35 protein-coding genes (1 of these 35 only partly in view) are annotated in these 57,671 nt (G+C 71.4%); 11 read left to right on the forward strand and 24 right to left on the reverse strand.

Annotated elements, in window-relative coordinates:
* Window positions 1-153: 153 nt before the first annotated feature.
* From ACFV9T_RS15070 to ACFV9T_RS15080, 3 genes are all read right to left on the reverse strand, one after another.
* On the reverse strand, window positions 154-1,488 hold the full coding sequence (locus ACFV9T_RS15070) for a sensor histidine kinase (protein ID WP_385440130.1): 1,335 nt from the start codon (window positions 1,486-1,488) through the stop codon (window positions 154-156).
* Complete coding sequence (locus tag ACFV9T_RS15075) at window positions 1,485-2,162, reverse strand: response regulator transcription factor (RefSeq protein ID WP_385440132.1); 678 nt, start codon at window positions 2,160-2,162, stop codon at window positions 1,485-1,487. The genes ACFV9T_RS15070 and ACFV9T_RS15075 overlap by 4 nt, the downstream gene beginning before the upstream one ends.
* 118 nt (window positions 2,163-2,280) lie before the next feature.
* Window positions 2,281-3,045 (reverse strand): thioesterase II family protein, encoded by a 765-nt coding sequence (locus tag ACFV9T_RS15080; RefSeq protein WP_385440134.1) that lies wholly within the window; start codon window positions 3,043-3,045, stop codon window positions 2,281-2,283.
* A 278-nt stretch (window positions 3,046-3,323) separates the two neighbouring features.
* Here ACFV9T_RS15080 and fabD point away from each other — a divergent pair, with 278 nt between their 5' ends.
* The 6 genes from fabD to ACFV9T_RS15110 are packed head-to-tail and all read left to right on the forward strand — an operon-like array spanning window position 3,324 to window position 27,712.
* Complete coding sequence (gene fabD, locus ACFV9T_RS15085) at window positions 3,324-4,211, forward strand: ACP S-malonyltransferase (RefSeq protein WP_385440136.1); 888 nt, start codon at window positions 3,324-3,326, stop codon at window positions 4,209-4,211.
* Between the two features lie 16 nt (window positions 4,212-4,227).
* Window positions 4,228-4,485, forward strand: a complete 258-nt coding sequence (locus ACFV9T_RS15090; RefSeq protein WP_385440138.1) for an acyl carrier protein — start codon at window positions 4,228-4,230, stop codon at window positions 4,483-4,485.
* A gap of 34 nt (window positions 4,486-4,519) precedes the next feature.
* Window positions 4,520-6,517 (forward strand): asparagine synthase (glutamine-hydrolyzing), encoded by a 1,998-nt coding sequence (gene asnB / locus ACFV9T_RS15095; protein ID WP_385440140.1) that lies wholly within the window; start codon window positions 4,520-4,522, stop codon window positions 6,515-6,517.
* Window positions 6,518-6,528: 11 nt separating this feature from the next.
* Window positions 6,529-25,590, forward strand: a complete 19,062-nt coding sequence (locus tag ACFV9T_RS15100) for an SDR family NAD(P)-dependent oxidoreductase (RefSeq protein WP_385440142.1) — start codon at window positions 6,529-6,531, stop codon at window positions 25,588-25,590.
* Window positions 25,590-26,234 (forward strand): non-oxidative hydroxyarylic acid decarboxylases subunit B, encoded by a 645-nt coding sequence (locus ACFV9T_RS15105; RefSeq protein WP_385440144.1) that lies wholly within the window; start codon window positions 25,590-25,592, stop codon window positions 26,232-26,234. Before ACFV9T_RS15100 ends, ACFV9T_RS15105 begins: the two co-directional genes overlap by 1 nt.
* Window positions 26,231-27,712, forward strand: a complete 1,482-nt coding sequence (locus ACFV9T_RS15110; protein WP_385440145.1) for a UbiD family decarboxylase — start codon at window positions 26,231-26,233, stop codon at window positions 27,710-27,712. Before ACFV9T_RS15105 ends, ACFV9T_RS15110 begins: the two co-directional genes overlap by 4 nt.
* A gap of 43 nt (window positions 27,713-27,755) precedes the next feature.
* Here the strand turns inward: ACFV9T_RS15110 and ACFV9T_RS15115 are convergent, their stop codons facing one another.
* The 8 genes from ACFV9T_RS15115 to ACFV9T_RS15150 all read right to left on the reverse strand — a co-directional run bounded on the left by ACFV9T_RS15115 (window position 27,756) and on the right by ACFV9T_RS15150 (window position 36,066).
* Window positions 27,756-28,469 carry a hypothetical protein gene (locus tag ACFV9T_RS15115; protein WP_385440147.1) on the reverse strand — a complete coding sequence of 238 codons (714 nt, stop codon included), beginning with the start codon at window positions 28,467-28,469 and terminating at the stop codon, window positions 27,756-27,758.
* A 58-nt stretch (window positions 28,470-28,527) separates the two neighbouring features.
* A complete protein-coding gene (locus ACFV9T_RS15120) occupies window positions 28,528-29,688 on the reverse strand; it encodes an LLM class flavin-dependent oxidoreductase (RefSeq protein ID WP_385440150.1) in 1,161 nt (386 codons plus the stop codon).
* Between the two features lie 37 nt (window positions 29,689-29,725).
* A complete protein-coding gene (locus ACFV9T_RS15125; RefSeq protein ID WP_385440152.1) occupies window positions 29,726-30,925 on the reverse strand; it encodes an SfnB family sulfur acquisition oxidoreductase in 1,200 nt (399 codons plus the stop codon).
* An 8-nt stretch (window positions 30,926-30,933) separates the two neighbouring features.
* Window positions 30,934-31,488, reverse strand: coding sequence for an NADPH-dependent FMN reductase (gene ssuE / locus ACFV9T_RS15130; protein ID WP_385440154.1), 555 nt, complete (start codon window positions 31,486-31,488; stop codon window positions 30,934-30,936).
* An 84-nt stretch (window positions 31,489-31,572) separates the two neighbouring features.
* Window positions 31,573-32,790 (reverse strand): acyl-CoA dehydrogenase family protein, encoded by a 1,218-nt coding sequence (locus tag ACFV9T_RS15135; protein ID WP_385440156.1) that lies wholly within the window; start codon window positions 32,788-32,790, stop codon window positions 31,573-31,575.
* A 31-nt stretch (window positions 32,791-32,821) separates the two neighbouring features.
* Complete coding sequence (gene sfnG / locus ACFV9T_RS15140) at window positions 32,822-33,961, reverse strand: dimethylsulfone monooxygenase SfnG (RefSeq protein WP_385440158.1); 1,140 nt, start codon at window positions 33,959-33,961, stop codon at window positions 32,822-32,824.
* A 414-nt stretch (window positions 33,962-34,375) separates the two neighbouring features.
* The gene (locus ACFV9T_RS15145) at window positions 34,376-35,338 is read right to left on the reverse strand and encodes an LLM class F420-dependent oxidoreductase (protein WP_385440159.1); all 963 of its coding nucleotides are present in this window, start codon (window positions 35,336-35,338) and stop codon (window positions 34,376-34,378) included.
* A 74-nt stretch (window positions 35,339-35,412) separates the two neighbouring features.
* Window positions 35,413-36,066 (reverse strand): polysaccharide lyase family 7 protein, encoded by a 654-nt coding sequence (locus ACFV9T_RS15150; protein WP_385440161.1) that lies wholly within the window; start codon window positions 36,064-36,066, stop codon window positions 35,413-35,415.
* 129 nt (window positions 36,067-36,195) lie between these two features.
* Here ACFV9T_RS15150 and ACFV9T_RS15155 point away from each other — a divergent pair, with 129 nt between their 5' ends.
* Window positions 36,196-36,741 carry a DinB family protein gene (locus ACFV9T_RS15155; RefSeq protein ID WP_385440163.1) on the forward strand — a complete coding sequence of 182 codons (546 nt, stop codon included), beginning with the start codon at window positions 36,196-36,198 and terminating at the stop codon, window positions 36,739-36,741.
* 20 nt (window positions 36,742-36,761) lie between these two features.
* Here ACFV9T_RS15155 and ACFV9T_RS15160 read toward each other — a convergent pair whose 3' ends face one another.
* Both ACFV9T_RS15160 and ACFV9T_RS15165 read right to left on the reverse strand, forming a co-directional pair.
* Window positions 36,762-36,962, reverse strand: coding sequence for a hypothetical protein (locus tag ACFV9T_RS15160; protein WP_385440165.1), 201 nt, complete (start codon window positions 36,960-36,962; stop codon window positions 36,762-36,764).
* A 115-nt stretch (window positions 36,963-37,077) separates the two neighbouring features.
* A complete protein-coding gene (locus ACFV9T_RS15165; protein WP_385440166.1) occupies window positions 37,078-38,544 on the reverse strand; it encodes an MFS transporter in 1,467 nt (488 codons plus the stop codon).
* Window positions 38,545-38,648: 104 nt separating this feature from the next.
* On the opposite strand from ACFV9T_RS15165, the gene ACFV9T_RS15170 reads away from it, so the two are divergent.
* Both ACFV9T_RS15170 and ACFV9T_RS15175 read left to right on the forward strand, forming a co-directional pair.
* Complete coding sequence (locus ACFV9T_RS15170) at window positions 38,649-39,491, forward strand: helix-turn-helix transcriptional regulator (protein ID WP_385440167.1); 843 nt, start codon at window positions 38,649-38,651, stop codon at window positions 39,489-39,491.
* A gap of 40 nt (window positions 39,492-39,531) precedes the next feature.
* Window positions 39,532-40,308, forward strand: coding sequence for an alpha/beta fold hydrolase (locus ACFV9T_RS15175; protein WP_385440169.1), 777 nt, complete (start codon window positions 39,532-39,534; stop codon window positions 40,306-40,308).
* A 6-nt stretch (window positions 40,309-40,314) separates the two neighbouring features.
* On the opposite strand, the gene ACFV9T_RS15180 is transcribed toward ACFV9T_RS15175, so the two are convergent.
* The 3 genes from ACFV9T_RS15180 to ACFV9T_RS15190 all read right to left on the reverse strand — a co-directional run bounded on the left by ACFV9T_RS15180 (window position 40,315) and on the right by ACFV9T_RS15190 (window position 42,485).
* Window positions 40,315-40,848, reverse strand: a complete 534-nt coding sequence (locus ACFV9T_RS15180; RefSeq protein WP_385440170.1) for an NUDIX domain-containing protein — start codon at window positions 40,846-40,848, stop codon at window positions 40,315-40,317.
* A gap of 680 nt (window positions 40,849-41,528) precedes the next feature.
* Complete coding sequence (locus ACFV9T_RS15185) at window positions 41,529-41,855, reverse strand: hypothetical protein (RefSeq protein WP_385440172.1); 327 nt, start codon at window positions 41,853-41,855, stop codon at window positions 41,529-41,531.
* Between the two features lie 195 nt (window positions 41,856-42,050).
* A complete protein-coding gene (locus tag ACFV9T_RS15190; RefSeq protein WP_385440174.1) occupies window positions 42,051-42,485 on the reverse strand; it encodes a VOC family protein in 435 nt (144 codons plus the stop codon).
* 20 nt (window positions 42,486-42,505) lie between these two features.
* On the opposite strand from ACFV9T_RS15190, the gene ACFV9T_RS15195 reads away from it, so the two are divergent.
* Window positions 42,506-42,895 (forward strand): hypothetical protein, encoded by a 390-nt coding sequence (locus tag ACFV9T_RS15195; RefSeq protein WP_385440176.1) that lies wholly within the window; start codon window positions 42,506-42,508, stop codon window positions 42,893-42,895.
* A 77-nt stretch (window positions 42,896-42,972) separates the two neighbouring features.
* Here the strand turns inward: ACFV9T_RS15195 and ACFV9T_RS15200 are convergent, their stop codons facing one another.
* The 3 genes from ACFV9T_RS15200 to ACFV9T_RS15210 all read right to left on the reverse strand — a co-directional run bounded on the left by ACFV9T_RS15200 (window position 42,973) and on the right by ACFV9T_RS15210 (window position 47,372).
* The gene (locus ACFV9T_RS15200; protein ID WP_385440177.1) at window positions 42,973-44,901 is read right to left on the reverse strand and encodes a GDSL-type esterase/lipase family protein; all 1,929 of its coding nucleotides are present in this window, start codon (window positions 44,899-44,901) and stop codon (window positions 42,973-42,975) included.
* Window positions 44,902-45,105: 204 nt separating this feature from the next.
* Complete coding sequence (locus ACFV9T_RS15205; protein ID WP_385440179.1) at window positions 45,106-46,425, reverse strand: glucarate dehydratase family protein; 1,320 nt, start codon at window positions 46,423-46,425, stop codon at window positions 45,106-45,108.
* Window positions 46,422-47,372, reverse strand: coding sequence for a 5-dehydro-4-deoxyglucarate dehydratase (locus ACFV9T_RS15210; protein WP_385440181.1), 951 nt, complete (start codon window positions 47,370-47,372; stop codon window positions 46,422-46,424). Before ACFV9T_RS15210 ends, ACFV9T_RS15205 begins: the two co-directional genes overlap by 4 nt.
* Window positions 47,373-47,491: 119 nt before the next feature.
* On the opposite strand from ACFV9T_RS15210, the gene ACFV9T_RS15215 reads away from it, so the two are divergent.
* Window positions 47,492-48,286: an IclR family transcriptional regulator gene (locus ACFV9T_RS15215; protein WP_385440183.1), complete on the forward strand. Its 795-nt coding sequence runs from the start codon at window positions 47,492-47,494 to the stop codon at window positions 48,284-48,286.
* Between the two features lie 709 nt (window positions 48,287-48,995).
* Here the strand turns inward: ACFV9T_RS15215 and ACFV9T_RS15220 are convergent.
* From ACFV9T_RS15220 to ACFV9T_RS15240, 5 genes are all read right to left on the reverse strand, one after another.
* Window positions 48,996-49,991, reverse strand: a complete 996-nt coding sequence (locus ACFV9T_RS15220; protein WP_385440185.1) for a helix-turn-helix transcriptional regulator — start codon at window positions 49,989-49,991, stop codon at window positions 48,996-48,998.
* A gap of 107 nt (window positions 49,992-50,098) precedes the next feature.
* The gene (locus tag ACFV9T_RS15225; RefSeq protein ID WP_385440186.1) at window positions 50,099-53,785 is read right to left on the reverse strand and encodes a S8 family serine peptidase; all 3,687 of its coding nucleotides are present in this window, start codon (window positions 53,783-53,785) and stop codon (window positions 50,099-50,101) included.
* 143 nt (window positions 53,786-53,928) lie between these two features.
* Window positions 53,929-55,479 (reverse strand): GMC family oxidoreductase, encoded by a 1,551-nt coding sequence (locus tag ACFV9T_RS15230; protein ID WP_385440188.1) that lies wholly within the window; start codon window positions 55,477-55,479, stop codon window positions 53,929-53,931.
* Window positions 55,480-55,490: 11 nt separating this feature from the next.
* Entirely contained in the window at window positions 55,491-57,047 is a 1,557-nt protein-coding gene (locus ACFV9T_RS15235) for an APC family permease (RefSeq protein ID WP_385440191.1), read from the reverse strand.
* Window positions 57,044-57,671, reverse strand: partial view of an aldehyde dehydrogenase family protein gene (locus ACFV9T_RS15240; RefSeq protein WP_385440192.1) — the 3' end only. The gene runs 842 nt beyond the window's last position; 628 of the gene's 1,470 nt are visible here — the last part of the coding sequence; the start codon falls outside the window, past its right edge — the gene reads right to left on this strand; its stop codon occupies window positions 57,044-57,046. The genes ACFV9T_RS15235 and ACFV9T_RS15240 overlap by 4 nt, the downstream gene beginning before the upstream one ends.

Genomic DNA, 57,671 nt, shown 5'->3' on the forward strand with positions numbered 1-57,671 from the left:
GGGTTGCGGGTCCGGTGGTGGCGCGCTCGCGCTGGGCTCGTGTGCGGCGTGCCGTGTGTAGCTCCGTACCGTGCCGGTGCGCCCAGCCGTGAGCTGGGCCAGGTGTTCGGCGGCGCGCCGGGGTGCGGGCGTGGCGGCCCGCTCGGTCGTGGGTCAGCGGCCTGGGCCGTTCGGCTGGCGCACTGCTACGGACAGGCGTGACGCGAGCGATCGCTGTCGCGGGATCGCCTCGCCCGCCTCGGCCGCCGGTCGTGCCGCTGGGAGTTCGACGGTGAACAGCGCGCCGTGGCCCGGGCGTCCCCCGGCGGTGATCCGGCCCCGGTGGCTTTCGACCACCTCCCGGGCCAGCGCCAGGCCGAGCCCGAAGCGCCTGCCCCGCCCGGACGTCCCCCGGGCGAACCGTTCGAAGAGGCGGTCGGCTTCCTCGGGCGCGAACCCCGCCCCCGTGTCGCGTACGGACAGCGACACCACCCCCGTACGCGGGGCGTCCACGGACACCACGACCTCGCCGCCCGCCGGGGTGTGCCCCATCGCGTTGTCTACCAGCGCGGCGATCACCCGGCGCAGCGCCGGGGCGGTGCCCATGACCACGTGCCGCCCCGGTCCGTGCCGCAGCCGTACGTCCAGACCCAGCGACTGGGCGCGGGCGTCCTCGGCGGCCACCGCCTCCTCGGCGAGCGCGGCGACGTCGACCGGATCGCAGGAACCCGGCGACTGGGACAGCCGCGCGGACAGCAGCAGGTCGTCGATGATGTCGCCGAGCTGCCGGGTGCCGGTCACCAGGCGCTGGAGGTCGGCGGTCAGCTGCTGCGGGTGTTCCGTGCCGGAGCGCCGGGCCAGCAGCTGGGCGCGGGTGTGCAACTGGGTGAGCGGGGTGCGCAGTTCGTGGCTGGCGTCCGCGACGAACCGCCGCTGCCGGTCCAGCGCCTCGGACAGCGGCGTCATCGCCCGCCGCGCGAGCATGCCGCTCGCGGCGGCGACGAGCAGCAGCCCGATCGACTCGGCCGTCGCGAAGGCGAGCAGCAGATGCTGGCGGTCGACGCGCTGGAAGCGTTCGCCGTACGCGGCCTGGACGACCTCGTCGCCGCGCCGCCCGGTGCGTACCGTGAACTGCTCGCCGCCGCGCTCCACCCGTTCCAGCACCGGGGGCCCGCCCGCGCGGACCGCCGCCAGGGTGGACTTCACGGGCAGGCCGTCCGGGATGCCGCGGGTGCTGCGGAGCACTCCGTCCCGCTCCACGGTGATCCACATGCAGACCGGCGGGCTGTCGACGGTGTTGTGCTGGACGCCCCACCGCGTCTCGCGCTCCGCGTCGGCGCGCTGGGCGAACAGCACGACGGAGTAGACGATGGCCACGACCAGCAGCATGATCACCGACATCACGAGCGAGATGCGCAGCGTGATGGACCACTGGGCGGCGGCGAGCCGCCGCCGCTCGGGGCTGCGGGCCGTACGGCGGGTCGGAAAGCGGAGCGGAAGGGAGATCACAGCGTGCCCAACTGATAGCCGCGCCCCCGCACGGTACGGACGACTTCGCGGCCCAGCTTCCGCCGCAGGTAGTAGACGTACGTGTCGACGATGGACTCCGCCGAGGTGTCGGGGAACACGCGCTCGCGCAGGAGCGAGCGGTCGTGCACCCACTTGGGGTCGTCCGCGAGCGCGTGCAGCAGGCCGAACTCGCGCAGGGACAGCTCGACCCGGCTGCCGTCGGCGAGTTGGACCTCGTGGCGCCGCAGGTCCAGCTGCCCGCCGTCCCCGTCGCCGAGCGGCAGGACTTCGGCGTCCGCGCGGTCGCGCCGGTGCAGCGCCCGCACCCGGGCCAGCAGTTCGTCCACTTCGAAGGGCTTGACGAGGTAGTCGTCGGCGCCGGAGTCGAGGCCGGTGACCCGATCGCCCAGTTCGCCCAGCGCGGTCAGCACCAGGACCCGGGTGGTGACACCGACCCGCCGTAATCGTTTCACCAGGTCCAGGCCGTCGATGCCGGGCAGCATGCGATCGATGACCATCACCTGATGACGTCGGCCGAGACCGAGATGGAGCCCCCGGTGGCCGTCGAATGCCACATCGACGGCATAGCCCTCTGAGACGAATAAATCGGCCAGCATGTCTGCGGTCTCCCGGTCGTCCTCGACCAGTAACAGCCGTGTCTGATCCGCAGTCAACCGTTGTGTATCGGCTGGGTAGATCATTCGCTCATCTTGGCAGCCCGGCTCCGGGGGCGGTGCGTACTATCTCGGCCGTCGGCGGGCGGGTTGGTAGGCCCGTCCGGCAGGCCCCCGGCTACAGGGCGCGGCGGATGGCCTCGGCCACCGTTTCGACGTGTGCGGAGAGCGCGAAGTGGCCGCCGGTGAGGCGGACATGGTCGCGGACGTCCACGACATCGCGCCAGGCCGCGACCTCGGCGGGGGAGAAGACCTGGTCGTCGTCGGCGGAGATGAGGAGGACCGGGGACTTGGTCCAGGCGCGGTCGGTCATGGCGGCGAGGCCGTCGCCCAGGAGGAGGTCGGCCCGCAGGGGCGGGAGGAGATATTCGGCCACGAGGGCGTCGTCCAGATCGGCCATCCCCGGGGTGTCCAGGGAGCGCAGGAAGGCGAAGAGATCGTCGGTGTCGAGTTCGGCGGTCGGCTTGCCGAGGGGGTGCCGCACGAACTGGCCGGGAACCGGCCACGCGGAGAGGACGACGAGATCCGGGGTGGTGGGGGCGCGGGTGGCCAGGAGGTGGGCCATGGCCGCGCCCATGCTGTGGCCCATGACGATGAGGCGGCCGTCGGTGGGCGGGAGCGTGTCGAGCGCGGCGAGGACGCTGTCCACGGCCTCCGCCGGGTCGGTGACGGCCGGGGTGCGGCGGCGGTTGGCCCGGCCCGGCGGCTGGACGGCCCAGACATCGGCCTCCGGGAGTGAGGCGGCGAACGGGTGGAAGAAGGTGGCGGAGCCGCCCGCGGGCGGCCAGCACACCACCCGGTCCCGGTGGACCGGAGCCGCCGCGGCGGGCTGATCGGCGAGCCGCAGCGGCTGCAGCCAGGGGTCGGTGATCGGGGCGCTCATGAGTGACCTTCCGGGAAACGGTGTCTCGGGGCGGGAAATTCAGTAATCCCGGGGTTTGTTGATGCTGTCAAGCACGCGAATAAGTCAGGGCAGTCTGATTTCTGGCCTCTCCAGCAAGCACTAGGGACATCACTAGTTTGGCAGAATGCGACAATGTAACCTTCGCCACATGAGTGCCCCTTGCACGTGTCGGCGCGCTTCCGTGATGCTGAATTAGGGCCGAGCGCGTTAACCGGCTCTTCTTCGGCTCTTCTTCTGGTGTCCACCTGAAAGGCGCCATGGTTTTCGCAATTCTTTTTCCCGGGCAAGGTTCCCAATTCCGGGGAATGGGCAAGGATGCCTTCCAGAGCTACCCCGGGCTCACGCAATTCGCCTGTGACCTGCTGGGTTACGACCTCGTCGCCCTGTGCCGCGACAACCCTGACGACATGCTGGCCCGCACGGAATACACCCAGCCCGCCCTCTACACCGTCAACGCGTTACAGATGTTCGAGCGCGTACGGCGCGAGTACCGGCCCGCCGACTGCTATCTCGGGCACAGTCTCGGCGAATACAACGCCCTGCTGGCCGCCGGGGTGTTCGACTTCGAGACCGGCCTCCGGCTCGTCAAGAAGCGCGGCGAGCTGATGGCGGCGGCGTCCGGCGGCGGAATGACGGCCGTGATGAACACCCCGGCGTCGCGACTCTTCGACATCCTCGGGCAGGACGGCATCGAAGGCCTGGACGTCGCGGGCTTCAACACCGACACCCAGCTCGTCATCGCCGGTCCCGTCGATGCGCTGCGTGCCGCCCACGCCGCATTGAAGGAGCGCGGCATCCGGTTCGCGCCGCTGCGCGTCAGCGCGCCGTTCCACTCCCGGTACATGGAACCGGCCCGCGCGGAGTTCGAGCGGTACCTGAAGGAATTCACCTTCGCCGAGCCCGCCGCCGACGTGGTCGCCAACGTCACCGGACGCCCCTACGAAGCGGGCGCGATGGTATCGACGCTGAGCCAGCAGCTCGTGGAACCGGTGCGCTGGACGGACAGCGTCCGTCATCTGCTGGCCCGCGACCCCCAGTTCGCCTGCGAAGAGGTGGGCGGAAAGTCGCTCCTGCGCATGGTCGAAAAGATCCGCACGTCAGAAGTCCCCGTGCCCGTTCCCGTGCCCGTTCCCGTCTCCGGCTGAGAAGTTAGGGTCTGAAATGAGCAGGACAGAGAAGATCCAGCAGTTCATAGAGGAGCGCTTTCTGGTCGAGTTCGGCGGCGACATCACCGCCGACACCGACCTCTTCAAGGAAGGGGTCATTGACTCCTTCGGCTATATCCAGATGATGAACTTCCTCGAGGACGAGTTCGCGTTCCACATGGACGAGGCCGACATTCTCACCGATGTCTTCGTCTCCCTCTCCTCCATCGACGACTTCGTGTCCCGCAAGCTCGCCGAGCCCAACCGCCGGTAACAGGCCGGGCCCGACACCCAGTAAGAGGACTTTCATGTGCGGACTTGCCGGTTTCCTTTCCCCTGATCTCCAGGGTGATGCCGCCCCCCAGGTCATCACCTCGATGCTGTCACTGATTCACCACCGCGGTCCGGACGAGGCGGGCTACTACCTCGACGACGGCATCGCGATGGGGGCCGTCCGCCTGTCGATCATCGACATCGCCGCGGGCTCACAGCCCATGTCGGACCCCTCGGGGCGCTACTGGATCTGCTTCAACGGCGAGCTGTACAACCACATCGAGCTGCGCGACGAATTACGCGGGCTCGGCCGGACGTTCCGTACCCAGTCGGACACCGAGGTCGTGCTGCAGGCGTGGGTCCAGTGGGGGCCGTCCTGCCTCACCCGCTTCAACGGCGCCTTCGGCCTGGCGATCCGCGACGCGGCGACGGGCGAACTCTTCCTCGCCCGCGACCGGTACGGCAAGCGCCCGCTCTTCTACTCCGACCGCCCCGGCGCGTTCCTCTTCGCCTCCGAGATGAAGGCCTTCCGCGCGTTTCCCGGATTCCGCTTCGAGCTGGACCCCCGGGAGCTGGCGTCGATCTTCGCCGTATGGACGCCGCTGCCCGACCGCACCCCGTTCCAGGGCGTCCGCCAGATCCCGGTGGGCGGCCTCCTCGCCATTCGCGGGGAGCGGCGCACCCTGCGCACATACGAAGAGCTTCGCGTCGACGCGCCGCCGTTCACCGGGAGCGAGGAGGACGCGGCTGCGTTCGTCCGCGAGGAGCTGCGCAAGAGCGTCGAGGTACGGCTGCGCAGCGATGTCGAAGTCGGCGTCTACTTGAGCGGCGGGCTCGACTCGTCCATCGTCACCAAGCTGGCCACCGACCTCTCCCGGAACCAGGTGCGCACGTTCTCGGTGGAGTTCGAGGACGAGACCTTCGACGAGTCGAGCAGTCAGCGCGCCGTCGCCGAACACCTCGGCACGGTCCACTCGTCGCTCGCCATTTCGAGCGCCGATATCGCGGAGAACTTCCCCTCGGCGGTCTATCACGCCGAAGTCCCGGCGTTCCGTACGGCGTTCGTTCCGATGTTTCTGCTGTCACGCCATGTCCGGGATGCCGGAATCAAGGTGATCCTGAGCGGTGAGGGGGCCGACGAGGCGTTCCTCGGCTATTCGCTGTTCCGGGAGACCCTGCTGCGTACGTCGTGGAACGAGCTGACGGACGAGGAGAAGGCGGCCAAGCTCGGCAGCCTCTACCCCGAACTCGGCCATTTCGGACCCGGTCACCGGAAGCATCTGACCGGGCTCTTCAGCCAGTTCTCCACCGAGCGGCTGCCGGGGCTCTTCTCGCATGAACTCCGCTACCAGAACGGCCGGTTCGCGGCGCGGCTGCTCAAGGAGCGCGACGAGCCGTTCGGGGATCTCCTCGACCTTGTCGGAACCGCGCCCGATTACGCCGCGCTGTCGCCGACCCAGAAGGCGCAGTGGCTCGAATACAAGACGCTCCTCGCGGGCTATCTGCTGTCCACCCAGGGCGAGCGGATGAGCCTCGCGCACAGTGTCGAGAACCGCTGCCCGTTCCTCGATCCGGCCGTGGTGCGGGCGGCCGCGTCGGTGAACCTCAAGTACGACGATGGATTCCAGGAGAAGGCCATCCTCAAGAAGGCGTTCCACGGCGAACTGCCCCAATCCAGCCTTACCCGGCCCAAACAGCCGTATCGCGCCCCGGGCGCCGCCGCGTTCAAGGAGCAGCGCCCCGATTACATGGAACTGCTGCTCTCCGACGCCGAACTCGCGCATCTCGACTGCGTCGACCCGGTCTTCGCGCGGAAGCTCGTCAACAAGATCATGTCGACGCCCGATCCCGAGATCAGCACCAAAGAGGACCAGGCGTTCGTCTATCTGCTCTCCACCGCCGTCCTCAATCACCAGTACGTGACGAACCGGGAGGACCGCGTGGGCGCGGATCCGGAGCCCGGGGCGCGCATGGAGATACGGACCGCTGTCGACCACCGTCTGTCCCGGCTGTCCGTCGGAGGAACGCGATGAATCCCGCCGCCATGCCGTCTCCGTCTGCCGCGCCGTCCACTGCTGAAGATATCGCCGTGATCGGCCTCGCGCTGCGGCTCCCCGGTGCCGAGACCCTCGACGAGCTGTTCGGGCATCTGAGCGCGGGCCGCTCGCTCATTTCCGAAGTTCCGCCGGAACGCTGGTCCAAGGAGCGCTACTTCGGCGACCCGAGGCGCGGCGCCGAAAAGACCAGCAGCGTCTGGGGCGGCTTCATCGACCACGCCGACCGCTTCGACGCCGCGTTCTTCCGCATCTCCCCGCGCGAGGCCGAGAGCATGGACCCGCAGCAGCGATTCGCGCTCGAACTCGCCTGGAAGGCCATCGAGGACGCCGGATACCGGGCGAGCGACATCGCCGGGACCCCGACCGGCGTCTTCATGGGCGTGTGCCACGCGGACTACGCGGAGCTGATGGAACGCGACCGCGCGAAAACCGACGCCTATTTCCCCACCGGCACCGCCTATTCCATCATCGCCAACCGGGTCTCCTACCACTTCGACTTCCAGGGCCCCAGCATCACCAACGACACTGCCTGCTCCAGCTCGCTGGTGTCGGTGTACGAGGCCGTGTCCGCCCTCCAGCGCGGCGAATGCGGGCTCGCGCTGGCCGGGGGCGTCAACCTGTGCTGGTCGCCCAAGCACTTCATCGCCTTCAGCCAGGCCGGGATGCTCTCGCGCACCGGCCGCAGCCGCGCCTTCGACCAGAACGCCGACGGCTATGTGCGCGGCGAGGGCGGCGCCGTCCTGCTGCTGAAGCCGCTCGCCCGGGCCGTCGAGGACGGCGACCCCGTGCACGCCGTCATCAAGGGCATCGGCACCAACCACGGCGGCCGGACCAACTCGCTGACGGTCACCAACCCGGCCGCCCAGTCGCAGCTCATCGAGGGGCTGTACACCCGCGCCGGAATCCGCCCGGAGACCATCAGCTACATCGAGGCGCACGGGCCGGGCACCCCGGTCGGCGACCCGATCGAGATCATCGCGCTCAAGCGGGCGTTCCAGAACCTGCACGCGGCGCAGGGCACCGAGGCGCGCCCGGCGACCTGCGGGGTCGGCTCGGTCAAGACCAACATCGGCCACCTGGAAGGCGCGGCGGGCGTGGCCGGAATGGCCAAGGTGATCGCCTCCCTCGCGGGCCGGACGCTGCCCGCGACCGTGGGTTTCGAGGCCCAGAACAAGCTCATCAAGCTGGACGGCAGCCCCTTCTTCATCGTGCGCGACACTCAGCCGTGGGACGCCCCGGACGGGCAGGACGGGCCGCTTCGGGCGGGCGTCAGCTCGTTCGGCTTCGGCGGTACGAACGCCCACGTGGTCCTGGAGGAGTACGTACGCGTACGGGACGACGACGGGCACGCCGATGACGAGGTGGGGCCGGAACTCGTACCACTCTCCGCCCGGACATCCGAGCAGCTGCGCGAGGTCGCCCGGGAGCTGCTCGACCATCTGCGTACCCCGCACTCCGGTGACGGCGCGGCGCGGCGGCTCGCCGACATCGCGTACACGCTCCAGATCGGCCGCGAGCCGATGGCCGCGCGTGTCGCGTTCGTCGCCGCGAGCCTGCCCGAACTCGGCGCTTCGCTCGCCTCGTTCGTGGACGGCACGCTCGCCGAGGCGACGGTGCATGGGGACGCGTACGACACGCCCGGGCTGCTGCGCGAGGCGACCCGCTGGGTCGAGGGCGAGACCGACACGGTCGACGTGGCCGCGCTCCACGGGGGCGGCTACGGGGAACGGCGGCGGGTACGGCTTCCCACCTACCCGTTCGCGCCGGAGCGCCACTGGTTCCGGATTCCCGAGGCCCCGGTGGAGGGCGGTGCCACTTCGTTCGTCCAGCGGAACACCTCCGACGCGGGCGAGCAGCGCTACAGCGCGACACTCACCGGGGACGAGCCCTTCCTCGCCGCCCACCAGGTGCGGGGCGCCCGGGTGCTGCCCGCCGCCGCCCACCTGGAGATGGCCCGAGCGGCGGCCCACGAGGCGGCGGGCCCCGGGGCGTCGACCGGCCTGCGGCTGCGCGATGTCACGTTCCTGCGCCCCGTGGTGGCCGACGAAGCGTCGCTCGACGTGCACGTGAGCCTCGCCCCTGGGGAGGGGCGTGCTTTCGCGTACCAGCTCTCCACGGGCGGCGCGTCGGCCCACGACCCGTCGTGCGTGATCCACAGCCGTGGCACCGCCGAGGTCGGCGGGCTCGACACGCCGGAGCGGGTCGACCTGACGGCGCGGCGCGCCGCGTGCCCCACGCGGCGCACCCCCGGGGACGTGTACGCCGCGTTCCATGACCAGGGTCTGGAATACGGCGCCGCGATGCGCGGCCTGGCCGAGATCTACGTCGGCACGGACGAACTCGTCGCCCGGATCGCCCGCCCCGGCCCGGGTATGAGCCCCGTCCTGCCGCCGAGCGTCTTGGACGCGGCGCTGCAGGGCTCGGTGCTGCTGCTGAACGAGGCGGGCGGCGCGTCGCCCCAGGGCCCGGCGCTGCCGTTCGCCCTGGACGCCCTGGAGGTCCACGGCCCCTGCCCGGACGACACCTGGGCCTGGGTCCGCCGCCGGGCAGGTGGCGGCTCGCTGGACACGTTCGACATCGACCTGTGCGACGCGCGAGGCGCCGTGGCGGTACGCCTGCGCGGCCTGGTCCAGCGCCGCGCACCGGCAGACGCGGCGCAGCGCGCCGATACGTCCGGCGGTGGTGTGGGCCGTGTCGTCACCGCCACCTGCCAGTGGGTGGACGCACCGCTCGGGTCGGCGTCGGGGCCGAGTGAAGGCGCCCCCGCCGCGCACGCCCCGGCCGTGCAGGGTCCGACCGCACAGGGTCCGACCGCACAGGGTCCGACCGCGGTGGGGCTGGTCGCGCAGAGCCCGACTGCGCATGCCCCGAGCGCGCAGGGGCCGACTGCCCATGCTCCGGCCGCGCATGGGCCGACCGCTCATGGCCCAACCGTGCACGGTTTCATCGCCGGGGACGGCTTGGCGGGCGGCTCGCTTACGCGGCTGCCCGACATCAGCCGCGACCGCCTCGCCGACGGCGTCGACGCCGCGCTCGGCGTCGTCTTCACCCGCGTTCAGGAGCTGATGCGGTCGCGGCCGCAGGACGCGCAGCGTGTGCTCGTCCTCGTCGACGACCGCGTGCCGCGCCACTTCCACGCCCCGCTCGCCGCTCTCCTCCAGACCGCCGCCACCGAGAACCCCCTCGTCTCCGGGGGTGTCGTCCGTATCGCCGGGCTCGACACCGCCGCACCCGAGCGGGTCGCCGCCGTCCTGGCCGCCGAGGCGGCCGCCCCCGCCGGGCCCGGCGAGGTCCGGTACGGCCACGACGGCACCCGCCAGGAGTGGCGGCCCGTGGACGTCGGCCTGGGCGCGGGGCCGCCGGTCCCGCCGCTGAAGGACGGCGGGGTCTACTGGCTGACGGGCGGACTCGGCGGCCTCGGGCGGCACTTCGCGCGGTACTTCGCGCGCTCCGGCCGGGTCACCGTCGTCCTCAGTGGCCGTTCGGCGCCCGGGGCCGAGAGCGACGCGGCCCTGCGCGAGCTGCGGGCAGCGGGCGTGGACGCGCACTACCGGGCCGTCGACGTCGGCCGCAGGGAGGACGTGGAGCAGGCCGTCCGCGCCATCACCCGCGAACACGGCTCGCTCGACGGGATCGTGCACGCGGCGGGCGTGTTGCGCGACGGCTACCTCCTCACCAAGGACGCGGCCGAACTGCCCGCCGTGCTGGAGCCGAAGGTGCGCGGCACGCTCCACCTCGACGCCGCCACGCGCGACCTCGGGCTCGACTTCTTCGCCGTCTTCTCGTCCGTCGCCGGGGTGTACGGCAACTCCGGACAGGCCGACTACGCGGCGGCGAACGCCTTCCTGGACGCCTTCGCCCACCACCGGCAGGCGCTGGTGGACATCGGGGAGCGGACCGGGCGGACCGTCGCCGTCAGCTGGCCGCTGTGGGCGGACGGCGGGATGACGGTCGACGCCGTCACCCGCGAGTCGATGCGCAAACAGCGCGGCTGGGAACCCCTGCCGACGGAGGACGGACTGCGCGTGTTCGGCCGCGCGCTGGGCGACGCGCCCGGGCACGTCGTCGTGGCGTACGGCGCGGACCCCACGCTGTCGCTGGCGCGCCGCGATGAACAGCGGCCCGCCACACCCACCACGACTGTCGCACCGGCAGCCGGTGATCTGACAAAGCCGACCGAGGAGTTGCTGAAGCGGATCCTCGGTGAGGTGCTGCACCACGAGCCCGACGCGATCGACACCACGGTCAACCTGGTCGAGTACGGCATCGACTCGCTCGCCATCCTGGAGACCACCGCGCGCCTCGAAGAACACTTCGGCCCGCTGCCGAAGACGGTGTTCTTCGAGTACGTCACCATCGAGGACGTCGCGGGCTACTTCCTCGCCTCGCACCGCGCGACGCTGGAGACGATCCTCGGCGGCGAGGCCCCGGCAGCAGCCGAACCAGCAGCCGAACCCAAAGCCGTACCTGCAGCCGAACCGCAAGCCGAAATCGCGGCAGCCGCGCCCCTCACCGTCACCGAACGCCCCACCGCGCCCTCGCGCGACGACTACCACGACATCGCCGTCATCGGCATCTCCGGCACCTACCCCGGCGCGGACACGATGGACGAGCTGTGGTCGCTGCTCGAAGAGGGCCGCCACACCTTCGAAGAGGTCCCGCGCGACCGCTGGGACCACGACGTGATCTACAGCCGCGACCGCGCCGTCCTCGGCAAGAGTTCCATCCGCACGGGCACCTTCCTGCGCGGCATCGACGCCTTCGACCCCCGCTACTTCCGCGTCTCCAAGCGCGACGCCGAGCAGATGTCGCCGGAGGTCCGGCTGTTCCTGCAGACCGGTGTCGAGGCGCTGGAGGACGCCGGGTACTCACGCGAGACCATCCAGCGGCAGTACGGCGGCGACGTCGGCGTGCTCGTCGGGGCGATGAGCAACCACTACGGCCTCTACGGCTTCCAGAACAGCCTGACCCGGGGCTCGGCGGCGAGCGGCAGCTACACCGGCACGCTGCCCAACATGCTCTCGTACTTCTACGGGCTCACCGGGCCGTCGATCTTCCTGGACACCATGTGCTCCGGCTCTTCGGCCTGCGTCCACCAGGCCGTGCAGATGCTGCGCGCCCGCGAGTGCAAGATGGTCGTGGCCGGGGGAGTGAACCTCCTCCTCCACCCGTACAACCTCATCTCCTCCTCGCAGGAGCACTTCACCACCGCCACCTCCGATGTGATCCGCAGCTTCGGGCTCGGCGCGGACGGGACGATCCTGGGCGAGGGCGCGGGCGCCGTCGTCCTCAAGCCGCTCGTCGAGGCCGAGCGCGACGGCGACCATGTGTACGCGGTCATCAAGGGCACCGCGCTCACGAACGCGGGCGTACGCAACGGTTTCACCGTGCCCAGCCCCCGCGCTCAGGCGCGGGCGGTCGAGAAGGCGATCGATGACGCGGGCGTGGACCCACGCACCATCAGCTACGTCGAGGGGCACGGCTCGGGTACGTCGCTCGGCGACCCGATCGAGGTCAAGGCGCTCACCGACGCGTTCCGCAAACACACCGGGGACACCCAGTTCTGCGCCCTCGGCTCGGTCAAGTCGAACCTGGGGCACCTGCTGCACGCGGCCGGAATGATCGGCTTCGCGAAGGTGATCCTGCAGATGGAAAAGGGCACGCTGGCGCCCTCGCTGCACAGCGACGAACTCAACCCGGACATCGACTTCAGCGGGACGCCTTTCCGCGTGCAGCGCGCCCTCGCCCCCTGGGAGCCGGTGACGATCAAGGGGGCCGACGGGCGTGTCGTCACCCATCCCCGGCGCGCCGGGATCACCTCGATCGGCGCGGGCGGGATGAACTCGCACATCATCCTGGAGGAATACCCGGGCGCCCCCGGGCCTCACGATGTCCGCGACGGCCGCGACGAGTTGTTCGTCTTCTCGGCGATGACCGATGCCGCGCTGGACACCTCCCTCGCCCGTTTCCGCGCGTATCTGACCGGGGCGGACGAGTCCGAGCTGCCGTCGATCGCGTTCACGCTGCGCGTGGGCAAGAACGAACTCCCCAGGCGGTGGGCCTTCTTCGCGTCCGACACGCGCGGCGCCGTCGCGGCCATCGACCGCTATCTGGCGGGCGACCGCGACCTCACCGCCGCGCTGCACAGCGCCGACCCGCGCGCGGCGGCCGCGCGCGACCTCGGTACGACGTGGGCGGGCGGCAAGAGCGTCGACTGGGCAGCGCGGCTCGGCGACCCGCGCCGACTGCGGCGTGTCCCGCTCCCCGCCTACCCCTTCGACCGCGTGTCGTGCTGGGTGACGCCGGAGCCCGGCGCGCCGAGTGTGCTCGCGCCGCTCGCCCTCCGCGACAAGCTCCACCCGTTCCTGGGCCGCAACGAATCCGATGTCCACGGCCTGCGCTACACCCTCGACGTCCGTCTCGACGACCTGCTCGACTACGGATATCAGCGGGGCCGGGAACGGGACATCGTCCCGGCGTTCGCCCTGGACGTGGCGCTCTCCGTCGCCCGGCTCTCCGGCCTCGCCGCCGATCCGGCAGCGGGGGTGCGGGTACGTGACCTCCGTGTCCTCGGCCCCATCGAGTGGACCGCCACCGAGCGTCTGACCATCACGCTGGACACGACGCGCCCCGAGGCAGCCCAGGGTGTGGTGTTCGCCGAGGACGCGTCGGGTGCGCGTACGCGTGTCGTGGAGTTCGACCTCGTACCGGACGGCCCGCCCGGTACGCCCGGCCCGGCGCGACCCCGGGAATCCGTCCGCTTCGACGCCGTACGCACCCTCGACCAGCCGCAGCTCCTGGCCGAACTCGCCGAGGGCGGGCTCGACTACGAGCCCATGCTGTGCGGGATCGACAGGGCGTCCTGGCTGCGGGACGGACGGCTGGTGCTCACGGTCGGCGCCCCCGAACTCCAGCGGGACCACACCAAGCCGGGTGTCATCCTTGCCCCGCATGTCCTCGCGGCCCTCGACCAGGGCGCGCACCTCGTGGCGAAGAGCGCGGGCCTGCCGCACTGGGAGCGGCAGACCTGGCGGCACACCGCCGACGTCCGCCTCCACACCGGCGCCCCGGACGTGGCGTACGCCGTGCTCGACCTGGCCGCCCAAGCCGAATCCGGAGCCCCGGCCGGGAGCGTCACGCTGCTGGGGCCCGGCGGCGAGGTCGCGGTGGAACTGACGGGCGTGCGCTACGGGGACCACGACACGCCCGGGAGGGCCACGCCCCGGAGCGAGGCAACACCCCGGCACGACACACCGCGTGACGTACCGCGCGACGGCGGCATCGTCTCCTTCGTCGTGGACGAACTGCGCGGCATGGCCTCCGACATCCTCAAGTTCGACGCGGACGAGCTGGACGTCCACACGGGCTTCGACTCCTTCGGCTTCGACTCGATCTCGCTGGTCACCTTCTCGAAGCGCATCCACAAGCGGTTCGGCATCGACGTGTCCCCGGCGGTCTTCTTCGACGTCCGCACTTTCGACGCGCTGGGCCGCCACCTCGCCACGGAGTACGAGGAGCCGGTCCGGGCGGCGCACGAAGCGCAAGCACCATCCCCGGCCCAAGCACCGGTCCGCGAGGTGGCACGGCCCGCCGCCGCGCCCGAGGTGCGTACCGCCCCGGATCACGAAAACAGCCAAGCCGACACGCCCATGCCCATCGCCGTCATCGGCGCGGCGGGACGCTTCCCCGGCGCGCCCGACCTCGACACGTACTGGGCGAATCTCATCCAGGGCAAGGACTCGGTCACGGAGTTCCCGCGCCACCGCTACGACGCCGCCTACCAACGCGTCGTGGACGAGGCCGACTTCCCGCGCCACGCGGGTGTCCTCGACGATGCCGACGCGTTCGACGCGGGCTTCTTCCGGATCTATCCGCGCGAGGCCGAGCTGATGGACCCGCAGCACCGGCTGGCCCTCGAAACGGTGTGGGGCGCGCTGGAGGACAGCGCGTACACCCGCGCGGACCTGCCCCGGAACACCGGGCTCTTCCTGGGCGTGTCGGGCACGGACTACGCCACGCTGCTCACCACGTACGGCGTGGAGCCGGACGCGTTCACCTCCACCGGCAACGCGCACTCGATGCTCGTCAACCGCGTGTCGTACGTGCTCGACATCCGTGGTCCGAGCCAGCCCGTCGACACCGCCTGCTCCAGTTCGCTCATCGCCGTCCACCGCGCCCTCGACGCCGTGCGCTCCGGCGCGTGTGAGGTGGCGGTCGCGGGCGGGGTGAACCTGCTGCTCAGCGTCGACACGTTCGTGAGCGCGCAGCGCGCGGGCATGCTCAGCCCGGACGGCCGGTGCAAGACGTTCGCCCGGGACGCGGACGGCTACGTACGCGGCGAGGGCGTCGGCGCCGTCGTCCTCAAGCCCCTGGCGGCCGCCGAACGGGACGGTGACGCCATTCTCGCGGTGCTGCGCGGCAGCGCCGAGAACCACGGCGGCCGGGCCAACTCGCTCACCGCGCCCAACGCCGACGCCCAGACCGAGCTGGTGACGGCCGCGCTGGGCGACCTCGACCCGGACACCATCGGCTACATCGAGACGCACGGCACCGGGACCGCGCTCGGCGACCCCGTCGAGGTACGGGCGCTGCAGTCGGCGTTCCGGCGGCTGGGCGGCGGCTCCACGGCCACCTGCGGCCTCGGATCGGTGAAGTCCAACATCGGCCACCTGGAGGCCGCCGCGGGCATCGCCGGGCTGCTGAAGGTGATCCTGGCGATGCGCCACGGGGTGCTCCCGGCGACCCGCCACTGCGCGGAGATCAACCCGTTCATCCAGCTGGACGAGGGCCCCTTCCACATCGTGCGCCAGAACGAACCGTGGCCACGCCCAAGCGGCAGCGGTCGCCGGGCAGGCGTCAGCAGCTTCGGCTTCGGCGGCTCCAACTGCCATGTGGTGGTCGAGGAGTACGTGCCCAAGGCCAGCGAACGCGGCGATGGCGGGATGTCGGACGGCGCGAGCGTCATTGTCCCGATCTCGGCCCGTACGGACGAACAGCTCCGGCACGTCGCGCGCCGCCTCCTCGCACACCTCGGCGACCCCGGCCGGTCGGACACGCTGCCCTCGATCGCCTGGACCCTGCAAACCGGGCGCGAGGCGATGGAACGACGCACCGGCTGGGTGGTGGCCTCGCGAACCGAACTCACCGACAAACTCAGGGCGTTCGTGGAACGTGGCGAACACGGCAGCGCGCCCGGCGGAGACTTCGGAGCGTTGCTCACCCGCTGGACCGAGGGCGGCGACGTCGAGTGGCGCACGCTCTACGGGACGGACACCCCGCTCCGCGCCCACCTGCCCACGTACCCCTTCGCCCGCGAGCGCTACTGGATCCCCGGCACCGAAACCCCCGAGCCGACCCACGACACCACCGACGACACATCGGCGCAGAGCCTCCTGCCCGTCATCGGCACCACCCTGTTCGTCCCCCGGTGGGCCCCGCGGCCCGCGCCCCCGGGTGGCGGCAGCACCGCGTACCCCTACGCCCGCCGCCTGGTGATCCTGTGCGGGGCGACGGCCACCGCGCGGGACACGGTCGAGCGACGTGTCCCCGGCATCCGCTGCCACACCGTCACCACGGCCAAACAGCGCCTGGACAGCCGCTTCGCGGACCTCTCACGGCAGGTCTTCGAGACCGTCCGCGAGCTGACCGCCGAGCCCGCCGCAGGCGGCGGCGCCACCCTCGTACAGGTGGTGGTGCCGACGGACGGCGACGACGCGACTTTGCTGGCCCTCGCGGGCCTGCTGCGTACGGCGGCGCTCGAAAGCCCCCGGTTCACGGGCCAGATGATCGGCGTGGACGGCGTGGACGGCGCGGCCACGCAGGACACCGTGGTGGCCACCGTCGTCGCGGACAACGCACGCGCCACGGACGGCGATGTCATCCGCTACGACGACGGCGTACGCACCGTCCAGACCTGGGACGTCCCGGCCCCGAACGCGGCGGCGGGCATCCCGTGGCGCGCGGGCGGTACGTACCTCATCACGGGTGGCGCGAGCGGCATCGGCGCCGTCGTCGCCCGCCACATCGCCCACGGTGTGGACCGCCCGACCCTCGTCCTGACCGGCAGGCGGGCCAAGGACAGCCACATCGACGTGCTCCTCGAAGAGCTGCGCGGGGCCGGTGCCGTGGCCCGCTACGAGCGCGCCGACATCTCGCGCTGGGAAGAGGTCCGCCACCTGGTCGCGCGAGTACGCGAGGAGATCGGCGAGTTGCACGGCATCGTGCACTCCGCCGGGGTCCTCCGCGACGCCACGCTCGCGAAGAAGATGGCGGAGGAGTGGGACGACGTCCTCGCGCCCAAGGTCGACGGCCTCGTTCATCTCGACCGGGCCACCGCGAGTACACCGCTCGATTTCCTCCTCACCTTCTCCTCCGGCTCCGCCCTCACCGGAAACCCCGGCCAGGCGGACTACGCCACCGCCAACGCCTTCCTGGACGCCTTCGCCACGCTCCGCACCGCCCGCGTCGCCGCCGGGGAGCGCTCCGGGCGCACCCTGTCGATCGCGTGGCCGCTGTGGAAGGACGGCGGGATGGCGGTGGACGAGGCGACGCGCGCGTACCTCTGGCACAGCCGTGGCCTCGTCCCCATGGACTCGGTCGACGGGCTCGCCGCCCTCCTCCGCGCCTGGCGGCTCGGCGCGGACCGGGTGTGGGTGCACCACGGCGACCCGGACAAGGCGCTGGAAACGGCGCAGTTCGGCACGCCGGAGCACGCCACCGGCACCCCGGACCGGACACGCGAGACACAGGGCACCACGCCCGCCGCGCGGCACAAGCCCAGCCGCGCCGCCTCTGAGCAGCGGGCCGGGCGCGAGGCGCTGCACCACCTCCTCGACCTCTTCGCACGCGTGACCAAGGTGGCGCGCCGGGCCGTGGACGCCGATGAGCCGATCGGCGCGATGGGACTCGACTCGATCATGGTCGTGCAGCTGAACAAGGAGCTGTCCGCCAGGTACGGCGATGTCTCGAAGACCCTCTTCTACGAACACCCGACGCTGCGCGCGGTCGCCGCACACCTCGCGACGGAGCACGCGTCACCGGCCCCCGAGGACACCGCCTCCGTGGACACAGCCCCCGTGGACACAGCCCCCGTGGAGACCACCGTGACACCCGACCCCACCCAGCAGCCTTCTCCCGCCCCCTCACCCGGGGTGCGTGAGCCCATCGCCATCATCGGCATGAGCGGCCGCTATCCGCAGGCCGAGAACCTGACCGCCTTCTGGGAGAACCTGAAGGCGGGCCGCGACTGCGTCGGCGAGATTCCGGCCGACCGCTGGTCGCTGGACGGCTTCTACGAGCCGGACCGCGCGACAGCGGTCGCCACCGGCCGCAGCTACAGCAAGTGGGGCGGTTTCCTGGAGGACTTCGCGGCGTTCGACCCGCTCCACTTCCAGATCGCGCCGCGCGACGCGTACGCCATGGACCCGCAGGAGCGGCTGTTCCTGCAGGCGTCGTGGGAGGTGCTGGAGGACGCCGGATACGCACGCGAGGAGCTGGCGCGTCGCCATCAGCGCCGGGTCGGTGTGTTCGCGGGTGTCACCAAGACGGGCCACGCCCGCCACGGCGTGCGGCGGCTGCCGTCGGGGGAGACGGCGGCCCCGGTGGTCTCGTTCGCCTCGCTCAGCGCCCGTACCTCGTACGTTCTCGATCTGCGCGGGCCGAGCCTGACGCTCGACACGATGTGCTCCGCGTCGCTCACCGCCATCCACGAGGCGTGTGAACATCTGCACCAGGGCGCGTGCGAGCTGGCCATCGCGGGTGGCGTCAACCTCTATCTGCACCCGCAGGACTACATCGAACTGTGCGGCTCCACCATGCTGTCGGCCGACGCGCGGTGCCGGAGCTTCGGCAGCGGTGGCGACGGCTTCGTACCCGGTGAGGGCGTCGGCTGTGTCCTGCTGAAGCCGCTGTCGCGCGCCCTCGCCGACGGCGACCGTGTGCTCGCGGTGATCCGGGGGACGAGCATCAACCACGGTGGCCGCTCCAACGGCTATACGGTGCCGAACCCCGGCGCCCAGGCCGAGCTGATCCGGGACGCGATGACCCGCGCCGGGGTCTCCGCCCGCGACGTGAGCTACGTCGAGGCGCACGGCACCGGGACGGAGCTGGGCGACCCCATCGAGGTCAAGGGCCTGTCGCTCGCCTTCGAGCAGGACACGCAGGACACGCCGGACACGCAGTACTGTGCGCTCGGCTCGGTGAAGTCGGGGATCGGCCACCTGGAGGCCGCGGCGGGCGTCGCCGGGCTGACGAAGGCCGTCCTCCAGCTCCGCCACGGGCAGCTCGTGCCGAGCCTGCACGCCGAGGAGCCGAACCCGAACATCGCCTTCGAGCGGACCCCGTTCTTCGTCCAGCGCGAGCTGAGCGCGTGGGAGTCGGACGGCCGCCCCCGCATCGCGTCCGTCTCGTCGTTCGGCGCGGGCGGCTCCAACGCGCATGTGATTCTGGAGGAGTACGCCACCGAGCAGCCGCCTCCCACGGGCGGGGCGGCCGAGGGCGCCGAGCACATCGTCGTCCTCTCGGCCCGTACGCCGGAGCAGCTGCACACCTCGGCCGCGCGCCTCGCCACATTCCTCGACACCGAGGACGTCCGGCTCGCCGACCTCGCCTTCACCCTCCAGGTCGGGCGCGAGGCGATGAAGGAACGGCTGGCGGTGGTCGCGTCGTCGGTGCCCGAACTGCGCGGCGCGCTACGGGAGTTCGTGGACGGTGGAGACGGGACACCGGGCGTGTACCGGGCCACGGCGGGCCACGCACAGGGCGCCCTCGCCGAGATCGCCGCCGACGACGACCTCCGGGATCTGCTGGTCCAGCGCTGGGCCCGGGCCGGGAAGGCGGCCAAGCTCGCGGCCCTGTGGGTCGAGGGCGTGGCGCCCGACTGGCACGTGCTGCACGCCCCGGCGACACCCCGCCGGATCGCGCTGCCCACGTATCCGTTCGCCAAGGACCGGTACTGGATCGGCGACCTCGATCCGGTGGCGGACACGGCACACACGGCGCAGGTGGCCGTACGCCCAACGGCGCAACCCGCCGTGGCCGCACCACCCGCCGCATCGCCCCCGCAGGAAGAACCGCTCGACGCCCAGGTGGCCCGCGTGGTGCGCGACAAGCTCGCCAAGGCGCTCGCGATGCGGGAGAACGAGGTCGAGGGCGGCCACGCCTTCGCCGACTACGGACTCGACTCCATCCTCGGCGTCCGCCTCGTCCATGAACTCAACGAAACCCTGGCGCTCGACCTCCCGACGAGCGTCATCTACGACCACAGCACGGCCGACCGCCTCACCGCCCACATCCTGGGCGCCCACCGTCCCGTCGTCGCCCGCGATGAACACCACCCGACACCGCCCGCGACGCCACGGCCGCCGATCGCCATCGTCGGCATCAGCGGCCGGTTCGCCGGATCCGACTCGCCGGACGAGCTGTGGGAACACCTCGCGGCGGGCCATGACCTGGTCGGCGAGGCCACCCGCTGGGACCTCAAGGCGACCGACAGCAGCACGGACAACGGCGCCGCGAAGCGCTGCACACGTGGCGGATTCCTCGACCACATCGACGAGTTCGACCCGCTGTTCTTCAACATCTCCGGGGTCGAGGCCGCCATCATGGACCCGCAGCAGCGGCTGCTGCTCGAAGAGTCCTGGAAGGCCCTGGAGGACGCCGGATACGCGGGCCACCGGATGAGCGACGTGCGCTGCGGCGTCTACGTCGGCTGCTGGGACGGCGACTACCAGGAGCTGCTGGGCGAGGACGCACCCGCCCAGGCCTTCTGGGGCAACACCGCGTCGTTCATCCCCAGCCGGATCTCGTACTTCCTCAACCTCAAGGGCCCCGCCATCGCGGTGGACACCTCCTGCTCCAGCTCCCTCGTCGCCATCGACCTGGCCTGCAAGGACCTGGCGGCGGGCGAGACCTCGATGGCGCTCGCGGGCGGTGTGTACGTGCAGTCGACACCGCGCCTGTACGACCTGGCCGGGCGCGCCGGGATGCTCTCGCCCACCGGCCGCTGCCACACCTTCGACCACCGCGCGAACGGTTTCGTCCCCGGCGAGGCGGTCGGCGCGCTGGTGCTCAAGCGGCTCGACGACGCCCTCGCCGACGGCGACCACGTCTACGGTGTGATCCGCGCGTCCGGGGTCAACCACGACGGCGCGACCAACGGCATCACCGCGCCCAGCTCCGCGTCCCAGGAGAGCCTGCTGCGCGAGGTGTACGACGCGTACGGCATCGACGTGGAGCACATCCAGCTGGTCGAGGCGCACGGCACGGGCACCAAGTTGGGCGATCCGATCGAGTTCCAGGCGCTCACCCGGGCGTTCCGCGAGCACACCGACAAGTCCGAGTACTGCGCCCTGGGTTCGGTGAAGACGAACCTCGGCCACACCCAGCACGCGGCGGGTGTCGCGGGTGTCGTCAAGGTGCTGCTGGCACTGAAGCACCGGCAGATCCCCGCGTCGCTGCACTTCGAGACCGCCAACGAGGCGGTGTCGCTGGACGGCAGTCCGTTCTACGTGAGCACCCGCACCCACCGCTGGGAGACGGCCCCGGGGGTCCCGAGGCGCGCCGTGGTCAGCTCGTTCGGCGCGAGCGGCACCAACGCGCATCTCGTCATCGACGAGGGGCCCGCCCCCGCGCGCGTCCCGGCGCCGCGCCCCGCGTATCTCGTCGCCCTCTCGGCACACTCGCGCGACCAGCTCACCCAGCAGCTGACCCGCCTGGCCACCCACCTCCGTGGCGAACCCGGGCTCGACTGCGGTGACGTGGCGCACACGCTCATCGCCGGGCGCGAACACTTCGCCCACCGCTTCGCCTGCGTCGTCCGCGACCGCGAGGAGCTGGTGCGGGTCCTGGCCGAAGGGTTCGACGGACCGCACGCGTTCACCGGAGAGGCGGTGGCGGCGAGCGGTACGGGGGACAGCGCACGGCTCGGCGAGGAGGCCCTGCGCCGCTGCTCCGGCGGTACGGCGCACACCGACGCGCCGCTCGCCTACCGCACGGACCTCGAACTGCTCGCCGAACTGTTCGTCCAAGGCGTGGCGCTCGACTACGCCGAGGTGTTCCCGGAGACGGCGCGGCGCCGAGTGCCGCTGCCCACGTACCCGTTCGCCCGCGAACGCCACTGGCCGACGACGGCGGCACCGGCCCCCGCACCGGTCGCCCCCGAAGCCCCCGCCACCCCCGAAGCCCCCGCCACCCCCGAAGCCCCCGCCACCCCCGAAGCCCCCACACCCGCCACCCGCGAAGTGCCGGTCGTACGCCACCCGATGGTCTCCCGATCCGCACCCCACCCGGACGGCGGCCACCGCGCCACCACCACGCTGACCGGTGACGAGTCCTATCTGCGCGACCACACGGTCCACGGCCGCCGGATCCTGCCCGGGGTGGCCCACCTGGAGATGGCGCGGGCGGCCGCGGCCCACGCGCTCGGCGCCGACACCACCACGCCGCTGCGGATGCGCAACGTCACCTGGGTGCAGGCGCTCGCCGTCGAGGGCGCGCCCGTGGACGTCGAGGTGCGGGTGAAGCCGCTCCGGGACGGTGGCGGTGTCGCCTTCGACATCGCCTCCCCCGGGACCGCCGAGTCGGCCGTCCACAGCGAAGGCCGCATCGCGCGGTCGGACACCCCGCGCCCGGCGCCCCTCGACCTCGCGGCGCTGCGCGCGGACTGCCCGAACGAGGTGTCCCCGGCGCGTGTCGCGGGTGCGCTGCGGGCCATGGGCATCGTGCACGGCGCGTCGCTGCGCGCCATCGAGGAGGCGTACACCGGACCCGGGCGCGTCGTCGCCCGGCTCGCCCTCCCCGACGCGGCGGAGCACACAGGCCACGCCGACACGCCGTACGTCCTGCACCCCGCCCTCATGGACTCGGCCATCCAGGCCTCGATGGCGCTGCACCTGGCCGACGGCGCCGACGGGCCGCAGGACACCGCGATCCCCTTCGCGCTCGACCGGCTCGAACTCTTCGCCCCCTGCACCCCGGCGATGTGGGCCGTCGTCCGCGTCGCGGACAGCGCGGCGGCGGTGACCGCGCTCAGCAGGCTCGACATCGATCTCGTGGACGACACCGGCGCGGTGTGCGTGGCCATGACCGGCTACACCTCGCGCCGGGTCCCCGAGCCGGTGCCCTCGCTGTACGCACCCGTGTGGGAGCCGCTCGCGCCCGCCGCGTTCGGCGCGCCCGTACCGTCCACGGCGGACCGCGTCCTGGTCGTCGGCGGCAGCGCCGAACAGCGGGCGGCGCTCACCGCGCAGTGCCCGCGGACCACCGTGTGGAGCCTCGCGCCGGACGCGTCCATCGACGAGGTCGCCGACGCGCTGCGAGACGCCGGTCCGCTCGGCCACCTCGTGTGGATCGCGCCCGACACCGACGTGGCGCTCACCGACGCGGCCGGTCTCGTCACCGCCCAGCAGGACGGTGTCCTCGCGGCCTTCCGTATGGTCAAGGCGCTGCTGCGGACACGGCACGACGCCCGGCCGCTCGGCCTGACCCTGGTCACCCGGCGCGCCGTCCCCACCCACGCCACCGATGCGGTCCGGCCCGTCCACGCCGGGCTGCACGGCCTCTTCGGCTCGCTCGGGCAGGAGTACCCGAACTGGACCGTGCGCCGCCTCGACCTGGACGGCGACACCGAGTGGCCCGCAGACCTCGCGGCGCTGCCCGCGCATTCGCACGGCGACACCTGGGTGCGCCGCGCGGGCCAGTGGCTCGGCCGCAGGCTCGCCCCGTGCGCGACGGAAGCGACGGGCACCGGGCACACCGGCACCGAGCACACCGCCACCAACCGCTACCGCGAAGGCGGCGTGTACGTCGTGATCGGCGGCGCGGGCGGCCTCGGCGCGGCCTGGACCGAGCACGTGGTCGAGCGCTACGGCGCGCGCGTCGTGTGGATCGGACGCCGTGAGCGCGACGCGGACATCGACGCCAAGCTGCGTGCCATCGGCGGCCGGGGCGAGGTGACCTACCTCGCCGCCGACGCCACGGACCGCGCCGCCCTCGCCCGCGCCCACGCCGAGATCATCGACCGGTACGGGCACGTCAACGGCGTCATCCAGGCGGCCCTGGTGCTCCGTGACCAGAGCCTGGCCAACATGGACGAGGACACGTTCCGCGCGAGCCTGGCGGCCAAGGTCGACGCGAGCGCGGCCATGGCGGCGGTGTTCGCCGACGACGACCTCGACTTCGCCCTGTTCTTCTCCTCGATCCAGTCGTTCACCACGGCGGCCGGGCAGAGCAACTACGCCTCCGGCTGCACCTTCGCCGACGCGTACGCCCACGCCCTGTCCGGGCAGTGGCCGGGCCCGGTGAAGGTGATGAACTGGGGCTGGTGGGGCAGCATCGGCAGCGTCGCCTCCGACTTCCACCGCGAGCGCATGGCCCGCTGGGGGCTGCTCTCCATCGAACCGCCGGAGGGGATGGCCGCGCTCGGCACCCTGCTCGGCAGCCCGCAGCGGCAGCTCAGCTTCGTCAAGCTCACCGAACCGGCCGCGCTCCAGCCCATCGACCCGGCCACCCGCCTCACCGTCTACGAACGCGACACGGCCACCCGTATCCCCGCCGACGCCCTGATGGCCCACTCCGGCCTCGCCGACAGCCAGGAGATCCTGCGTACGGTGGCCGACTGGCGCGCCGAGCGCGACGCCCTCCTCGGCCGCATGACCCGCGGCCACCTGGAGGCCATGGGCGTCGTACGGAACGGCGAGACGTACGACGACACCACCGGCGCGACAACCGACCTCACCGCGCTCCGCGAACGCGGCGCCATCCTCGACCGCTACACCACCTGGCTGGAGCACGCGCTGCGGACGATGCCCGCCACCGCCCCGCCGCTCGACGCGCTGAACCAGGAGTGGAAGGAGCGCTGCGCCGAGTGGTCCGCCGACCCCGACAAGCGGGCCGAGCTGCGGCTCGTCGACGCCACCCTCGCCGCCCTGCCCGACATCCTGACCGGCCGCACCCGGCCGACCGACATCATGTTCCCGCGCGGCTCCCTCGAACTCGTCGAGGGCTGCTACAAGAACAACCGCGTGGCAGACACCTTCAACCGCGCCATGGCGGACGCCGCAGTCGGCGTCGTGTCCGAGCGGCTGCGCCGCAACCCCGGCGCGCGGCTGCGCGTCCTGGAGATCGGCGCCGGTACCGGCGGCACCAGCGTGGGCCTGTTCGCGGCGCTGCGCCCCTACCAGGAGCACATCGAGACCTACACCTACACCGACCTGTCCAAGGCGTTCCTGAACCACGCGCAGAGCGAGTACGGGCCAGACGTCCCGTACCTGGACACCACGCGCCTCGACGCCGAACAGCCGCTCGCCGCGCAGGGCATCGAGGTCGGCGGCTACGACCTCGTCGTCGCCGCCAACGTCCTGCACGCCACCCGGGACACCCGCACCACCCTGCGCAACGCCAAGTCGGCGCTGCGCGACGGGGGTTGGCTGCTGCTCAACGAACTGTGCTCGTTCGATGTGTTCAGCCACCTCACCTTCGGGCTGCTGGAGGGCTGGTGGCTGTTCGAGGACGCGTCGCTGCGCATCCCCGGCTCGCCCGCGCTGTCGCCCGAGAGCTGGCGCGACGTACTCCACGGCGAGGGCTTCCCGTCCGTCGTCCTGGTGCTGCCGCAGGCCCGGGCGCTCGGGCAGCAGATCATCGCGGCCGAGAGCGACGGCATCGCCCGCAGGCCGGTGGCCGTGTCCGGGTCCGTGGCCGACGCCCGCCCGGCCCCCGTGCCCAACCAGCCCGCCGCCCCCGACAACACACCCCATGAGCGTCCCTCCGCCGAGTCCCGCGCCGAGACCGTGGTGGCCTACCTCCGGGAGAAGGCCGCGGCCACGCTGAAGATCCCGGCGGAGAAGATCGATCCGTCGGTGTCGCTCATCCAGTACGGCATGGACTCGATCCTCGTCCTGCAACTCGCCAACGCGCTGCGCGAGGACTTCGAGGACGTCTCGCCCACCGTCCTCTTCGACGCCGAATCGGTGGACGAGCTGTCCGCCCACTTCCTCGACACCTACCGCGACCGCGTGGACGCCCTCGTGCTCCGACGCGGCCAGGAGGCCTGATGGCGCTGCCGCTGGACAACCCAGGACCCGCCAGGATCGTGGTGGGCATCACCGGCGCCACCGGGGCCGTGCTCGGGGTGCGGCTGCTGGAGCGGCTGCGCGAGCACGGCGGGGTGGAAACGCATCTGGTGGTCAGTCGCTGGGCGCGCTCCACCATCGAGTACGAGACGTCGATGAGTGTCCGCGAGGTCGCGGCCCTCGCCGATGTCACCCACAACCCGGAGGACCAGGGCGCGGCCATCTCCTCGGGCTCCTTCCGCACGGACGGCATGGTGATCGTGCCGTGCAGCATGAAGACCCTCGCGGCGATCCGCGTGGGCTTCGCCGACGGCCTGGTGGCCCGCGCCGCCGACGTCACCCTGAAGGAGCACCGCAAGCTGGTCTTGGTGCCCAGGGAAACCCCGCTGAGCGACATCCACTTGGAGAACATGCTCGCGCTGTCCCGCATGGGCTCGGTGATCCTGCCGCCGATGCCCGCCTTCTACCAGCACCCCGAGACGGCCGACGACATCGTCGACCACACCGTCACCCGCGTGCTCGACCAGTTCGGCATCGACACGCCCAAGGCCTGCCGATGGAACGGGATGCGCGACGCCCGGCAACACGCCCGACCCCGACACCGAGGTGAGGACGAAACCGCATGAATCACCTGTCCAGTCTGCGCGACTACCTGGACGCCCTGGCCAAGCTCGACGATCTGCGGGTCATCGACGACGAGGTGGACGCCGAGCTGGAGATCGGTGCGATCGCCCGCTACGCCACCGAACACCGGGCCCCGGCGCATCTGCTGTCCCGCATCCGGGGCTTCACGCCCGGCTTCCGGGTCCTCACGGCGCCCGCCGCGTACAGCAGCGTCCCCGACAGCCCGTACGCCCGGGTCGCGCTCTCCCTCGGGCTCGACCCGGACACCCGGCCGCTGGAGCTGCTGGACGGGCTGGTGGCCGCCCAGTCGGCCGCCCCCATACCGCCGGTCACCGTGGCGTCGGGGCCCTGCCAGGAGAACGTCCTGCTCGGCGCGGACGCCGACCTGACCCGGTTCCCGTTCCCGCTGCTGCACGACGGCGACGGCGGACGGTACGTGAACACCATCGGCACCTTCGTGCTGCGCAGCCCGGACCGCCGCTGGACCAACTGGGGTATCGCGCGGGCCATGCTGCACGACGCGCACCGCATGGCCACCTTCACCGGTTCGCCGCAGCACATCGGTCTCATCGACGACATGTGGCGCGAACGCGGCGAGCGCACCCCCTTCGCGCTGGTCCTCGGTGCCGAGCCCGCCATCCCGTTCGTGTCCACCATGTCGCTGCCGGAGGAGGTGGACGAGGCCGCCTACCTCGGCGCGTACTACGGACGCCCGGTGGAGCTGGTCCGCTGCCGGACCGTCGACCTGGAGGTGCCCGCCACCGCCGAGATCGTCATCGAGGGGTACATCAACCACGACGAGCTGGTGCCGGAAGGCCCGATGGGCGAGTTCGCGGGCTACATCCCCGACTGGGCGGTGGAGCTGCCCGCGTACACCGTCACCGCCATCACCCACCGCAACGACCCGATCATGCCGGTGGTGTGCGCGGGCAAGCCGGTCGACGAGGACCACACCCTCATCGGGCTGACCCACTCCGCCCGCTGGACCCACTATCTGCGCGAGGCCGGGCTGCCGGTCGCCGCGGCCTGGATGATCCCGGAGACGGCGGTCCACGTGCTGGCCGTCACCGTGGACGCCGACTGGCGCGAGCGCACCGGCTTCACCTCCTCCGAGCAGCTGTGCCGGGCCATCGGCGAGGCGTGCGACACGTTTCCGCACGGGGGGTGGTGGGTCACCCGGATCATGGTGCTCGACCATGACATCGACCCCACCGACCTGCGCGATGTGCTGTGGGGCTTCGCCACCCGCTCGCACCCCAGCACCGGCATCCACGTCCTCCCGGACACCGCCATCATGCATCTGATGGTGTGCTACACCGACGAGGAACGGGAGACCGGCCGGGGCCCGACCGTCCTGTTCGACTGCCTCCGCGACGACAACCTGAACATCGCCTCCTTCGCCGAGAACTACCCCGAGACGGTGCGCCAGCGCACCCACCAACTCCTCGCGGCCGCACGGCCGTTGGACGGTTCCCTCTAGCCCGGGCGAAGAGCGGCCCCGCGAGTGGTAGGGCCGCTCTTCGTCAGCGCTTCTCGGCGGTCTTCCGTGGATCGTCGGCCAGAATGCGCGCGGCGAGCTGTCGCACCTGCTCCTCCACGGGCCGGTCGCGGCTGACGAACAACTCGTACCCGTACCTCTCCGTACGCTCGCCCGGCCCCCGGACCCGCTGAAACTCCACATCGACCCCCTCGGGGCTGGTCAGCTCCTCGGGCATGCCGGGCTCCGCGCGTCGCGGCGAGACATCGGTGAGGACACAGCCCCACCGCTCGAACCAGCCGCTCTCCACCAGGGCCTGTCCGAGCAGCCGGGCGGCAGTGTCCACCGGCTCCTCCCAGCCGCGGTCCGCGGCGGCCCGCGCCAGCTCGGTCTCGTACTGGGCGGCGTCGAAGCGGAAGTCCGGGGGCAGGGCGGCGCTGTCGCTGGTGTTCTCCCAGCCGTCCCAGATCACCTGATCGTCCTCGCGCCGCAGGGTGACGTACAGCGCGCCGCAGCACCCGGCGGTGCAGACCGGTTCGGTGACCATGACCCGGCGGGGCTCTTCCGCGGCCGCCAGCGGCCAGCTCCCGGCCGGGCCCGTCCAGTGGCGGCAACTGTGCGCCACCCCTTCCGGGTGCACCTCTCTCAGGACGTCCACACCGTCGATCAGCGGCCGCACCTCGGCCCAGGGGTCCGCCGCCCAGTCCACCGGAATGATGTGCCGCAAGGTCAAGGTACTGATCGCCAGCTGATCGCCCATCCCCACATGATCTCAGCCGGTCAGCCCCGCAGGGCCAGCACGTCCCGTTCCCGGGGAGTCAGCGGCTTCCGGATGCCGCGAACGGCACCTGCGCGGCGGGCTGCGCGGCGGTGGCGGGACCGGCCGGGTGGGTCCACAGGCCCTGCTGCCGCAGGCGCGGCAGCACGCCCTCGCCGAACCAGTACGCCTCCTCCAGGTGCGGGTAGCCGGACAGCACGAACTCGTCGATCCCGATCCGGTGGTACTCGGCGATCCGCTCCGCCACCTCCGCGTGGCTGCCGACCAGCGCCGTACCGGCGCCGCCGCGCACCAGGCCGATGCCCGCCCACAGGTTGGGGTGGATCTCCAGGCCGTCCCGGCCACCGCCGTGCAGCGCCAGCATGCGCCGCTGGCCCTCGGACTCGCTGCGCCCGAGCCCCTGCTGTACGGACTTCACCGTCTCCGGGTCGAAGCCGTCCAGCAGCCGCCGCGCCTCCGCCCACGCCTGCTCGCTGGTGTCCCGGGTGATGACGTGCAGCCGGATGCCGAAACGGACCTTCCGGCCCTCCTTGGCCGCGAGCCCCCGGATCCAGGCGATCTTCTCCGCGACCTGGGCGGGCGGCTCGCCCCAGGTGAGGTACACATCCGAATGGCGCGCCGCCACCTCACCGGCGAGGGGGGATGAGCCGCCGAAGTACACCTCAGGCACCGGGTCGGGCAGCCGGGCCAGGGAGGCGTCCGCCACCTGGAGGTGGTCGCCCGCCACATCCACCGTCTTGCCGTCCCACAGCCCGCGCACGATCTCCAGGAACTCACCGGTGCGCCGGTAGCGCGCCTCCTTGTCGAGGAAGTCGCCGTAGGCGCGCTGCTCATGGCTCTCGCCCCCGGTGACCACGTTCAGCAGCAGTCGGCCACCCGTCTGCCGCTGGTACGTCGAGGCCATCTGCGCGGCGAGCGTGGGGGAGACGAACCCGGGCCGGAACGCCACCAGGAACTTCAGCCGCTCGGTGTGCTGGCTGACCATCGCGGTCGTCAGCCACGCGTCCTCGCACCAGGCCCCGGTCGGCGTCAGCGCCCCGACGAAGCCCAGGTCCTCGGCGGCGCGGGCGATCTGGGTGAGGTAGCCGACGGACGGCGGACGGTCGCCACCGGCCGCGGTCACGGGCGTTCCATGGCCGCCGCCGACGACATGGCGGCTGTCGCCGTTGGTGGGCAGGAACCAGTGGAAGGTGAGGGACATGGATGCGGCTCCGATCAGGTGTTTTCTTGAGGGGGTGTTACAGGAGGCCGTGCCGGGGCGGCTGGGTGCCGTTGAGCACATAGCGGCCGATGTGCTGGACCTTCCAGCGCGGCGGGTCGTGCAGGGTGTGGGTCCGGGCGTCCCGCCAGTGGCGGTGGAGGTTGAGGGAGTCCAGCGCCGCGCGGGTGCCGGACACCTCGAAGAGCGCGCTGCCCGCCTCCACCGCCGCCGTGGCCGCCGACACCTTCGCGGTGGCCACGGCGATCGACGCCTCGGCCGCGGTGTCGTCGGTGAGATCCGCGCGGGCGGCGTCCACCGCCCGCGCGGCGGCGGACAGCAGCGCCTCGGCCGCCCGCACCTGGATGGCCAGTTCACCGAAGCGCTGGATGAGCAGCGGATCCTCGGCGGCCGTCTCGAAGCCGCTCTCGAACCACGGACGGCTCTTGGTACGGACGAACGCCACCGCCTCCGCGAGCGCGCCCGAGGCGATCCCCACGTCGATGGCGGCGTGCAGCAACTGCGCGACCGCGCCGTGCAGTTGGGGGCCCCGGAAGGTGAGGTGGTGCGGCACCACACGGTCGGCGGGCACGGCCACGCCCTCCAGCCGTACGGTGCCGCTGGCGGTCGTACGCTGCCCCATGCCGTCCCAGTCGTCCACCACGCTCACGCCGGGCGCCTCCCGTGGCACGTACGCCACGTACAGCTCCCCGTTGTCGCCGCGCGCCAGCACCGGGATCCAGTCGGCGAACAGGGCGCCGGTGGAGTAGTGCTTGACGCCCGTCAGCAGGTACGAGCCGTCGGCGCGGGGCTCCAGGCGGGTGCGGATGTCCTGGATGTGCTTCGTCCCCGCCTCCGACTGGGCGTTGCCGAACCGCCGCCCCGCCAGCACCTCGCCGAAGAAGAACTCCTGCTGCTCCGAGGTGCCCTGGTGGCGCAGCACATTGACGTACACGAAGTGGCTCTGCGGGATCTGGGCGAGGCTGGCGTCGGCGGCGGCCAGCAGCCGGAACACCTCGGCGAGGGTGACCGCCGAGACATCCGCGCCACCGTGCCCGGCCGGGACGGTGATGGCCAGCAGCCCGGACGCGGACAGCCGGTCCAGTTCGGCGCGCGGCAGGGTGCGCTCCGCGTCGCGCCCGGCCGCGCCCGTACGGAACTCCTCGGCCAGCTTCGCGGCCACCTCCAGCGCCTCCGCTTCGTCGGCGATGCGGTGCGCCTCATGGGTCGGGGACGTCATGGCGGCGGTCAGCTCGCCGCCGCGAGCAGGGGCTTGTACCCGAGCGCCACCGAGAACTGGTCGACGACCTGCTCCAGCGCCTCGGCCGCGCCGGGGGTCACGATCACCCCGCCGTCCGCGGTGGCGGTGATGTCCTTGTCGAGCGTGAACCAGCCCTGCACGATGTGCGCGGCGCCCATCGAGGACAGCACCGGCCGCAGCGCGTAGTCGATGGCCAGCACGTGTGCCGTGGTGCCGCCGGTGGCCAGCGGCAGCACGGTCTTGCCCGCCAGCGCGTACTGCGGCAGCAGGTCCAGCAGGGACTTCAGCAGCCCGGAGTAGGCGGCCTTGTAGACGGGGGTGCCGACGACGATCCCGTCCGCCTGCTCGACCAGCGTCTTGGCGCGGACGATGTCCGGATGCGCGAAGTCGGCGCCGAGCAGTGCGGTGGCGGGGATGGTGCGTACGTCGAGCGGGACCACCTCATGGCCGTGGTCGGTGAGGCGGGCGTCGAGGTGGCGCAGCAGCCTGCCGGTGCGGGAGGTGGCGGAGGGGGAGCCGGAGATGGACAGGATGGTGGCCATGGAGGCCCCTTTCGAGGAAGTGGCGAGCGGCGGTGTGGCGAGCGGCCGTGTCGCTGGCGGTGTGGCGAGGGGTGTGGCGGGCGGTCAGGAGTACCAGGTGGGCTCCGGGAGTTCGGCGGTCAGCACATGGCGGCCCACCTCGCGGCGCTTGTAGGCCACCGGGTCGTGCAGGGTGTGGGTGCGGACGTTGCGCCAGAAGCGGTCCAGGCCCTCGGCGGAGGCGGTCGAGCGGGCCCCGGTGACCTCGAAGATGCGGCTGGTGATCTCCAGCGCGACATCGGTGGCCCGCGCCTTCACTGCGGCGACCCTGACCTCGAACTCGCCGCGGTCCTGCTCGGTGACCGTGTCCGGGTCCTCGTGCAGCCGCTGCCCTTCGGCGGCCACGGTGTCCGCGAGAGCCTCGGCCGCCCAGAGCTTGGCGGTGAGATCGCCGTAGGTGTCGATGACATGCGGCTCGTCGACCGCCGTGTCGAACCCGCCGTGCAGCCAGGACCGGGCCTTGGTGCGGGTGTAGACGGCGGCGGTCTCCAGCGCACCGGCCGCGATGCCCAGGTAGAAGCTGACGAAGACCAGCTGGATCGTCGGCACGTTGAGGGTGTTGTAGACGCGGGGATGGAACTCCTTGTCCACGTATCCGGCGGCGGCCGCCCAGGGGACCCGTACGCCGTCGAGCGTGACGCTGCCGCTCTCGGTGAGCCGCTGGCCGATGTTGTCCCAGTCGTCGTGGAAGGTCAGCCCCTCGCTTTTCGACGGGACGATGGCGAACACGTGGCGGTCGGTGTCCTCGAAGACACCTTCCAGGACGGTGACGTCGGAGACCTTGCTGCCGGTGGAGAAGGACTTGTGGCCGGTGAAGGTGATGGTGTCGCCCTCGTCCCGGACGACCACGTCGTGGTCGCGCGGGTTGACGGCGCCGCCGAAGAACCACTGGTCGCGGGCCGCGTCGGCCTCGATCTGCTCCCACTGCTCGCGGGTGCCGACCAGCCGGGCGGCCCAGTTCCACAGGTAGTGGTAGCCGAGCAGCTGGCCGATGGAGCCGTCGGCCTTGGAGATCTCCCGGACCACGCGGTACGCGGTCGTCCAGTCCTGGCCGCCGCCCCCGTGCGCGGCGGGGCCCAGGAGGGTGACCAGGCCCGCGTCCTTCAGCAGCTGGACCTCGGCGTACGGGGTGGCACCCGCCTGGTCGCGGGCGGCAGCGTCGGTGGCCAGGACCCCGGCCACCTCGGCGGCGCGCCCGATCCATCCGGCCGGGTCGGTGGGGCGGGTGCGGGTCGTCCAGTCGGTGCGGGTGGCGGTGCTCATGGGCGTTCCCTTCCGGGCGTGCGTACGGGGATCAGGTCAGGGCGGGCGCGGGCGCGGTGTCCGGCAGCTGGGCCTCCAGCTCGCGCACCAGCGGCAGCACGCGCTTGCCGAAGTACTCGACCTCCTCGTGGTAGTGGAGGAAGCCGAGGAGGAACAGATCGACGCCGAGCCGCTTGTAGGCGACGATGCGCTCGGCGATCTGCTCGGGGGTGCCGATCAGCCCCGTACGGAAGCCGTCGTTGTACTGCACCAGGTCCTCGAACGAGGAGTCCTGCCACATGCCTTTGCCGTCGGCGGTGGACTGCCCCGCCTGCTGGACCGCGTCGCGGAAGCCGTGCACGGCGTCCTCGTTGGCCTTGGCGACGATCTCGCGCAGCGTGTCGCGGGCCTCGGCCTCGGTGTCGCGGGCGATGAGGAACGCGTTGAGGCCGAAGCGGGGGGCTCGGCGGCCCACGGCGGCGGCGGAGGCGCGGACGTCCCGCAGCTGCTCGGTGACGCCGTCGAAGTCCTTGCCGTTGCTGAAGTACCAGTCGGAGACCCGGCCCGCCATGGCGCGGGCGGCGGTGGAGTTGCCGCCCTGGAAGATCTCCGGATGGGGCCGCTCCGCGCTGTTCAGGGGCTTGGGCTTGAGCGAGAAGTCACGGATCCGGTAGAAGTCCCCGGCCAGCTCGGCGTGGTCCTCGGTCCAGATCGTGCGCAGCGCGCTGATGAACTCCTCGGCGCGGCGGTAGCGCTCGTCGTGCTCCAGCCACGGCTCGCCGAGGGCGGTGAACTCGCCCTTGAACCAGCCGCTGACCACGTTCACCGCGAACCGCCCGCCGGACAGCTGATCGGCGGTGGCGCCGAGCTTGGCCAGGACGCCGGGGTGCCACAGCCCGGGGTGGACGGCGGCGATGACCTTCAGCCGCTGGGTGGCGAGCAGCAGCGCGAGGCTGAAGCTGGTCGACTCGTGCTGGTACTCGGCGCCGTAGCTGGCCATGTACCGCACCTGGCTGAGGGCGTAGTCGAAGCCGTTGTTCTCGGCGAGGACGGCCAGCTCGCGGTTGTACTCGTAGCCCCAGTCGGTGCGCTGCTCGATGGTGCTGGTGACCAGGCCGCCGCTGACGTTGGGCACCCAATAGGCGAAACGCAGGGGGTCGTTGGGGAATTCGGTAGGCGAATCTGCGGGCATGGGGAACTCCCGGAATGTGCATACGGGCATGGCGAATCAGCGCCTGGCGGGGAATTCAGGCGCACGCGGAATACGGCCGACGCGCGACGGTCGGATCAGACCGTCAGGCCGTCATGTGAGGGGGAGGAGAGAGGGGAGAGAGAAGGGGGGCGACGCGGAAGACGCGAGGGGATCCGTTGATCCGTGGCGTTCGCTCAGGCCCGACAGCAACAGGACGCGCTGGAGACACGCGCAAGGTCGACGTGGCGTCGCCGCGTGAGGTCCTGTTGCTTCATGGCATCGATACAAGCAGGGGAAAGTCCGGCCGGTCAAGAAGTCCCGGCCGGATTCCATATCCCGGACACGCACACATAAGCGGCTGGGCCGCGGAATCCCGCGACCCAGCCGATGGTGCCCGATGTATTCCCCGTCGGCTTACAGCTCCCGCAGCGCGGGCAGCAGTTGCTTCTCGGCCCAGTCGAAGAAGGGCGCCTGGTGGTCCCCGCCGATCTGGACCAGGGCCACGTCCGTGAAGCCCGCGTCGGCGAACGCGCGGATCTTCTCCGTGAACTCCCCGATGTCATCGCCGCACGGAATGGACGCCGCCACGTCCTCGGGCCGTACGTACTGCGTGGCGCCCTCGAAGGAGGCCGGACCCGGCAGCTCGGAGTTGACCTTCCAGCCGCCGCCGAACCAGCGGAACTGGTCATGGGCCCGGGGGATCGCCGCGTCCCGGTCGGGGTCGTACGCGATCGGCAGCTGACCGATGCGCGGCTTCCCGCCGCCACCGTGCCGCTCGAAGGCGTCGACCAGCTCGGGCTTCGGCTCGGTGGCGATCAGCATGTCCGCCAGCTGCCCGGCCAGCCTGCACGACGCCTCGCCGGAGGCGGCCAGCCCGATGGGCGGCGCCTCGTCGGGCAGATCCCACAACTTGGCGGACTCGACGTCGAAATGGGTGCCGCGGTGGTTGACGTAGCCGCCCTTGAACAGCGCGCGGATGATCTCCACGGCCTCCTCCAGCATCTCGTGCCGGATGGCGGCGGACGGCCAGCCGCTGCCCACCACGTGTTCGTTCAGGTTCTCACCGGACCCCAGCCCCAGCCGGAACCGCCCCTCGGACAGCAGTTGCAGCGTGGCGGCCTTCTGCGCCACCACCGCCGGGTGGTAGCGGACACTCGGGCAGGTCACGAACGTGGTCAGCGGGATCCGCGACGTGGCCTGCGCGGCCGCCCCGAGCACACTCCAGGCGTAGGGGGAGTGCCCCTGGGAATCGAGCCACGGGAAGTAGTGGTCGGAGGTCACCGAGAAGTCGAAACCGACCTGCTCGGCCCGGACCACGTCCGCCACGAGCTGACGTGGTCCGGCTTGCTCGGTCATCATCGTGTATCCCCATCGCATGGCCCCCGGGTACCGGTTTGCCCTGCTTTCAAACCGGCCTCCCGGGGTCGCGTTCCTACTCGCCCCACCTGGGGTTACTTGCGGTAAACGTGGATGTTCCGCAGATAGCAGTCGGAGCGCGCGGACATCCCCGCCCGGCCGTACAGACCGCACTTGAAGTAGTGCGTCCCCGCGCCGTGGTCCTTGAAGGTGGCCTGGAACTCCCGGTTGACGAAGATGTGCACCGAGCGCGCGGCGGTGTCGTGCACGACGTTCAGCCGCAGCGTGGTGTCGTAGATCGGCCGGTAGATGACCTGGTCCGTCTTGTCGTAGTAGGTGAGGCTGTTGTTGTTCATGGCGAGCGCCATGAACGCGGTCGACTGCGTGGCCGCGCCGAAGACCTGCATGACGCAGACCCGGTGGGCGGACGACTTCACCGTCATGTCGCACTCGAACTGGGCCTGCCCGGAGGTGTAGTCGTTCTTGATCCGCAGCTCGCTGCGGGGCCCCGAGTCCTGGCCGGGGAAGGTGCTCGGGTCGGAGTCGTAGACCCAGAAGTGGTGCTCCCCGGTGGAGCTGTCGTACGTGTGGCGTGTCGCGCCCGGTGGCTGGTGGACGGTGTACCCGGGGTTGATCTCCGTCCACCCCGACCCGATGGGCGAGGCGTGTGCGGGGGTCGCCGACAGGCCGAGGCCCGTCAGCCCCAGTCCGGTCGCGGCCGCGCCGCCGAGCAGCGTTCGTCTGCGCATGTCCCCTCCGTGTTTCCGGTAAAGGTCCAGACCTGACGTAGCGTCAGGAAGTTAGGCCCAAACATCGGAGGTCGTCAAGGAGTGAATAACCATTTCCCGGGGTGCGTGATGGCGTGTCAGGGTCGGCGGATGAGTGCTTCCCGGGCTTCCCGCGCCTCCCGATGTGACCTGCTGCGCTGGCAGTTCGACCTGACCTGGTCGCTTTTCGAATACCACCTGGAGCGGATCGAGCCCGGGGACTTCCTCTGGGAGCCCGCGCCGCTCTGCTGGACGATGCACCAGACTGCCGACGGCGCCTGGGTACCGGACTGGGCCGACGCCGAACCCGACCCCGTCCCGGTGCCCACGGTCGGCTGGGTGAGCTGGCACATCGGCTGGTGGTGGAGCGTGACCATCGACCACGCGCGCGGGCGGGCGCCCCGGGAGCGGAGCGAGATCGTATGGCCGGGGGCCGGGGCGGCGACCATCGTGTGGCTGCGCGGTCTGCGCGACGAATGGCTGGCGGTGCTGGACGGGCTCTCGGACGCCGAGCTGGACGCCACCGCCTCGTTCCCGTGGCAGGACGATCCGCAGTACACCGTGGCCCATATGGCCGGATGGGTGAACGCCGAACTCATGAAGAACGCCAGCGAGATCGGCCAACTCCGCATGCTGCGGGCCGCGTCGGCGGAGTGACCGAGGGTGCCGCGCGGGGGTCAGCCGTCCGAGCTGTCCCCCGAGCTGTTGCCCGAACTCCGGTTGCTGGACTTCGACGCCGCGCGCGTCACCTCGCCCAACGCCAGGGTCACCCTGGACACCCCACGCACCCAGCGCGGCCCGCCCCGCGCCGCCCACACCACGCAGACACACCCTCCGACGACGAGCGCGAGGACGGCGGCCAGGAGGAGCACGATCATGCCCATCACTCTCTTTCTGTTGTGGTCCGCGCAATCCTGCCAGCGTTACTGTTCCGCGCGTAACCGACCAGGACCGCGGCATCCTGGGCCGCCCCACGCCGTGCCTCCCGGGGTGTCACCGGCCGCCCTGTGCGCGTAGCCACCGCAGGGCGACGGCCCCGAGCCCGGCATGCAGCAGCCCGGCCACCACGGCGACGGTGTGCAGCCCGGCCACGAACGCCGCCTTCGCGTCGTGGGCGGCGGCGGGTGCGAGACCGGGCAGCTGGAGGGTTTCGTCCAGCGCGGGGGCGAGATCCGGCCCCTGGAGCCGGAAGACCAGCGTGGCGAGCGAGCCGAGGAGCGCGATCCCGAGGGCGTTGCCGATCTCGTTGCTGGTCTCGGCGATCGCGCCCGCCGCCCCCGCCCGTTCCGCGGGGACCGCCGCGACCGCGGTGTCGGCGACGACGCTGAAGGAGATGCCGTAGCCGACGCCCGCGAGCGCCGTCGAGGCGACGTACCAGCCGACCCCGCCGGTGACCGTGGTCGGGAGCAACAGCACCACACCGGCGGCGATGGAGAAGTGGCAGACGATGAGCGCGGCCCGCTTGCCGAAGCGGCCGACGGCCATCGGTGTGACGACGCACGTGAGGGTAAGGACGACCGCGCCGGGGAGCGCCAGGAGCGCCGCGTGCACCACGGTCAGACCCAGGACCGACTGGAGGTAGACACCGGTCAGATACGCCGTCACCGACCACGCCGCCAGCGGCAGCAGACCGGTGATGATCGCGATCGTGAAGACGCGGTCGCGGAAGAGCGAGAAGTCGATCAGAGGGTGGTCGAGATGCCGCTGCCGACGGGCGAACCACACCAGCGACGCGGCCCCGAGAGCCATCGCCACGACCGGCGGGACGGACACCCCTTGTGCGGCCACCCGCTTGAGGCCGTAGACCGTGAGCAGCAGACCTCCGGCAGAGGCCACCAGACTGAGCGCGTCGATACGGCCCTGGTGCCTCTCGCGCACCTCGCACAGCAGGACCGGTGCGACCGCGAGGAACACGGCGATGACCGGGAGGTTGACCAGGAACACCGACCCCCACCAGAACCGCTCCAGCAGGGCGCCGCCGACGATCGGACCCACCGCGAACCCCGCGGCGAACGCGGCGGCGAAGACGCCGATGGCCCGCGCCCGGAGCCGCGGGTCGGGGAACAGCTCGCTCAGCACGGCCAGCGCCGAGGGCAGCAACGTCGCCCCGGCCACGCCCATGAGCGCCCGGCACGCGATGAGAAGCTCCGGGCCCGGCGCGAACGCCGCCCCGGCGGACCCCGCGCCGAACACGGCCGCGCCGATCAGCAGCAGCCTCAGCCTGCCGTAGCGGTCGCCGAGGTTGCCGAAGGCGATCAGCAGGGAGCCGACGGCGAAGCCGTACACGTCCAGGATCCAGAGCGCCTGATCGGCGGTCGGGGTGAGGGCCTGGCTGATCCGGGGCATCGCCAGGAACAGGATCGATCCGTCCATGGAGACGAGCAGCACCGGTCCGAGGATCGCCCCGAGCCCGAGCCACGATCGCAGGCCGGGGGAGCGGTGCGCGCACTGTTGAGTCATGGTGCCGACGGTCCTTCGGACGTGGCCCGGCAACCATCCCCGTGCCGTGGGTATCCCCAGCAGGTACACCCACCGGCCGGGATGAAGGGCCTAGGCTCGGCCGGGTGGAAAACCTGGGTACGTTCCTCAAGCGCCGCCGTGACCGGATCACCCCGGCCGAGATCGGCCTGCGCACCTACGGCAGCTCCCGCCGCGTACCCGGTCTGCGGCGTGAGGAGCTGGCCCAGCTCGCCGGGATGAGCGCGGGCTACTACACCCGCCTGGAACAGGGCCAGGCCGACACCGCCTCCGAGCAGGTGCTCGGCGCCCTCGCCCGGGTGCTGCGGCTCGACCGGGTCGAGACCCTCCACCTGCACAACCTCGCCCGGCAGCCCGGAAAGTCCGGCCTCCGCGAACCGCCGCCGGAGCAGCCCCATCCGCGCGTCCTCGCCCTCCTGGAATCCCTCGGCGAGGCCACCCCGGCGATCGTCCTCGGCAGGCGCGGCGACGTCCTCGCCTGGAACCGCACCGGGAACGCCCTCGTAGCCGAGCACCTCGCCTTCGACGCGCCCCGGGACCCGGCCCGGCGTCCGTCGATCCCCCGGATGTTCTTCCTCGACCCGCTCACCCGCGACCTGTACCGCAACTGGCCCGACCTCGCCCGCATCCACGTCGCCTACCTGCGCCTCACCGCGGGCCGCTACCCCACGGACGCGCGCCTGGCCGAGCTGATCGGGGAGATCACGATGCACAGCGACGACTTCGCGACGATGTGGGCCACCGGCGATGTCGCCGACTGCACCACGGGCCCCATGCGGCTGCGCCACTCCACGGTCGGCGCCCTGGACGTGTCGTACCAGGTCTGGCTGCAGCCCGACAGCCCCGACCACCGGCTGGAGATCTACACCCCGGACGACCCGGCTTCCGCGGACGCGCTGCGCATCCTGGCGCATCAGGCGGCCGGGTGAGGTGTGCCCTCGGGGCGTGATGTCCGCTACCGTCCGCCGGATGACTCTCTCTCACGACGTGTCGGGCTCACACGACGAATCGGGGCCCGGCCCGGCCCTGGTGCTGCTGCACTCCTCGGTGTGCGACCGGCGCATGTGGGACCCGCAGTGGCCGGTGCTGGCCGCCGCCGGATACCGGGTGGTCCGGTGCGACTTCCGGGGGTTCGGCGACTCCCCGGTGGCCGACCGCCCGTACGGCGATGCCGCGGATGTCCTGGACCTCCTGGACCACCTGGGCATCGAGCGGGCCGCGCTGGTCGGCTCCTCGTACGGCGGCCAGGTCGCCCTGGAAGTGGCGGCCACCCGCCCGGACGCCGTCACGGCCCTGGCGCTGCTCTGCTCCGCCCTCCCCGGACACGTACCCGGCCCCGCGCTGCGGTCCTTCGCCGAACGGGAGGACGCGCTGTTCGACGCCGGGGACCTCGCGGCAGCCGTCGAGCTGAACGTGGCGACGTGGCTGGGGCCGGAGGCCGGTGGGGAGACCAGGGAACAGGTCCGCCGGATGCAGCGGCACGCCTTCGAAGCGCAGCTGACGGCCGAATTCGACCCCACCGAGGGGAAGTTCGACCTCTCGCGGATCGCGGCACCCTGCCTGGCCGTATCCGGCGCCCACGACCTCCCCGACTTCCGCGAGATCGCCGCCCACCTGGCGGCCCATATCCCCGCCGCCCGCCACCTGGAACTCCCCTGGGCAGGCCACCTCCCCAGCCTGGAACGCCCCAACACGGTCACCGACCTGCTGACCCGCTTCCTCCACGAGACGGCCCCCACCAACTGAAGGCGTTCAGCCCCAGCCGTGGAGGGACACCTGCGCGCCACCGCTGAGGTACTGCGCGAGGGCACTGCCGGTTGTCGATACGAACGCGTCCGGAAGCGCGTCGGTGTCCACCCAACGCACCTGCGCATGCTTTCCGGGCTCCGCGTTGACCGGCTCACCGGCCCATTCATGGGTGGCGAAGACGACGGTGAGGAATCCCCCTGGCGCTTCGACCCCCCACGCGCCGTGAATGACGTGTGCGACGCGCAGAGACGCCGGGTCCACAACCAGCCCGGTTTCCTCGCGCAGCTCCCGGACGGCGGTATCCGTGATGGGCTCGCCGGGGTCGCTCTTGCCGACCGGGAGGTCCCACATGCCCTGCCCGAACTTGGCGTCGGGGCCGCGCTGGAGAAGGACGACTCGGCCCTTCTCCTTGTCGTGGACGATCACACCGGCCACCAGGAGCGTCATCGATTCGGTGGCGGGCTTGAGCGCTCGGGGCTTGTCACCGGTTCTCTGTTCGGCCACGGCGGTCCCTTCGTCGGCGGGGTGGATTCGCATGCTAGAGCAGGACCTCCTGAGCACGGCGGGCAAGTTCTGCGGCCCCGGGCCAACGCGAGTCCGTCCTCGATACGTGTCCCTCCGGAACCTCTTGCGAGGTTGCAGGGCGAGCGGTGGCCCGACGTGGGGCGATGATCCGGTCCGCCGGACGGATTCGGTGTGAGAGCCTCCTGCCCGTGGCTACTGAAACCGAGGTGGGAGAGCTGTTGCACCAGCGCGGCTGGCGAACGGCATTCACGGTCGCTGAAAGCGTGAACGCGTGGGCCGCCCTGGTGAGCATCATCGAGCGTGGCTACGACGACGACATCTACGAGTACACCAACGACCTCTCCTGCCGAAATTGGCTGCACGAGGCGTGGCTCCTGCTGGACGAACACATCGTCCAGCTCTGGACCCCGCAGATCAAAGCCCTGGACGACCGGTACAAGGCCGCGACCGTCGACGACGACGGCCAAGCACTCGACCAGTTCCTCAGGCTGCCCGGCCCCGACCTGTGGTGGTGGCGGCGACACCCCCGCATCCTCACCGGAGACCTCGGGCGTTCGCTTCGCTCGGCCGGTGCCATCGGGACACATCCGGATGAGCCGCACCGTCATGCCCGTACGCCCTCTGCGAGGTGGAAGAGCACAGCGACAGCCTGCATGCGCACCACATCGAGGAGACGACTGGCAGGGCCCAGATCAGGGGGTCCAGAAGACGTCGGTGTACGCGCGGTCGAAGCGCTGGGCGGACAGGTCCGCGCGTTGGATCACCCAGTGGACGGTGGAGCTTTCCCAGCCGTTGACGCCGCAGTACCAGTCGGCGAGGAGTACCCAGTCCTCGACGTCATCCGAGACCGGTCCCGCCCAAAGACCCGTATCCACCGCCTTCAGCGTCCTGTGCGCGGCAGTCGCGACCGGGTCGGTGTAGACGGCCTCCTCATCGGCGTATCCGCCGATCTGGAGATCCCTCCCGGTGGGGTGGTGGGCATCAGCCTGGAGGCGTTCCCATACCTTGGCCAGTTCCACGGAGCGGGGATGCCCGGGGAGTGGTGCGCACCCCGGGACCTCGGGGGACACGACCGCTGTTCGTGTCCTGCGTCAGCGCCGCGCAGGGGCGGGCGGTGGTCATCCACCGCTCCACGTCGGCGGCGGGGATGCCTGGGCGATCGCCCGTTCACGGAAGGGACGTAACCGGTCCGGCGTCTCAGGAGTCGTGGGCGATCAGTCGAGGCAGAACTCGTTGCCCTCGATGTCCTGCATCACGATGCACGACTCGTTCTCGTCATCGGCATACAGCGTTCGCTGGTGTGCCGCGCCGAGTGTGATCAGTCGTGCGCACTCGGCTTCGAGCGTGGCGAGGCGCTCGTCGCCCACGAGTCCGGTGCCGGCGCGCACGCAAAGGTGCACCCGGTTCTTGACGACCTTGCCTTCGGGGACGCGCTGGAAGAACAGGCGCGGGCCCACGCCCGAGGGATCACTGCAGGCGAACGCCGCGCCCTGCCGCTCGGGCGGCAGAGAGTGGTTGAAGTCGTCCCACGTGGCGAACCCCTCCGGTGGCGGCGGTACGACGTACCCCAACACCTCGCACCAAAAGCGGGCGACGCGCTCGGGTTCCGCGCAGTCGAAGGTGATTTGGACCTGCTTGACCGATGCCATCGGCGCACGATAGCAGGGAGATGTTGCTCAACTCCTGGCATTATCCGCCGGGGCAGGGAGGATTCATGGGCGGGGAAGATCCGCACATCCACGTTCAGTCGAAGGTGGCCCACGACCAGGCCGCTGCCCGCAACGTTCTGGCGTCCACGTTCGGGCTGGCCGGTGACCTGCCGAGCCGCGTTGCCACGGGATGCGGGGTGCGGGTGCCCTATGCGATGACCTCGCCTCGGCCGGACCGTGTCACCTGCCTTGCCTGCCGTGAGCACGCGCACCGTGAGCACCTGCGCTTCGCGGAGGAGGTCGAGCGCCTGAGCCGCATGGCCGGATCGGTCATCAACCCTGCCCAGGGGAGGCTGGCCGCGGACAAGCACCGCGACCTCGCGCAGAGGTTTTCCGGCCCGGAGCGCTGATCCCGCGCTCAGGAAGGCCTCCGCCTGGGCCATCTCATGGTCGGGTTTCCACGCGCGGCGCCGTCGCCGGGCAGGACCTAGCCGAGCTTGGCGGAGACTATCGGGGCCAGGCGGGTGGTGATGGTGCGGTGGCCCTGGTCGTTCGGGTGGACGGAGTCGGAGAGGTCGCCGGAGGTCAGCCAGCCGGTGGTGTCGATGTACGAGGCCCTGGCGTCGCCGAAGGCGGTGACGGCGGCCTTGGTCTCGGTGCCGAAGCGGCCGCTGAAGGTGCGCAGGGCGAAGATCCAGGCGCCCGGGTAGGCGGTGCGGACCTTGCGGAGGAGGCTGGTGTACGAGGCCTGGAACTGCGCCGAACTCACGCCGCGCCCCACGTCGTTGGTGCCCAGGTTGATGACGACGGCGTTCGCCTGGTAGCGGGAGAAGTCCCAGGCGGGCGTGGCGGCATTGGGGTTCAGCTTGGTGAACTGCTGCTCCAGGCTCATCCGGTCGTCGGCCGTGTCGACGAGCGCGGCGCCGCCCTGGGCGATCTGGGTGTGGTCGGCGCCGAGGCGTTCGCCGATGAGCCAGCCGTAGGCGGTGCGGGCGTTCTGGGAGGTGGTGGTGCCGACGGTGATGGAGTCGCCGACGAACTCGATCAGCTTCTTCGGGGCGGGCGGGGCGAAGGTGGTGGCGCCGCTGTCGAGGGTGAGGCCCTGGAAGACCGCGTCGCCGTGGTAACTGCCCGCGATGACCTGGTAGTTGATCTGGAGGGTGTGGTTTCCGGCGGCGAGCGGGGTCGGGGTGAGGTTCACCGTGCCCTTGGCCTCGTCGTAGAAGGTGGCGGGGCCGCCGTCGATGCTGGCCCACAGGTCGATGGCGTTCCGCTGCTTGAGCTTGACGGTGCGGCCCGTGAAGCCGGTGCGGAAGTAGGCGCCCGCCCAGTAGGGGGTGTAGGCGGTGGCGGAGGTCGTGGTGTCCCAGCGGCCGCTGAACTTGATGTTCGGGTCGCCCGGCTGGCCGGGGGCGGCGGCCTTCGTGGTGTTCAGCTTGGCGCTGATGACCGGGGCCAGGCGGTTCGCGAACTTGGTGTGGCCCGCCTCGTTGGGGTGGCCGTTGCCGTCCTCGTAGTCCGTGCCGTCGGTGAGCCAGCCGCTGGTGTCGACGTAGTACACCTTCGCGTCACCCGCGCTGGTGCGCGCGCTCACGGCCGCCTTGGTCTCCGTCAGGTAGCGCTTCTTGAGGGTCTGGACGGCGAACAGCGCCGCGTTCGGGTATTTGGCGCGGATGTCGCGGAGGAGGGCGGTGTACGCCGACTGGAATTCGGCGCCGGTGACGCCGTGCCCGATGTCGTTGGTGCCCAGGTTGATGACGACGGCGTTCGCCTGGTAGCGGGAGAAGTCCCAGTTCTGGTCGCCGGTGGAGGCCGTCTTGAAGAACTGGGTGGCCAGGCCCACGCAGCCGCTCTTGCCGACCAGGCAGTAGCCCGCGCGGGCTATCTGGGTGTGGCGCGCGCCGAGTTGTTCGCCGGTCTTCCAGCCGTACGAGTCGAGCGCGAGCCGGTCGGTGAGGGCACCGGCGGTGATGGAGTCGCCGACGAACTCGATGAGCTTGGACGGTACGCGGGGCGTGGTGGTGCCCGCGCCCGCGTCGAGGACCAGGCCCTGGAAGACGGTGTCGCCGGAGCGGTAGGAGACGCGGAGGGTGTGGTTGCCCTGGGGGAGCGGGGTGGGGGTGAGGTTGACGGTGCCCCTGACGCCCGCGTAGAAGACGTCGGCGCCGCCGTCGACGCTGGCGTAGAAGTTCACCGCGTTGCGCGCCTTGACCTTCACCGTCGTCCCGGTGAACGCGGTCTGGAGGTAGCCGCCGGTCCAGTTGGGGACGGCGGCGGTGGTGTCGCCGAGGTCCCAGCGGCCGGTGTAGACGATGTTCGGGTCGGTCACCGAGCCGTTGCCCAGGGCGGTTGTCTGAGCCGCGTGGGCTGAGGTGGTGCTCAGGCTGAGACCCAGGATGAGCAAGGACGTGGCCATGACAAACGCTAAGAGTCTGCGCATGGGTGGGGGTTCCTCTCGCGGAGGGTGCGGGGGGTTGCGTCTGGGGGTCTGGGAGCGCTCCCAGCTTCACGATGGAAGCGGTGAATCGGTTCAACGTCAAGGTGACGTGCAAACCCGGTCCGGGCCGCCCCCGTGGACGGCCCGGACCGGGTAGTTGGTGCGTACTACCAGTAGTGCGTACTACCAGCGCGGAATGGCCGGGGTCACCCACTCCGGGTCGGCCACCCGCATCGCGGCGGCGTCGTCGCGGTCCCGCATCGTGCCGTCGTCGTCCAGCCAGCGCTGGTGCAGTACGGCCAGCCGGTCACGGTCCAGCTCGACGCCGAGCCCGGGGGCGTCGGACACGTCGAGACGGCCGTCGCGGAAGGTGAGGCGTTCGGTGATGACGTCCTCGGTCTGCCACGGGTAGTGGCTGTCGCACGCGTAGTCCAGGTTGGGCACGGTGGCCGCGACGTGCGTCATGGCGGCCAGGCTGATGCCCAGATGGGTGTTGGAGTGCATGGACAGGCCGACGCCGAAGGTGCGGCAGATGGCGGCCAGTTCGCGGGTGTTGCGCAGTCCGCCCCAGTAGTGGTGATCGGAGAGGACGACCTGCACCGCGCCCTTGGTGAACGCCTCCCGGATCTCCCCGAAGGTGGTCACGCACATGTTGGTGGCCAGCGGGACACCGGCGGTCGCGGCGACCTCGGCCATCCCGGGCGTACCGCTGGTCGGGTCCTCCAGGTACTCCAGGACGTCCCGCAGTTCCTCCGCCACGTGCAGCGACGTGGGCACGGACCAGGCGCCGTTGGGGTCCAGGCGCGTCGGCTGGCCGGGGAAGCGCTCGGCCAGGGCGCGGATCGCGGCGATCTCCTCGTCCGGCTCGAAGACGCCGCCCTTGAGCTTGAAGGAGGTGAAGCCGTAGTCGCGGGAGAAGCGCTCCGCCTGGGCGACGACCCCGGCCGGGGTGGTGGCCTCGTCCCAGTCGTCGGGCTCACAGGCGACGCCGTCCGGGTGCTCGGCCCAGCGGTAGAAGAGGTACGCGCTGTACTCGACGCGGTCGCGGACCTTGCCGCCGAGCAGCGCGTGCACCGGCAGGCCGGTCGCCTTGCCCCACGCGTCGAGGCAGGCCACCTCGAAGCCGGAGACGATCGACAGCCGCAGCTTGTCCGCCGTCTGGACGCCGCGCAGGCCGCCGACGTCGACGGAGTTCTCGACCCGGGAGGCGTCCACCGCGACCTCGTCGGCCAGGGTGAAGAGCCCGTTCAGGTCGGTGACGCCGTGGCCGGGCAGCTTCTCGGCGAGCGGGCGGGCCAGGTCGAGGTACTTGGTGTCGCCGTACGTCTCGCCGATGCCGGTCGTGCCGTCCTCGGTGACCACCTCGATGATCAGCCGGGGGGTGTAGGGCTGGTGGACGCCCTGGGTGTTCAGCAGCGGCGGGTCGGCGACGAGGATGGGCGTCAGCCGCACCTCGGTGATGGTCAATCCCTGGGCCTGGGTCGTGCCGGTCGTCTGCGTCATCGTGCGGCTCCCACGAGGTCGAGTCCGGTGGTCAGCAGTGCTTCGAGGTCGGCGAGGTCGTCCTTGCCGGGGTCGGCGAGCGGTGCGCGCACCGGGCCTACCGGCCGCCCGCGCAGCCGCGCCGCCGCCTTGACCAGCGAAACGGCATAGCCGGGGACCCGGTCGCGCAGCTCGACGAGGGGTACGTAGAAGTCGCGCAGCAGCCGCTCCACCGTAGCGTCGTCGCCGTCGCGCTGGGCGGTGAAGAAGGCGTTCGCGATCTCGGGGGCGAAGGCGTGGACGGCCGACGAGTACGCGGTGATGCCGATGCTGGCGTACGGGCGGGCCTGGACCTCGGCGGTCGCGGCGCCGTTGAAGAACAGGAAGTCGTCGGGTGCGGCGAGCTTGAGGCGCTGCAGCCGGTCGAGGTCGCTGTGGCCGTCCTTCAGGCCGATGACGCCCGGGATGCGGGCCACTTCGCGCAGGCTGTCCATGGTGAACGCGACCTGGTCGCGCTGGTACGCGATCAGCGGCAGCCGGGTGCGGGCGGCGATCTGCCGGATCTGCTCGACCAGCCCCGACTGCGGGCCCTTGACCAGGTAGTGCGGCAGGACGAGCGCGGCGTCCGCGCCCGCCTCCTCCGCGATCCGGGCGAACCGCGCCGCCTGCGCCCAGCCGTAGCCGATCCCCGCGACGACCGGCAGCCGGCCGTCGGCCTCGCGGACGGCGGCGGTGATGACGTCGCGGTACTCGTCCTCGTCTAGGGAGAAGAACTCGCCGGTGCCGCACGCCGGGAAGATCGCGCCCGGGCCGGTCTCGATCCGCGTCGCGAGGTAGTCGCGGAACGCGGGCAGGTCGAGTGCCATGTCGGTGGTGAAGCTGGTCAGCGGGAACGAGAGCACGCCGCTCGCCATCCCGTCGCGCAGCCGGGCCGCCGTCGTCGCCGCATCGGCCGTGAGGGCCGTCATGTCTCGTCTCCCTATGTAGATGGCGTCTACGTATGAAGATAGAGGTTAGGAATGCGCACGCGGGGGCGTCAATAGGTGGAACGTGAGCGGGTGGCCTCGCGCGGATTACGATGCGACCCATGGCGGAAACCGGTGGCGTACGCGAAGTGAAGTCTGCGGGCCGCACGGTGCAGCTCCTCGAACTGCTCGCGGCCCGTGGCGACCAGCCCGCCCGGCTCCGGGAGCTGGCCGAGGAGCTGGACGTGCCGCGCAGCAGCATGTACGCGCTGCTGCAGACCCTGATCGACCGGGGCTGGGTGCGTACGGATGTCACCGGCTCGCTGTACGGCATCGGCATCCGGGCCCTGCTGACGGGGACGAGCTACCTCGACAGCGACCCTCGGGTGCGGGCGGCGCGGCCGTACCTGGACGAGGCGTCCGACGCGCTCGGCGAGACCATCCACTTCGCCCGGCTGGACGGCGGCGACGTCGTCTACCTCGCCACCCGCGAGTCGCACGAGTACCTGCGGCCCTTCAGCCGGGTGGGCCGCCGCCTCCCCTCGTACGCCGGGGCCCTCGGCAAGGCGCTCCTCGCGGAACGCCCCGACGACGAACTCCCCCTGCCGGACGGCCCCTTGCCGCCCCTCACCCCTCGGACCCACCCCGACCGCGCCTCCCTCGCCACCGACCTGGCCCGCACCCGGGAGCGCGGCTACGCGGTCGACCGTGAGGAGGGCGTCACCGGCATCGTGGGCTTCGGGTTCGCCCTGCGGTACGACGCTCCCGCCGTGGACGCCATCAGCTGCTCGGTACCGACGGCCCGGCTGGCGGCGGAGGGGCGGGAGGAGCGGATCGTGGCGGTGATGCGGGAGATCCGCGAGAAGATCGAGGCGGCGGCGCCGAGGGCGGGCGGCGCGACCCCGCAGTGGCGCTAGGCGGGGTGGACCTTCCCCTGCCCCGCCCCTTCCCGAAACCGGGGGATACCCCCGGGCCCCGTGGTCCTGCGGGTTGGGGTGGTGGCGCGGTGGCGGCTGGGGGGGCTTGCCCCTGTCCCGCCCCTTCCCGAAACCGGGGGCAGGCCCCCGGGCCCCCAGTGCGCCCCGCGCCCGGGTCCGTGCCCATAGCCGCGCCGCGTCCGGGTCTGGGCTTGCGCCCGCGTCCGGGTCGGGTCCCGGGACCGCGCCCGCGTCCCGCCTCCGGGCCCGCCCCGAGTCTCGGGTCTGGGCTCGCGTCCGAGCGCTTGTCTCGGCTCCGGGTCCGCGCCCCGGGTCCGCGCCCGGCTTTGTATCCGTGCCTGGGTCCGGGCCCCGGCTCCGGGATCGCGCCCGCGTCCGGGTCTGGGCTTGCGCCCGCGTCTGGTGCTCGGGTTGGGCTCCTGCCCGTGTCCGCGTCGGCCTGGGCTCGCGCCTGCGCCCGCGTCGGGGTGAGGGTCCCTGCTTCGGCTCCGCGCCCGCGTTCCGCCTCCGGGCCCGGGCACGGGTCTGGGTTTCGGCTCTGGGTCTGCGTCCGGGGCTGGGCTTGTGCTCGTGTTCGGGCTCGCGGGTTCGAGTTGGGGGATTGCGGCCGGTGTCTGGGGTGCGCTCCGGGGGTCCGGGGGCTTGCCCCCGGTTTCGGGGAGGGGCGGGGTGGGGGAAAGCGCGGCGGCTAGGCCCAGCCTCGGTGGGCGGCTCGGGCGCCTGCCTGGAAGCGGCCTTTCGCGCCCAGGCGGAGTTGGAGGCTGCTGATGCGGCGGCGCAGGGTGCGCAGGCTGATGCCCAGGTGGCGGGCTATCGCCTCGTCCTTCATGCCCACCGCCAGCAGGCCCACCAGGTCGCGGTCCGCCTCGGTGAGGTCTTCGTGGCTTTCGTCGCGGACGCCGCTCAGGGGCGTGGCCTGCTGCCACAGGGTTTCGAAGAGGGCGCGGAGGGCGTCCGTGAGGGCGGAGTGGCGGACGATGACGGCGCAGTAGCCGGGGCCCGCGTCCGTGCTGGTCAGCGGGAGCATGGCGGAGCGGCCGTCGACGACCAGGAGCTTCATGGGGACGGTGGGGAGCACCCGGGCCTGTTCGCCGAGGGCGACCATGCCCTCGGCGTAGGCGAGGAGTTGGGGGGACTCCAGGGAGGAGACGGAGTAGATGGTGCGGTACGAGACGCCGCGGCGCAGCACCTCGCGCTGGAGGTCGAGCTGCGGGGTGAGCGGGGCGAGGTAGGGCGGGGAGTCGAAGAGGCAGATGTCGTGTTCGGCGCGGGCGTACAGCTCTTCCAGCCGCGCCGCGTTGGCGCTTTCGCCGTGGACGACTTCGATCAGGCCGGACGGTTCGGCCCGCAGCAGCCCGGCCGCGTAGACCTTGGCCATGTCGTCGGCGGTGGCGGCGAGGAGTTCGGACTCGGTTTCGCGTTTGCGGATGAGGGCCCGTACGGCGACGCGGGGGTCGACGGGGCGTGGCCCGCCGGTGGAGTCGGGGGCCTGGAGGAGGCCGAGGCGCAGGAGGCGGGCGCAGCCTCGGCGGACGCGGGAGGGGGAGGTGCGGAGGAGTTCCGCCCAGCCGGTGACGCCCGCGTCGGGCTGGTGGAGGATCGCGTGGTACAGCGTCTCGTCGAAGTCGGAGACCCCTGCCGCGGCCCAGGGGCTCGGATTCGCGGCAGGGGTCCCGTCGGTCACAGGCACGGGTCTGCTGTCCACTTGTGGCGGCTCCAGCGCGTCGATGCATCGATTCAATCAACGGCACGCTAGACGGTGTTCGTTACCGCCAGAGGACGGCTTTCGGCCTACTTCAGGCCATATGCACGAATGACCGTTTGATCGATTCGGTTGCCGTCGGCGTCGGTGGCCTGGACGCGCAGGCCGGTGAAGCCGTTGGTGGCGCCGAGCCGGGGGTGGTTGACGGTGGCCTCGTAGGCGGCACCGTCGCGCTGGAGTTTCACCGCCTTCCAGGTGGCGCCGTCGTCGTAGGTCACCCAGGCCTTGAGGGACCGCGTCTTCGCGGCCGTCGCGCCCTCCTGGTGGCGCGGGGTCAGGTCGAACGTGAAGCGCTTCCCCGCCTTGGCGCGGCCCAGCAGGTCAACGCCCAGGTCGTAGTCGAGGGAGAGGAGAGGGAGAGCGGTGGGCCCGGTGGTGTGGGCGGAGGTGAAGTCCCACTCGGTCAGCGTTCGGGTGGAGTACGCCGACCACTCGGCGGTCCGACGTGCGTCGATCGTCAGCCGGTAGTCGGCCTTCGCGGCCGGTACGGCGAAGGTGCCCGAGCCGTACTGCGCCTCGCCGACCAGCTCGCCGTCCGCGTACAGGCTGGTCTTCACCGCGTCCACGCCGTCCTTGGCCGCGCCCGCGGAGCCGTAGTGTCCGGCGCCCGAGTCGGAGAACTCAGGTACAGAAAGCGTGAGTTGGTCGCCATCGCGCTCCGAGGTGCCGAACTCGGCTGAGGTCGTGGGGCGGATGACGGGGGAGAGCCAGTCCACGGTCTCCTTCGTCCCCGGCGCGTACGTCGTGAGCGGCGACCACTGCCGTCCGGCCCCGTCGTAGTCCTGCATGGCGGTGCGCCACACGCGGGTGTCGGGGTCGGCGCTGTAGTACTCGGTGCGCTGGGTGCCCAGCGGCACCTCGGACTTCTGCTCCACCGAGAACAGCTGGTGGGGGCGGAAGGTGTGGGTGGCCTCGGCGCCGATGTGGCCGCCCTTCACGGGGGCGTGGTAGCGGGCGTTGACCTTGTGGGTGGTGCGGCTGTTGAGGGGGTACGTGAGGTCCGCGCCGATGGCGCCGGGCTCGGGCAGCAGTACGTCGTACACGTACGGGCTGTTGGCCGTGCCGCCCAGCTCGACGGTCACCCCCTTGGTCTGGCCGTCCAGCAGCGAGAGCAGCTTGTCGCCCTCCTCGCCGGGTACGGACATGACCGGAATCGTCGCGCTGTCGACCGCAGTGATCCACAGGCCGAGCGTGGTCTTGCGGTAGACGAGGACGTACGCGGCGCCCGCCTCGGTGGCGTTGATGACCGCCTCGTCGGGCCAGCCGTCGGGCGCCAGGCCCACCAGCACGGCCTTGCCCTTCACGTCCAGGCCCTCGAAGTCCTCGGCCGTACCGGCCCCGGCGGATACCACCCGCACCTTCCGCTTGCCGTCGATCTTGACGGGCCAGCCGGTGTACGTGCTCGCGTACTGCGGGTTCAGCGTGACCCGCTCGGGGCTGGTGACGCGCGCGGTCAGCTCCGTCTTCCCCAGCCGCCAGCGGCTGTAGAACTCGAAGAGCCCCTGGGTGACCTTCTCGGTGGGCGCCGCGTAGATGTGCTTCCTCCACTTGCCCATGGAGTAGGTGAGGCCGAAGGAGCTGCCGCCCTCCAGCTCCCGGTGCCAGGAGGTCGTCACGCCCTGGGGCTCGGCGTCCTTCTCCTTGGTCTCCGGCTTGATCTCGACGGCCTTGCGGGCGTCGAGGGTGAGGGAGACGTCGCCGTTCAGCTCGATCTCCGGATCGCCCACGACGCTCGTCGCGACCTCGCGTTTCCCGCTGTCGTAGACCGGGATCCAGGTGGCGAGGGAGTACGTGCCCGGCGGCAGCTGGAAGGTGTCGGAGCCGCGCACGAAGCCGAACTGGTTCTGGTCGGCGTCACTGAGCCGCTGGAGGGTGTAGAGCCCACCGGGTGACTGCTTGCCCTCCCGGTCCAGCAGTGTGACGTCGAGGTTGTGGAGCTTCTCCGCCTTCTCGTACGCGACGGCCGTGGTCACCTTGACCGTGCCGTCTTCGCTCGTGGCGGTGATGTACCCGGCGTGGCGGCCCGCTTTCGCCTTGGCCGGGTCGACGGTGACCAGGGCCTTCATTTCGCCGTTCGCGGGCACGGTCACGGTGTCGGAGCCGAGGGTGAGGGAGTCGCCGACCGAGGACGCCAGCTTCAGTGTCACCGGCTGGTCGGTGGCGTTGGTGTACCGGATGGTCTTGGGGTCGGCCTCATCGGCGTCGTACGCGTAACTGCCGTAGTTGAGGACCGGGGTCCCGAACACGTTCTGGGCGGCCGCGCGCGGTACGTCGACCCGGCCGTCGCCCTGGGTGAACGGGCCGTCCGACGCACGCGTCTTGGCGGTGCTGGCCAGGGCGTCCTTGATCTGCTGGCCACTCCAGTCGGGGTGCGCCCCGGCGACGATCGCGGCCGCGCCCGCGACGTGCGGCGTCGCCATGGAGGTGCCGCTCGACGCGGTGTACAGGTCGTTGACGGGGGTGCCCATGGACGTACCGGCCGCGCGGGCGGCCGTGATGTTCACGCCGGGCGCGGTGATCTCGGGCTTGACCGCGTAGTCGCCGGTGCGCGGCCCACGGCTGGAGAAGGTCGCCCACTTGTCGGACTTGTCGACGGCGCCGACCGTGAGGGCCGAGTTCGCGATGCCGGGCGTTTCCACCGTTCCCTCGAAGGGGCCGGAGTTGCCCGCCGCGATCACGAACAGCGCCCCGGAGGACGCCGACAGCTGGTCGACCGCCTCGCTCAGCGGGTCCGAGGGACCGGTCGCCGGGCCGCCGAGCGACATCGAGACGATCTTGGCGTCGGAGGCGGCGGCCCACTCCATGCCCTCGATGATCCACGACGAGTAGCCCTCGCCCGCGTCGTTCATCACCTTGCCGACCAGCAGCTTCGCGCCCGGCGCCACGCCCTTGTACTTGCCCTCCGACCCGGCGCCGCCGCCCGCGATGGTGTCGGCCACATGGGTGCCGTGGCCGTGGCCGTCCTTGACGGTCTGGTCCGGGACGAAGCTCTTGGAGTCGGCGACGGCGTCCTTGACGTCCGGGTGGGTGGCGTCGATGCCGGTGTCCAGCACGGCGACCTTGACGCCCTCGCCGTCGTGTCCGGCCTTCCACATCTCCGGGGCGCCGATCTGCGGAACGCTGACGTCCAGCGACGCCTTGACCTTCCGGTCCAGCCAGAGCTTCCGTAACCCCTTGTCGCGGCTGACGTCGGCCCAGAAGTCCGCCGCGTCGGCCTTGCGCGCGGTGAGCGCCGCACCGTCCACGCTGCTCAGGGCGAGGGTCTTGCGCGCGCCCTCGGGGGCCGGGTGCGCGCCGTCGCCCCGGTAGGTGGCGATGACCGGGATCGAGGCGGTCTTCCGGTCGTCGTAGCCCTGCTTGATGAGTTGGGTGATGTTGAACAGGCCCGCGTCGATACGGCCCTTGTCCATCAGCCGGAGCGCGTCGACGGGTACGACGCTGATCTCCTTGTTCTGCTGGGCGGTCACGAACTCCGCTGACTCGCGGCCCGGCGCCCGCTCCACCTCCACGGCGTACTTGCCGTCCGGGCCGGTGGTGACGGTGACCGTGTCACCGGTGATCAGGGTGACCGTGTGCTGTTGGGTACGGACCGGCGGGGCGGCCTCTGTGGCCTGCGCGGCGGACTGGGACGGCCGGGCACCGGCCACCGGGGTGGCCAGGACGGCCACCACACCGGCGGCGCCCACCACAGCCACAAGGCGACGCGATCTTCGCATCGGCTGGCTTCCTCCCTCATCGCATCCGACTCTGCTGTCGGAAGGTGCGATCAGAGTGGTCGCCGGGGGTGCGCGGGCTCAAGGGATGGCTGTGGCCGGGCGGTGCCAACGCCCCCCTTGGCCACGGGAGTTACGCCAGACGCTTACGCGTTGCCGCGCCTCAGCAGCTCGGCGCACTTCTCGCCGATCATCATCGTCGTGATGCACGGGTTGACGGCCACCAGATGCGGCATCACCGAGCCGTCGGCCACCCGCAGGCCCGCCACCCCCTTGACCCGCAGCTGCGGGTCGAGCGGCGCGGCCGGGTCGTCGGGCGCGCCCATCCTCACCGTGCAGGACGGGTGGTAAACGGTGTTGTGGGTGTCGCGGATGTACGCGAACAGCTCGTCGTCGGTGTCCGCGCCGGGCCCGGGGGCGAGTTCGGCGCCCGCCCACAGGGCCAGCGCGGGGCGGGCGACGATGTTGCGGGCCAGCCGCAGCCCGTGGATCATCACGCGGATGTCGTGGTCGTGGGTGAAGTAGCGGGGGTCGACCCTCGGCTTGTCGCGGAAGTCGCGGGTGCGCAGCCGTACGGTGCCGGTGGAGCGGGCGCGGGTGACGTTGGGGGTGAGGCAGAAGGCGTTCTCGGACGTCGGATAGCCGCGGCGGTAGGTGTTCATGTCGAACGGCACCGAGCCGTAGTGGAACATCAGGTCGGGCCGGTCGAGATCCGGTTCGGTGGCGGCGAAGATGCCGATCTCCCACCACTGGGTGGAGCTGCGGACCATGGGCTGTTCGGCGTGCCACATGATGACGCCCTCGGGGTGGTCCTGGAGGTTCTCGCCGACGCCGGGGGAGTCCACGATCACCTCCACGCCCGTCTCGCGCAGATGGTCCGCGGGCCCGATGCCCGACAGCATCAGCAGCTTCGGGGTGTCGATGGCGCCGCAGGAGACGACCACCTCGCGCCGCGCGTGCACGGTGTGGGTGTGGATCAGGTCGGGGGCGAGGTAGTCGACGCCGATGCAGCGCCGGTCCGGGTCCAGCAGCAGCCGCTTGGCCTGCAGCCCGGTGCGTACGGCCAGATTGGGGCGCCCGGACATCACCGGGTGGAGGTAGGCGACGGAGGCCGAGCAGCGGGTGCCGTCCTCGCGCGCGTTGATCTGGAACCAGTGGGCGCCGCGCACCACGGTCCGGCCGGTGTTGAACGGGGTGACCGGGATGCCCGCCTCCTCGCACGCCGCCAGCAGCGCCCGGCCGCACGGGTCGTGCGGCGGTACGGTGCGCAGGGTGACCGGGCCGCCGCGGCCGTGGTGGTCGCCGGGCGCGTCGCTGCGCTCCAGCCGCCGGAACAGCGGGTACGTGTCCTCCGCGCTCCACCCCGTACAGCCGGTCCCGGCCCATTCGTCCAGGTCTTCGGCGGGTGCCCAGAAGGCGATGCAGGAGTTGTGGGAGGAGCAGCCGCCGAGCACGCGTGCGCGGGCGTGGCGCAGGAAGCTGTTGCCCTTCTTCTGCGGCTCGACGGGATAGTCCCAGTCGTAGCCCGACTCCAGCAGCGCCATCCACCGGTCCAGCCGCAGGACGCTGTCGTCGCCGACGTCCGAGGGGCCCGCCTCCAGGAGGCACACCGACACCGACGGGTCCTCGCTCAGCCGTGCCGCGACGACCGACCCGGCCGTGCCGCCACCGACCACCACGTAGTCGAACTCGTCCACGGGCGCTCTCCTCACGGGCCGGTGGGGGCGGCGTGCTCGGCGAGTACGCCGGTGTGCTTGCGCTGCACGAACCAGTAGTAGGTGAAGCCGCCGAGCGCCACCACGCCGATGAACAGGACCGCGCCCCAGCGCAGATACCAGTGCTGCGGGCCGGTGGCGTTGTAGACCTCGGCGCGTGGCCAGGCGAGGTTGACGGACATCGCGATGCCCCACAGCACGGCCAGCGCGTTGACCGGCGTACCGAACCGCCCCAGCGAGAAGCGGCCTTCGGCGGGCTGCCACCGGCCCCGCAGCCGCCGCACCAGCATGGGCAGGGTGACCAGCAGATACGCCAGGTAGATCATGATGATCGCGATGCTGGTGACCACCGAGAAGATCTGCGGCTGGTTGATGTTGATGACCAGGATCCCGACCGCCACCAGGCCGATCAGGACGGCCGGGAGCACCGGTGTCTGGAAGCGCGGATGGACATGGGCGAGCCGGGAGCCACCGGGCAGGTTGTTGTCCCGCGCCATCGCGAACATCAGCCGGATGCTGGCGGTGTGCACGGCCAGCGCGCACACCGTGATCGCGACGACCACGCACCACAGCATGATCTCACCCATGGTGTGTCCGAGGGTGGACAGCACCACGTACTGCAGACCGTCCTCGGCCAGCTGTTTCGCGTGCAGGTTCTCCACCGCCATCAGGGCGAACAGCAGGATGAACCCGCCGATCAGGAACGACGCGACCAGCGCCCGCAGAATCGCGCGCGGCGCGTTGCGGCCCGGGTTCACGGACTCCTCGCCGAGCGACGACGCCGTGTCGAAGCCGTACATCACGTACGCGGAGGCGAGCGAGGCGGTCAGGAACGCGCCGAAGTAGCCCAGATGCTGGCCCTCGCTGCGGCCGAAGGTGTCCAGCACGACGGACGGGCCACGGGTGAAGTGCGCGGCCAGCAGCAGGATCAGCACGATCGCGGCGACCAGCTCGATGGCCACCCCGGCCGAGTTGATACGGGCCATCAGCTTCACCCCGAAGCCGTTCACCAGGGTCGTGAACAGGACGAGGATCGAGCCGAGCACCACCGCGTTGGCCGCCCGCTCGGTGCCGCTGCCGCCGTCGCCGATGAACTGGAACCACGCGGAGATCTGCGGCAGCGTGATCTGGTACGCGAGCGCCACCGCGGCCAGGGACACCATCGAGGCCGTCATCATCATCCAGCCGCCCAGCCAGCCGACGTGCGGGCCGCCCAGCAGCTTGGACCAGTTGTACACCGACCCCGCCACCGGATAGCGGCCCGCCAGCTCGCAGAAGCACAGCGCCACCATCAGCTGGCCGAGGAACACCATCGGCCACGACCACCAGTACGCCGGGCCGCCGTGGGTCACGCCGAAGTAGAACAGCTGGAAGGTGCCGGTGAGGATGGAGATGTAGCTGATCCCGGCGGCGAAGGTGTGGAAGTTGCCGAGCGTGCGCTTGAGTTCGGGGCGGTAGCCGAGTTCGGTGAGTGAGTCGTCGTCGTGTGCGGTGTCCTGGCGGGGGCCTTGGCGGGGTGACTCGGGCTCGGTGGGTTCGGCCGCCGTCACGTGAACCACCGCTGGGGCCGGGGCGCGGTGTTGCGCCAGATGTGCTTGGTCTCCTGGTACTCGTGCAGCCCCGCCGGGCCCAGCTCCCGGCCGATGCCGGACTGCTTCATCCCGCCCCACTCGGCCTGCGGGACGTACGGGTGGAAGTCGTTGATCCAGACCGTTCCGGCGCGCAGCCGCGACGCCACCCGCTGCGCCTTCTCCGCGTCCTGCGTCCACACCGCGCCCGCCAGGCCGTACACCGTGTCATTGGCGAGCGCCAGCGCCTCGTCCTCGTCCCGGAACCGCTCCACGGTGAGCACCGGGCCGAACGACTCCTCCTGTACCACCGTCATGTCCGGTGTGCAGTCGTCCAGCACGGTGGGCAGGTAGTAGTGGCCGCCCGCGAGGGACGGTTCGTCGGGCGGCGTCCCGCCGCAGCGCAGCACCGCGCCCTCGTCGATGCCCGCCGCCACGTAGTTGGCCACCTTGTCGAGGTGCGCGGCCGAGATCAGCGGGCCGGTGCGGGCGTTCTCGTCGAACGGGCCACCGAGCCGGATCGCCCTCGCGCGCGCCACCACCTCGTCCACGAACGCGTCGTGCAGCTGCTCCTGGACCAGCAGGCGTGCCCCTGCCGAGCACACC

The organism is Streptomyces sp. NPDC059850 (assembly GCF_042731515.1).
GTDB lineage: Bacteria > Actinomycetota > Actinomycetes > Streptomycetales > Streptomycetaceae > Streptomyces.

What these genes read in the sequence shown, in the direction of transcription:
- ACFV9T_RS15080 (WP_385440134.1), bottom strand. Translation starts at nt 3,045, where the DNA reads ATGAGCGCCCCGATCACCGACCCCTGGCTGCAGCCGCTGCGGCTCGCC.
- fabD (WP_385440136.1), top strand. Translation starts at nt 3,324, where the DNA reads ATGGTTTTCGCAATTCTTTTTCCCGGGCAAGGTTCCCAATTCCGGGGA.
- ACFV9T_RS15090 (WP_385440138.1), top strand. Translation starts at nt 4,228, where the DNA reads ATGAGCAGGACAGAGAAGATCCAGCAGTTCATAGAGGAGCGCTTTCTG.
- asnB (WP_385440140.1), top strand. Translation starts at nt 4,520, where the DNA reads ATGTGCGGACTTGCCGGTTTCCTTTCCCCTGATCTCCAGGGTGATGCC.
- ACFV9T_RS15100 (WP_385440142.1), top strand. Translation starts at nt 6,529, where the DNA reads ATGCCGTCTCCGTCTGCCGCGCCGTCCACTGCTGAAGATATCGCCGTG.
- ACFV9T_RS15105 (WP_385440144.1), top strand. Translation starts at nt 25,590, where the DNA reads ATGGCGCTGCCGCTGGACAACCCAGGACCCGCCAGGATCGTGGTGGGC.
- ACFV9T_RS15110 (WP_385440145.1), top strand. Translation starts at nt 26,231, where the DNA reads ATGAATCACCTGTCCAGTCTGCGCGACTACCTGGACGCCCTGGCCAAG.
- ACFV9T_RS15115 (WP_385440147.1), bottom strand. Translation starts at nt 28,469, where the DNA reads ATGGGCGATCAGCTGGCGATCAGTACCTTGACCTTGCGGCACATCATT.
- ACFV9T_RS15120 (WP_385440150.1), bottom strand. Translation starts at nt 29,688, where the DNA reads ATGTCCCTCACCTTCCACTGGTTCCTGCCCACCAACGGCGACAGCCGC.
- ACFV9T_RS15125 (WP_385440152.1), bottom strand. Translation starts at nt 30,925, where the DNA reads ATGACGTCCCCGACCCATGAGGCGCACCGCATCGCCGACGAAGCGGAG.
- ssuE (WP_385440154.1), bottom strand. Translation starts at nt 31,488, where the DNA reads ATGGCCACCATCCTGTCCATCTCCGGCTCCCCCTCCGCCACCTCCCGC.
- ACFV9T_RS15135 (WP_385440156.1), bottom strand. Translation starts at nt 32,790, where the DNA reads ATGAGCACCGCCACCCGCACCGACTGGACGACCCGCACCCGCCCCACC.
- sfnG (WP_385440158.1), bottom strand. Translation starts at nt 33,961, where the DNA reads ATGCCCGCAGATTCGCCTACCGAATTCCCCAACGACCCCCTGCGTTTC.
- ACFV9T_RS15145 (WP_385440159.1), bottom strand. Translation starts at nt 35,338, where the DNA reads ATGCGATGGGGATACACGATGATGACCGAGCAAGCCGGACCACGTCAG.
- ACFV9T_RS15150 (WP_385440161.1), bottom strand. Translation starts at nt 36,066, where the DNA reads ATGCGCAGACGAACGCTGCTCGGCGGCGCGGCCGCGACCGGACTGGGG.
- ACFV9T_RS15155 (WP_385440163.1), top strand. Translation starts at nt 36,196, where the DNA reads ATGAGTGCTTCCCGGGCTTCCCGCGCCTCCCGATGTGACCTGCTGCGC.
- ACFV9T_RS15160 (WP_385440165.1), bottom strand. Translation starts at nt 36,962, where the DNA reads ATGATCGTGCTCCTCCTGGCCGCCGTCCTCGCGCTCGTCGTCGGAGGG.
- ACFV9T_RS15165 (WP_385440166.1), bottom strand. Translation starts at nt 38,544, where the DNA reads ATGACTCAACAGTGCGCGCACCGCTCCCCCGGCCTGCGATCGTGGCTC.
- ACFV9T_RS15175 (WP_385440169.1), top strand. Translation starts at nt 39,532, where the DNA reads ATGACTCTCTCTCACGACGTGTCGGGCTCACACGACGAATCGGGGCCC.
- ACFV9T_RS15180 (WP_385440170.1), bottom strand. Translation starts at nt 40,848, where the DNA reads ATGCGAATCCACCCCGCCGACGAAGGGACCGCCGTGGCCGAACAGAGA.
- ACFV9T_RS15190 (WP_385440174.1), bottom strand. Translation starts at nt 42,485, where the DNA reads ATGGCATCGGTCAAGCAGGTCCAAATCACCTTCGACTGCGCGGAACCC.
- ACFV9T_RS15195 (WP_385440176.1), top strand. Translation starts at nt 42,506, where the DNA reads ATGTTGCTCAACTCCTGGCATTATCCGCCGGGGCAGGGAGGATTCATG.
- ACFV9T_RS15200 (WP_385440177.1), bottom strand. Translation starts at nt 44,901, where the DNA reads ATGGCCACGTCCTTGCTCATCCTGGGTCTCAGCCTGAGCACCACCTCA.
- ACFV9T_RS15205 (WP_385440179.1), bottom strand. Translation starts at nt 46,425, where the DNA reads ATGACGCAGACGACCGGCACGACCCAGGCCCAGGGATTGACCATCACC.
- ACFV9T_RS15210 (WP_385440181.1), bottom strand. Translation starts at nt 47,372, where the DNA reads ATGACGGCCCTCACGGCCGATGCGGCGACGACGGCGGCCCGGCTGCGC.
- ACFV9T_RS15215 (WP_385440183.1), top strand. Translation starts at nt 47,492, where the DNA reads ATGGCGGAAACCGGTGGCGTACGCGAAGTGAAGTCTGCGGGCCGCACG.
- ACFV9T_RS15225 (WP_385440186.1), bottom strand. Translation starts at nt 53,785, where the DNA reads ATGCGAAGATCGCGTCGCCTTGTGGCTGTGGTGGGCGCCGCCGGTGTG.